Below are 57671 nucleotides of genomic sequence, written 5' to 3'. Positions count from 1 at the left end.
AGCGGGCCTTGCGGTCCTGGAGGTCGAGCGCGGCGGAGGCGACGAACCCCTCGGCCGCCTGCGTCCACGCCCCGCGCCGGAACCAGCGGCGGCGCAGCCGGAGCAGCGAGAGGTTGTTGTGGGCCTCGCTGCTCTGCGGGTTGAGGCGCAGCGCCGTCTCGTAGGCCCGCTGCGCGGTGGCGTGGTCGCCCCGGCGCTGGGCGGTGAGGCCGACCAGGAAGTGGGCCGCGTCCTCCTCGGGCGCGAGGTTGACGGCGGTCCGGGCGGCCTCGTACGCCTCGACGGCACGCGCGTGCGTGAAGAAGCGCTCGCCGTGCTCGCCGAGCTCGGCGAGGGCGGTGCCGAGCGCGTAGTGGGTGCCCCAGTAGTGCGGGGCGAGCGCGACGGAGTGCCGGGCACTGGCCTCGGCCTCCTGGTAGCGCTTCCGGGAGAGGAGGATCTGGACGCGCATCAGCCAGGCGCCGAGCAGTTCGGGCTCGGCCCGCAGCGCCTGGTCCGCGGCGGCCAGGGCGGCGTGGTGGTCGCCGCCCCGGTGGTGGCAGCGGGCGAGCAGGACGAGCGCCTCGGCGTCCTCCGGGTCGGTCGCCAGGTGCTGGGCGGCGAGCGCCCCGGCCCGCTCGTACCGCCCGGCCTCGTAGAGCGCCTCGGCGCGCCGCAGCGCGGTGCCGGGGGCGCCCTGCGCGCCCGGGGCGTCGGCCGCGGTCACAGCTTGCGCTTCCGCTTGAGGTGGGCGAGCAGGTCGTCGTAGAGGCCGCCCTCGTTGGCGAACATGGCGACGTTCCGGGCGGCGGCGAACCACGGCTCCGTGGACGGCTTGATCTGCTTGGCCGCGCCGAGCAGGTCCTTGGTGGTGATCAGGCGTACGGAGCCGCTGCGGGCGGAGTCGAGGAGCGCGGCCTCGGCGGCCGTCTCGCAGACGTGCGCGAGGTCGGCGCCGGAGAAGTCCTCGGTGGCCTTGACGAGCTTGCCGAGGTCGACGGCCTCGATGGGGCGCTCGCGCAGGTGGTAGCGGAGGATCGCCTCGCGGGCGGAGGCGTCGGGCGGCAGCACGAGAAGGGTGCGGTCGAGGCGGCCGGGGCGGCGCAGCGCGATGTCCACGTCCCAGGGGACGTTGGTGGCGGCGAGCACGAAGACGCCCTCGTTCCCGGCGCCGCTCGCGATGCCGTCGAGCTCGGTGAGGAGCTGGTTGACGACGTTGCGCAGGCCGCTGTGGTGGGTGCGGGAGCGCTTGGCACCGAGGGCGTCCAGCTCGTCGAGGAAGACGACGCAGGGGGCCTGGCGGCGGGCGGTCTCGAAGATGTCGTGGATGTTCTTCTCGGAGGCGCCGATCCACATGTCGAGGACGTCGGAGAGCGAGACGGTGAGGAAGCTCGCGCCGAGTTCGCCCGCGACGGCCCGGGCGATGAAGGTCTTGCCGCAGCCGGGCGGGCCGTAGAGCAGCAGGCCGCCGCGCAGCGACTTGCCGTACAGCCTGCGCAGTTCGGGGTTGCGCATGGGGGCGAGGAAGGCGGCCTCCAGGCGGTCCTTGACCTCCTCCATGCCGCCGACGTCGGCGAGGCGGACGGAGCCGGGGGCGTCGACGTCCCAGGCGGCCGCGTCCCCGGCGGTCCCGTCGCCGTCGGCGGCCTGCGGGTCCTCCAGGAAGCGGGGCCCGACGAGGTCCTGCACCTGCTGCTCGGCGGCGTCCCAGTCGAAGGAGGGGGAGGGGGTGGGGGTGGGGGTGGAAGCGGCCTGTGCGGGCTCGTCCGGGGCCGGGGTCTCCGCGACGGTCGGCGCCGGGTCCTCCGCGACGGTCGGCTTCGGGCTCTCCGCGGCGGGCAGTCCCATCGCGCGGACCATCAGGGCGCGGGCGCCCGTGTCCCCGGGTGCGTGCTGGAGGGCGACGGCCGCCTCCGCGACGGCCTCGTCGTTGCGCCCCTCCGCGAGGAGGAGTTCGGCGAAGTGGAGACGCAGGGGCACGTCGCCGGGGGCGGCGGCCACGGCGGCGCGGAGACTGCGGATCAGGGGGGACTCGTCGGCCATGCGGCCACCCTAAGGAGCCACCGGGGGCCGTCGTCCACCGGGTGCGCACATCCCCCGTCCGTACACTGCGCCGCATGAGACGGGACGGGGCCCTGCGCAGGCTGACGGTGGACGACGGGACGGTCTGGCTCTGGAACGTCCGGCACCGGCACCCCGACTGCCGGACCGTGCTCGCCCTGCGCCGCGCCGAACGCCCGCACGCCCTGCTCCGGCTGGTCTTCCGGGAGGCGCCGGGCCGCGCGGTGGCCGGGTTCACGATGGGCAGGCACGAGGTGCTCGCCGGGGGCGGCTGGCTCAACCTCGACGAGCCCGGGGTCGTGCGCCGGTTCCTCGACGCGGCGGTCGCCCGGGATCTCGTCCCGACCGCGAACGGGGCGCGGGAGGAGGACGGCTGGCCGCTCTTCGACGAGCTGACGGCGGACGCGCCTCGGTCTTCGGGGTCCTAGGGGGTGTCTCGCCGATCGGGCCGGATCGGGGAGCGGCGTCCGGTGCATGGGGTCTCCCCAGGCCCGCAAGGGCCCGGGGGAAGCATCGCAAGGCGCCGGAGCGCCTTCATAGCTCCGCTATGAGGGTGTTTCGGCAACGCGGCGAGGTGCGGTGCCGGACGCCGCGAGCCCGGCCTGATCGGCGAGACACCCCCTAGCTCCAGCGGCCCGTGCGCCCCAGGACCAGGGCCGTCGCCGCCGTGCCCGCCGTGGAGGTGCGCAGCACGCTGCGGCCCAGCCGGTACGGCTTCGCCCCGGCCGCCTCGAAGGCGGTCAGCTCCTCCGGGGAGACCCCGCCCTCGGGCCCGACGACCAGGACGACCGAGCCCTTCGCGGGAAGGTCGGCGGTGGCGAGCGCGCCGCTGGGGTGGTCGCGGTCCTCGTGCAGGACGGCCGCGAAGTCGGCGCCGGCGAGGAGGGCGGCGACCTGCTTGGTCGTCATGGGGTCGGCGACCTCGGGGAAGCGGGTGCGGCGCGACTGCTTGCCGGCCTCGCGCGCGGTGGACCGCCACTTGGCGAGCGCCTTGAGGCCCCGGTCGCCCTTCCACTGGGTGATGCAGCGGGAGGCGGCCCACGGCACGATCGCGTCCACGCCGGTCTCCGTCATGGTCTCGACGGCCAGCTCGCCCCGGTCGCCCTTGGGCAGCGCCTGGACGACGGTGATCCGGGGCTCCTCCTCGGGGTCCTCGTGGACCTCGGCGACCCGCACGGTGAGCTGGTCCCTGCCCTCGGCGGCGAGCACCTCGCAGGCGGCCCAGCGGCCCCGGCCGTCGACGAGGACGAGCTCCTCGCCCTCCCGCAGCCGCTTCACGGAGACGGCGTGCCGCCCCTCGGGGCCGTCCAGGAGGAAGCTCCCGGCGCCGGGGACGGCGTCGACGACGAAGACGGGTGCGGTCACGAAGTGCTCCTGGGGTCCTGTTCCGAGAGGGCGGTGTCGAGTTCGGCGGCGAGGACCCCGACCAGCTGCCCGGCGGGAAGTTCGCGGGCGAGGCGGTGGCCCTGGCCGGCCCAGAGGGCCATGCCCTGGGCGTCGCCGGCGGTGGCGGCGGCCTTGCGCAGCGGGGCGGTGAGGTGGTGGACCTCGGGGTAGGCGGCGGGGGCGTACGGGCCGTGCTCGCGCATGAAGCGGTTGACGAGGCCGCGCGCCGGGCGCCCGGAGAAGGCCCGGGTGAGGGCGGTCCGGGTGAACAGCGGGTCGGTCAGGGCCCGCTTGTGCAGCGGGTGCGCGCCCGACTCGGGGCAGCCGAGGAAGGCGGTGCCGAGCTGGGCGGCGCCGGCCCCGGCGGCGAGGACGGCGGCGATCTGGGCGCCGCGCATGATCCCGCCGGCGGCGACGAGCGGGAGGCCGGTGCTCTCGCGGACCTGGGTGACGAGGGTGAGGAGGCCGGTGCCGGGCGTGCCGTCCTCGTCCGGGTCGTCGCGGTGCGTCCCCTGGTGCCCGCCCGCCTCCACGCCCTGGACGCAGACGGCGTCGGCCCCGGCGCGCTCGGCGGCGAGGGCCTCCTCGGCGGAGGTGACGGTGACGATCGTGTACGTGCGGACGCGGGCGAAGGAGGCGAGGACGTCGGGCGCGGGACAGCCGAAGGTGAAGGAGACGACGGGGACCGGGTCCTCCAGGAGGATGGCCAGCTTGGCGTCGTAGGCGTCGTCGCGGGAGTCGTCGGCCTCGCCGAGCGGGGTCCGGTACCAGTCGGCCTCTCCGGCGAGCTGGTGGCGGTAGACCTCGACGGCGGCGGGGTCGGCGGGCCGTCCGGTCTGCGGCATGAAGAGGTTGACGCCGAAGGGGCGCCCGGTGAGCCCGCGTACCTGCTTGATCTCCTGGTAGAGGCCGCCGGCCGTCTTGTAGCCGCCGGCCAGGAAGCCGAGCGCGCCGGCCTCGCAGACGGCTCCGACGAGTTCGGGGCAGGAGGCGCCACCCGCCATGGGGGCCTGCACGATCGGGAACCGAGAGAGATCGTTCAGTGCGGTGGTGGACATATGGGCATCGTGTCATGCCGCGGGGAGCGACATGGAAAGGGGCGGTATCCATAGATGGACACCGCCCCTCCCCATGTTCAGGGCTGTATGTGGCAGGCCGGGCCTACCGCCCGTTGAACGCGTCCTTCAGCCGCGAGAACAGCCCCTGCTGACCGGGCTGACTGTGCTGCCCCGGGGGGGGCGACCCCCGGACCCCCGGCAGAGCGCCTACCGCCCGTTGAACGCGTCCTTCAAGCGCGAGAACAGCCCCTGCTGACCGGGCTGGAACTGGCCGGTCGGCCGTTCCTCGCCGCGCAGCTTGGCGAGCTCGCGCAGGAGGCGCTCCTGCTCGGCGTCGAGCTTGCCCGGGGTCTGGACCTCGACGTGCACGATCAGGTCGCCCCGGCCGTTGCCGCGCAGGTGGGTGACGCCACGGCCGTGCAGCGGGATCGACTGGCCGGACTGGGTGCCCGGGCGGACGTCGATCTCCTCGATGCCGTCGAGGGTCTGCAACTGCACCTTGGTGCCGAGCGCGGCCGCCGTCATCGGGAGGGTGACCGTGCAGTGCAGGTCGTCGCCGCGCCGCTGGAACGTCTCGTGCGGGGTCTCGTGGATCTCGACGTACAGGTCGCCGGCGGGGCCGCCGCCGGGGCCGACCTCGCCCTCGCCCGCGAGCTGGATGCGGGTGCCGTTGTCGACGCCGGCCGGGATCTTGACCGTGAGGGTGCGGCGGGAGCGGACCCGGCCGTCGCCCGCGCACTCGGGGCACGGGGTCGGGACGACGGTGCCGAAGCCCTGGCACTGCGGGCAGGGCCGGGAGGTCATGACCTGGCCCAGGAAGGACCGGGTGACCTGGGAGACCTCGCCCCGGCCACGGCACATGTCACAGGTCTGCGCGGAGGTGCCGGGCGCGGCGCCCTCGCCGGAGCAGGTCGTGCAGACGACCGCCGTGTCGACCTGGATGTCCTTGGTGGTGCCGAAGGCCGCCTCGTTGAGGTCGATCTCCAGGCGGATCATGGCGTCCTGGCCCCGGCGGGTGCGCGAGCGCGGGCCGCGCTGCGAGGCCGTGCCGAAGAAGGCGTCCATGATGTCGGAGAAGTTGCCGAAGCCGCCCGCGCCGAAGCCGCCCGCGCCGCCTCCGCCGGAGGCCGAGAGCGGGTCGCCGCCGAGGTCGTATACCTGCTTCTTCTGCGGGTCCGAGAGGACCTCGTAGGCGGCGTTGATCTCCTTGAAGCGTTCCTGCGTCTTCGGATCGGGATTGACGTCCGGGTGCAGCTCGCGCGCGAGCCTCCGGAACGCCTTCTTGATCTCGTCCTGGGAAGCGTCGCGGCGCACGCCGAGTACGGCGTAGTAGTCCGTGGCCACTTACGACTCCGCCAGGATCTGTCCGACGTAACGTGCCACTGCGCGTACCGCTCCCATCGTTCCGGGGTAGTCCATGCGGGTCGGTCCGACCACGCCGAGTTTGGCGACTGCCTCGCCGCCCGAACCGTAGCCGACCGAGACGACGGACGTGGAGCTCAGCCCCTCGTGGGCGTTCTCGTGCCCGATCCGTACGGTCATGCCCGATTCCTTGGCCTCGCCGAGCAGCTTGAGGAGGACGACCTGCTCCTCCAGAGCCTCCAGGACGGGCCTGATCATCAGGGGGAAGTCGTGTCCGAAGCGGGTGAGGTTGGCGGTGCCGCCGATCATCAGCCGCTCCTCGTGCTCCTCCACGAGGGTTTCGAGGAGGGTCGCGAGCACGGTCGAGACCGTGGCGCGGTCCTCGGCCTCCTCGAAGGACTCGGGGAGGTCCTGCACCAGCTGCGGCACGTCGGCGAACCGGCGGCCGACGACCCGGCTGTTGAGCCGGGCCCGCAGGTCGGCGAGGGAGGTCTCGCCGAAGGGCGCGGGGCAGTCCACGACCCGCTGCTCGACCCGGCCGGTGTCCGTGATGAGGACGAGCATCAGGCGGGCCGGGGCCAGCGAGAGCAGTTCCACGTGCCGGACGGTCGAACGGGTCAGCGAGGGGTACTGGACGACGGCGACCTGCCGGGTGAGCTGCGCGAGCAGCCGGACTGTGCGGCCGACGACGTCGTCCAGGTCGACCGCGCCGTCGAGGAAGTTGTGGATGGCCCGCCGCTCGGGCGTCGACAGCGGCTTGACCCCCGCGAGCCGGTCGACGAACAGGCGGTAGCCCTTGTCCGTCGGAATGCGGCCGGCGCTGGTGTGCGGCTGGGCGATGTAGCCCTCGTCCTCGAGCACGGCCATGTCGTTGCGCACGGTGGCGGGCGACACGCCGAGCTTGTGGCGCTCCGTGAGCGCCTTGGAGCCGACGGGCTCCTCCGTCCCGACATAGTCCTGGACGATGGCGCGCAGCACTTCGAGTCTGCGTTCGCTGAGCATCGTGCGCACCTCCAGCTGTCGTCGGTCGATCCGGTTGCTCCGCTTTTGGCACTCGCCCTGTCCGAGTGCCAACGATCCCGGGCCAGTGTACGGCGGCACACATCGCTCCTGGCAAGGAGGCGACGCCCCACCGGTTAGCGTCGGTGCATGGACGTCGACTGGGAAGCACGGGGATGGGAACGGCTCGCGGACGGGGTGGGCCGGCGCCGGCTGCCCGTCTGGGACGCCACGGTGGGGCTCGTCGTGGGCGAACGGGCGGTGCTGCTGTACGACACGGGGTCGTCCCTCGCGGAGGGCGCGGAGCTGCGGGCGGAGGTGGCGGAACTCACGGGCGGCCGGAGGGTGACGCACATCGCACTGAGCCATCCGCACTTCGACCACGTGTTCGGCACGGCGGCCTTCGCGGGCGCGGAGGTCTTCGGCGCGGTCGGCACGGAGGAGCTGCTCGCCCGGGAGCGGGACCGGGAGGAGCTGCGCACGGACGGGGTGAAGCACGGTCTCGACCCGGCGGCGGCCGCGGAGGCGGCGGACGTCCTCGTGGCCCCGCGGCACGTGGTCTCCGGCGAGTGGACGCTCGACCTGGGCGGCCGGCAGGTGCTCCTGGCGAACGTCGGCCCCGGGCACACGGGCCACGACCTGGCGCTCCTGGTGCCCGGTCCGCCGGAGGTGGTCTTCTGCGGGGACCTGGTGGAGGAGTCGGGCGAGCCGCAGGCGGGCCCGGACGCGATCCCGTCCCGCTGGCCGGACGCCCTGGACCGGCTCCTGTCGCTCGGCGGCGGGGACGCGGTGTACGTGCCGGGGCACGGGGCGGTGGTGGACGCCGCGTTCGTACGACGCCAGCGCGAGGAACTGGCGACGCGCTTCTCCGTCGCATAACGTCGCCCGAATGCGCGGCTACGACCCGGACTTGACGCCCCCCTGGCCGCATCTCCCGGGGGACGACCCCCGGACCCCGGCAGTGTCCCGACGCCACGCCCCGGACAGGATTGAGCCCATGCGCAGCTACAACCCGGATCTGACACCCCCCTGGAAGAAGTCGGCGCCCGTTCCTGAGGTCCCGGCCGACCGCGATCTCGTCGTGGAGGAGGTGGCGACGGGCTTCTGCGGGGCGGTGATCCGCTGCGAGGCGGGCACGGTGACCCTGGAGGACCGCTTCGGGAAGCACCGGGTCTTCCCGCTGGAACCGCGCGGCTTCCTCCTGGAGGGGAAGGCCGTGACCCTGGTCCGCCCCTCCCCCGCCGCCCCGGTGCGCCCGACTCGTACGGCCTCCGGCTCGGTCGCGGTGCCGGGCGCACGCGCGCGCGTGGCGCGGGCGGGCCGGATCTACGTCGAGGGCCGCCATGACGCGGAGCTGGTCGAGCGGGTCTGGGGCGACGACCTGCGGATCGAGGGCGTGGTCGTGGAGTACCTGGAGGGCGTCGACGACCTGCCGGCGATCGTCGCGGAGTTCGGCCCGGCGCCCGACGCGCGCCTCGGCGTCCTGGTGGACCACCTGGTCCCGGGCTCGAAGGAGTCCCGGATCGCGGCCCAGGTGACCTCCCCGGACGTCCTGGTCGTCGGCCACCCGTACATCGACGTCTGGGAGGCGGTGAAGCCGTCCTCGCTCGGCATCCCGGCCTGGCCGACGGTCCCGCGCGGCCAGGACTGGAAGACGGGCGTCTGCCGCGCCCTGGGCTGGCCGGACAACACGGGCGCGGCCTGGCAGCACATCCTGTCGAGGGTGACGTCGTACAAGGACCTGGAGCCGGCGCTCCTGGGCCGGGTCGAGGAGCTGATCGACTTCGTGACGGCGCCGTAGCCCCCGGGGGCCTCCCTAGTCCACCAGGTCCCGCACCACCGCGTCCGCGAGCAGCCGTCCCCGCAGGGTCAGGACCGCCCGCCCCGCCCCGTACGGGCCGGGGTCCAGGAGGCCGTCCTCCAGGGCCTTGCGGGAGGCGGCCAGGCCCGCGGGCTTGAGCAGGGCCAGCTCGACCCCCTCCCGGAGCCGCAGCTCCAGCAGGATCCGCTCCACCCGCCGGTCCTCCTCGGAGAGGAGCTCGCGGCCCGCGCCCGGCGTCCTCCCGGCCGCGAGGGCCGCCGCGTACGTGCCCGGGTGCTTCACGTTCCACCAGCGGACCCCGCCCACGTGGCTGTGCGCGCCCGGTCCGGCGCCCCACCAGTCGGCGCCGCGCCAGTACAGCTCGTTGTGGAGGCAGCGCCCGGCCTCCGAGGTGGCCCAGTTGGACACCTCGTACCACTCGAAGCCGGCCCCGGACAGCACCTCCTCGGTGATCAGGTACCGGTCGGCGTGCACGTCGTCGTCGGTCATCGGCACCTCGCCGCGCCGGATGCGGCGGGCCAGCTGGGTGCCCTCCTCGACGATCAGGGCGTAGGCGCTGACGTGGTCGGGCCCGGCGCCGATCGCCGCGTCGAGCGAGGCCCGCCAGTCGTCGTCGGACTCGCCGGGCGTGCCGTAGATCAGGTCGAGGTTGACGTGGTCGAACCCGGCGGCCCGCGCCTCGGCGACGCACGCCTCGGGGCGCCCGGGCGTGTGGGTGCGGTCGAGGACCTTCAGGACGTGCTGCCGGGCGCTCTGCATGCCGAAGGAGATCCGGTTGAAGCCGCCCTCGCGCAGCTCCGCCAGGTACGCCGGGTCCACCGACTCCGGGTTCGCCTCGGTCGTGACCTCGGCGTCGTCCGCGAGCCCGAACTCGTCGCGGATCGCCCCCAGCATCCGCACGAGGTCTCCGGCGGCGAGCAGCGTGGGCGTGCCGCCGCCGACGAAGACGGTCCGGACCGGCCGGGGGTCGTCGCCGAGGACCTTGCGGGCGAGCCGGACCTCCTCGACGACCTGCTCGGCGTAGTTGTCCCGGGAGGCGAGCACGCCCCCCGTGCCGCGCAGCTCGCTCGCCGTGTAGGTGTTGAAGTCGCAGTACCCGCAGCGCGTCGCGCAGTAGGGCACGTGCAGGTAGAACCCGAGCGGGCGCTCCCCGGCCCCTTCCAGCGCGTGCGGGGGCAGTGCCCCGTCCTCGGGAACGGTCTCACCATCGGGCAGTACGGAAGGCATGAGCCCATTGTCCCGTACTGCCCGGGGTGGGCCGACTGCCTGTGGACAACCGGCTCCCGTGCTGGTCGCCCCCGGTGCGGGGGCGCCGGTCAGGACTCGCGCGAGCCCGCGTACATCTCCTCGATGAGGTGCTTGTACTCGCGCTCCACGACCGGGCGCTTGAGCTTCAGGGACGGGGTCAGCTCGCCGTGCTCGATGTCGAGGTCGCGCGGCAGCAGGCGGAACTTCTTGATCGTCTGCCAGCGCTGGAGGCCCTCGTTGAGGCGGTCCACGTAGCCCTGGACCAGCTTCTCGGTCTGCGGGGCGGCGACGACCTCGGCGTACGACTTGCCCGCGAGGCCGTGCTCGGCGGCCCAGCCGAGGAGGGAGGGCTCGTCGAGGGCGATCAGGGCGGTGCAGAAGTTCCGGTCGGCGCCGTGGACCAGGATGTTCGAGACGAACGGGCAGACGGCCTTGAACTGGCCCTCGACCTCGGCCGGCGCGATGTACTTGCCGCCGGACGTCTTGATCAGGTCCTTCTTGCGGTCGGTGATCCGCAGGTAGCCGTCGGCGGACAGCTCGCCGATGTCGCCGGTGTGGAACCAGCCGTCGGACTCCAGGACCTCGGCCGTCTTCTCCGGCAGGCCGTGGTAGCCCTCCATGATGCCGGGGCCGCGCAGCAGGATCTCGCCGTCGTCGGCGATGCGGACCTCGGTGCCGGGGAGCGGCTTGCCGACGGTGCCGGTGCGGTAGGCCTCGCCCGGGTTGACGAAGGAGGCGGCGGAGGACTCGGTGAGGCCGTACCCCTCCAGGACGTGGATGCCCGCGCCGGCGAAGAAGTAGCCGATCTCGGGGGCGAGGGCGGCGGAGCCGGAGACGCACGCGCGCAGGTTGCCGCCGAAGGCCTCGCGGATCTTGCCGTAGACGAGGGCGTCGGCGACCTTGTGCTTGACGCCCAGGCCGAAGGGCGCGGAGGCAGTGCCGGTGCGGCGGAAGTTGTCCTGGGTGGTCTTCGCGTAGTCGCGGGCGACCTCGGCGGCCCACTGGAAGATCTTGTACTTGGCGCCGCCGGCGGCGCGGGCCTTGGCGGCGACCCCGTTGTAGACCTTCTCGAAGATGCGGGGCACGGCCGCCATGTAGGTCGGCTGGACCACCGGCAGGTTCTCGATGATCTTGTCGACGCGGCCGTCGACGGCGGTGACGTGCCCGACCTCGATCTGGCCGGAGGTGAGGACCTTGCCGAAGACGTGGGCGAGCGGCAGCCACAGGTACTGCACGTCCTCCTGGGTGACGAGGCCGGTCGCGGCGATGGCCTTGGCCATGTACGACCAGTTGTCGTGCGGGAGGCGGACGCCCTTGGGGCGGCCGGTGGTGCCCGAGGTGTAGATGAGGGTGGCGAGCTGCGTGGGGGTGATCGCGGAGACCCGCTCCTTGACCGCCTCGGGGTGCGTCTCCAGGTACGTCCTGCCGCGCTCCTCGAGCTCCGCGAGGGTGAGGACCCAGTCGCCGTCGCTCTCGACGCCGGCGGCGTCGACGACGACCACGTGGCGGAGGTTCGGCAGCTCGGCGCGGCGCTCGACGGCCTTGGCGAGCTGGGCCGCGTCCTCCGCGATGAGGACCCTGGACTCGGAGTCCGAAAGGATGAAGGCCGACTCCTCGGCGTTGGTCTGCGGGTAGACCGTGGTGGTCGCGGCGCCCGCGCACATCACGCCGAGGTCCGCGAGGATCCACTCGACCCGGGTGGAGGAGGCGAGGGCGACCCGCTCCTCGGACTGCACGCCGAGGTCGACGAGGCCGGCGGCGATCGCGTAGACCCGATCGGCGGCCTGACCCCAGCTGAGCGACTTCCAGTCGTCCGGGCCGGTGCCGGACGCGGCGGGGACCGGGTAGCGGTAGGCCTCCGCGTCGGGAGTCCGCTCGACGCGCTCAAGGAAGAGGGTCGCCACGGAGGGCGGCCGGTTCTCGATCTGGGTCTGTGTGTCGCTCACGACGTCCTCCGGGCGGCGGCGGTGCCTTCTGGTGGTTCGTAACTAACTGGCGAGTAACCTTCGAGCCGGGATCAGACTAAAGGCCCGAGGTCCGGCGCGTAAGGCCTTGCAGTGCGTCGCTTCATAACGAACGGGTCCACGCGCACCGTGCGCGTGGACCCGTTCGTGTACCGCGTGGGACGGGCGGCGGGCCTCGCGGACCCGCCTCCCGTCACGCCCTCCGACCGTCTCCCGACGGCCCGAGGTTGGCTACTTCTTGCCCTTGCCGGAGGACTCGTCGCTCGACAGGACGGCGATGAAGGCCTCCTGCGGCACCTCCACCGAGCCGACCATCTTCATGCGCTTCTTGCCTTCCTTCTGCTTCTCGAGGAGCTTCCGCTTCCGGGAGATGTCACCGCCGTAGCACTTGGCGAGGACGTCCTTGCGGATGGCGCGGATGGTCTCGCGGGCGATGACCCGGGAGCCGATAGCGGCCTGGATCGGCACCTCGAAGGCCTGCCGGGGGATGAGCTCGCGCAGCTTGGCGACGAGCCGCACGCCGTAGGCGTACGCGGCGTCCTTGTGGGTGACGGCGGAGAAGGCGTCGACCTTGTCGCCGTGCAGCAGGATGTCGACCTTGACCAGGCTGGAGGCCTGCTCGCCCGTGGGCTCGTAGTCGAGGGAGGCGTACCCGCGCGTCTTGGACTTCAGCTGGTCGAAGAAGTCGAAGACGATCTCGGCGAGGGGCAGGGTGTAGCGGATCTCGACCCGGTCCTCGGAGAGGTAGTCCATGCCGATCAGGGTGCCGCGCCGGTTCTGGCAGAGCTCCATGATCGCGCCGATGAACTCGCTGGGCGCGAGGATCGTGGCCCGGACGACGGGCTCGTACACCTCGTCGATCTTGCCCTCGGGGAACTCGCTCGGGTTCGTGACCGTGTGCTCGCTGCCGTCCTCCATGACCACGCGGTAGACCACGTTGGGGGCGGTGGCGATCAGGTCGAGGCCGAACTCGCGCTCCAGGCGCTCGCGGATCACGTCCAGGTGGAGCAGGCCGAGGAAGCCGACGCGGAAGCCGAAGCCGAGCGCGGCGGAGGTCTCCGGCTCGTAGACCAGCGCGGCGTCGTTGAGCTGGAGCTTGTCGAGGGCCTCGCGGAGGTCGGGGTACTCCGAGCCGTCCAGCGGGTAGAGGCCCGAGAAGACCATCGGCTTCGGGTCCTTGTAGCCGCCGAGCGCCTCGGTGGCGCCCTTGGCCTGCGAGGTGATCGTGTCGCCGACCTTGGACTGGCGGACGTCCTTCACGCCGGTGATGAGGTAGCCCACCTCGCCGACGCCGAGGCCGTCGGACGGCGTCATCTCCGGGGAGGAGACGCCGATCTCCAGGAGCTCGTGGGTGGCGCCGGTCGACATCATCCTGATGCGCTCGCGCTTGTTGAGCTGCCCGTCGATGACACGCACGTACGTCACGACGCCCCGGTACGAGTCGTACACCGAGTCGAAGATCATCGCGCGGGCGGGGGCGTCGGCAACGCCGACCGGGGCCGGGACGTCCCGGACGACGCGGTCGAGCAGCGCCTCGACGCCCAGGCCGGTCTTCGCGGAGACCTTGAGCACGTCCTCCGGCTGGCAGCCGATGAGGTTGGCCAGCTCCTCGGCGAACTTCTCCGGCTGCGCGGCCGGCAGGTCGATCTTGTTGAGGACCGGGACGATGGTGAGGTCGTTCTCCATCGCCAGGTAGAGGTTGGCGAGGGTCTGCGCCTCGATGCCCTGCGCCGCGTCCACCAGGAGGATCGTGCCCTCGCAGGCCGCGAGGGACCGCGAGACCTCGTAGGTGAAGTCGACGTGCCCGGGGGTGTCGATCATGTTCAGGATGTGCGTGCGCCCCTGCTCCGGCCCCTCGGTGGGAGCCCACGGCAGACGGACGGCCTGGGACTTGATCGTGATGCCGCGCTCACGCTCGATGTCCATCCGGTCGAGGTACTGGGCGCGCATCTGCCGCTGGTCGACCACACCGGTGAGCTGGAGCATCCGGTCGGCGAGCGTGGACTTGCCGTGGTCGATGTGCGCGATGATGCAGAAGTTGCGGATCAGAGCCGGGGCGGTACGGCTCGGCTCGGGCACGTTGGTAGGAGTCGCGGGCACGCAGGCTTCTCGTCTCGGGCGATGTTCTGAACGGATACGTAGGCTCCATGGTCCCATGCCCGGCGGTCGACGCCCGGTTTGGGCGGGCGCGGGAGCGACTGATACCGTGGACAGCTGTGTCTCGTCTGCCCTCTCAGCTCGCGAGGCACTTCCAGAAGGAACACCGAACCTGTAAAGGCTCTTTTCGTGGCGAACATCAAGTCCCAGATCAAGCGGAACAAGACGAACGAGAAGGCGCGCCTGCGCAACAAGGCCGTCAAGTCGTCGCTCAAGACCGCGATCCGCAAGGCCCGTGAGGCTGTCGCCGCCGGCGACTTCGAGAAGGCCACCGTCGCCACTCGCGCCGCCTCGCGTCAGCTCGACAAGGCTGTCTCGAAGGGTGTCATCCACAAGAACGCCGCCGCCAACAAGAAGTCGGCGCTGGCCACCAAGGTTGCCTCCCTCCAGGGCTGAGCTCTGATGTGACCGGCCGCACGGGACCCAGCGGGCCCTCTCTCCCGCTCCCGCCCGGCCACCCCGGACTCGCGCGCGGACGCGTTCGCCACGCGGGTGCGAGCCCACTTGCTTGAACGTCGAAGGCCCCGTCGCCTCCTTCCCCAGGAGGCGACGGGGCCTTCGTGGTGCGGGGGGCTTGTGCGGTACGGGGCGGGGCGGGCTGCTGCGGGACGGAGCAGGGGCAGGCTTTTACGGTACGAGACGGGGCCGGGGCACTGCGGTCGAGGCGGGCCCGGCCCCTGCGGTACAGGGCGAGCACCCAACAGAGCGCCCCTCCCGGGCCCGGTCAGGCGTCCCGGCGCATCCTCGCCGCCCGGGCCACCGCGACGACCGCCTTCTCCAGGGCGTACTCGGGGTCGTCGCCCCCGCCCTTCACGCCTGCGTCCGCCTCGGCGACCGCGCGCAGGGCCAGCGAGACCCCGTCGGGGGTCCAGCCGCGCATCTGCTGACGCACCCGGTCGATCTTCCAGGGCGGCATGCCCAACTCCCGGGCGAGGTCGGCGGGGCGGCCGCCCCGGGCCGAGGAGAGCTTGCCGATGGCCCGTACGCCCTGGGCGAGCGCGCTGGTGATGAGCACGGGCGCGACCCCGGTCGAGAGCGACCAGCGCAGGGCCTCCAGGGCCTCGGCCGCCCGCCCCTCGACGGCGCGGTCGGCGACGTTGAAGGAGGAGGCCTCGGCGCGGCCCGTGTAGTACCGCCCGACGACGGCCTCGTCGATCGTCCCGTCCACGTCGGAGGTCAGCTGCGCGACGGCGGACGCGAGCTCGCGCAGGTCGCTGCCGATCGAGTCGACCAGGGCCTGGCAGGCCTCAGGGGTGGCCGAGCGCCCGAGCGCCCGGAACTCCTGCCGCACGAACGTCAGCCGCTCCGCCGGCTTGGTCGTCTTCGGGCAGGCCACCTCCCGCGCCCCCGCCTTGCGCGCGGCGTCGAGCAGGCCCTTGCCCTTGGCCCCGCCCGCGTGGAGCAGGACGAGGGAGATGTCCTCGATCGGGTCGCCGAGGTAGGCCTTGACGTCCTTGACCGCGTCGGCGGAGAGGTCCTGGGCGTTCCGCACGACCAGGACCTTGCGCTCGGCGAAGAGCGAGGGGCTGGTGAGCTCCACGAGCGCCCCGGGCTGGAGCTGGTCGGGGGTGAGGTCGCGCACGTCCGTGTCGGCGTCGGCGGCGCGGGCGGCCGCCACCACCTCCTGGACGGCGCGGTCGAGGAGCAGGTCCTCCTGTCCCACGGCGAGCGTCACGGGACCGAGGAGGTCGTCGGGAGAAGTCTTCCTGGTGGCCATCGCGGTCCAGCATCCCACGGGCCACTGACAGCCGTGCCCACCGACGGTCGCGGCCGGCGACGACCGCCCTCACCGGCGGCCTTACCCATCGGCAGCCGCGCTCACCGGCCGTCGTGTCCATGCCCGAGAATGGCGGGGTGAGTGAACGACACGTACTGGTGCTCCCCGACCGCGACGCCGCCGAGGAGGTCGCCGGGGAGCTTCCCGACCGCTTCGGCGTCGCCGAGGAACCGCAGCTCGTGCGGGACGCCCTGGCCGGGGAGGACGACGCCGAGGACGCGCAGTGGCTGGTGGTCGTCGAGGACCCGGACGGCCGGCTCGACCCGGCGGCCCTCGACGGCCTGGCCGCCGAGTACGAGGGCTGGCTGGAAGCCCCCTGATCCCTCCCGGCCCCTTCAGCTCCCTCCGGCCCCCTTCAGCTCCCCGGCTTCTTGGGCACGATCTGGACGTCGAGGTCGATGCCGATGCTGGACCCGACGGCCGTGATGCCGCGCGCGAGCAGCGTCTGCCAGGTGAGGGTGAAGTCCTCGCGGTGGAGTTCGGTGGTGGCGCGGCAGGCGCACCGGGTCTCGCCCTCCAGGCCGCTTCCGAGGCCCAGGTACCGGGTGTCGAGGGTCACCGTGCGGCTCACGCCGTGGAGGGTGAGCGCCCCGGTGACGGCCCAGCGGCTGCCGCCCCGGTGGGTGAAGCGCTCGCTGTGGAACTCCAGCGTCGGGTACGTACCGACGTCGAGGAAGTCTCCCGAGCGCAGGTGGTCGTCGCGCATCCGCACCCCGGTGTCGACGGAGGCCGCGTCGATGACGACGTGCATCGTGGAGCGCTCCACGCGGTCGGCGATCCGGACCGCGCCCGCGAAGCCGTTGAACCGGCCGTGGATCCGGGCCAGTCCGATGTGGCGCGCCGTGAACCCGATCCGCGAGTGCGCCGGGTCGATCTCCCAGTCGCCCGGCTCCGGGAGCGGGGGCTGCGGGGCGACCTGGAGCCGGACGTCGCCGAGGCCGGTGTGGACGCCCTCGGTGACGACGGCGGTGTCGTGGTGCGGCGTGTACCCCTCGGCGGTGACCGCGAGCCGGTACTCGCCGGCCGGCACGGTCGCGAGCGCGGTGCCGTACGGGTCGGTCTCCCCTGCCAGCACCTTGCGCCCCGCCGCGTCGCTGACGACGAACCCGGCCTGCCGGACGGGCTCGTGCACGGGATCGAGCACCCGGCAGCTCAGCACTCCCGCCGAGGAAGGGACGGTGAGACCGGCGAGCGGTCCGCCCCGCGCGGCGTTCCCTCCGCGCTTCCCGAAGAGACGATCGAACATTCTTCACGCACCCCCGTGCGACTCGTTCATTATGCAACGAAGTCGCATTCGATCACCGCTGGGGCGTTCGAGGCAAACCGGCGCAAGTGTCGGCAAGTGTTACCGGGAGTCCGAATTGACGTTCTCCTCCCGCGCGAAGGGCGGCGATACGACGGGCAGCGCGTCGAGCTCGATGCCGAACAGCTCCCGGTACGCCTCCCGCACCTCGTCGTCCCCGTCGAGGACCCGCTCGTCGCGCTCTTCACGGGCCCTGGTGATCAACTTCGTGCCACTGAGGGTGATCCGGCCCTCCTCGGTGAGCCGGGAGCAGACGAGGGAGCGCGTGAAGTGCGAGTCGGGCGAGGTCCGGTGGTACCAGGACCCGACCGTGAAGTCGGCGAGCTCACGCGGCCGGACCTCCACCCGGTACTGCGGTTCCCCGTCCCGCAGCACCTCCAGGTCTCCACCGGCGGTCTCCGCGATCCGGAAGACGCCTCCCGGGTCCTCCTGGTCGTCGCGCGCGTCGAGGACCAGCGGAAAGTGGCTGTGGTCGCCGAACCCGACGTCGGCCAGCCACCGCTCCCCCTCCACCGTCTCCACCCGCAACGCCATGTGGTCGTACGGGATCCCCAGCCTTCCGCCCTCCCCGACGACCCGCGCCTGAAGCAGCTCGACCCCGTACCCGAGTCCCCTCAGCAGGACGGCGAACGCGGCGTTGACCTCGTAGCAGAAGCCGCCCCTGCGCGCGTCGACCACCTTGCCGAGGAGCGCCTTCTCGTCCAGGACGACGGGTTCGCCGAGGTGGATCGAGAGGTTCTCGAAGGGCACGGTCCGCAGGTGGAGCAGGTGCAGCTCGCGCAGCGTGGCGGCGTCCGCGCGCACCGGCCGCTCCGCCCCGATGCGCCGCAGATAGGCCTCGACCTCGGCCTCGGACGGAGCGGACACGAAGGGCGCGGACGGGGCGGGAGGGCCCTGCGGCGCCGGGGACTCGGGCTGGACGGCGGGCGTCGGCTGTGTGGTCATACGCCCAGTCTGCCGGGCCGGAACCCGGCTCCCTCCTCGACGAGCGCCACCTCCCTTCCCCTGCCGGGCGGTTCACCCGCCTCGCGGGACGGCCACGAGTCCCCTTCCCGCCCCCACCACCGCGATCGCCCCGTCCCGATCGGTCCGCAGCACCCGCGCCCCACCGCCCCGCAACGCCTCCAGCGTCCGGGGCGAAGGGTGGCCGTACGGGTTGTCCCGGCCCGCCGAGACCAGCGCGAGCCTCGGCCGCACGGTCCGTATCAGCGCCGGGTCCTGGTGCGCGGACCCGTGGTGCGCGACCTTGAGGACGTCCACCGGCGCCAGACCCGGATGGACCCGCAACAGCGCCCGCTGCGCCGGTGGCTCCAAGTCCCCGAGGAGCAGCAGACCCAGCCCTCCGGCGGCACGGACCAGCAAGGTGACACTGGCGTCGTTGGGCCCCTCGAACGGCTCGCTTCTCCCTGCGGTCCGCCCGCTCCTCGGCCACGGCCAGAGCACCCGCCACTCCAGGGGCCCGATCCTCCGCAGCTCCCCCGGTTCGGCCCGGACCACCGGCACCCCGGCCTCGGCCGCCGTCCGGCGCACGAACGCGGCCTGGGCGGGCGGCTCTTCGAGCCCGGTCGTCTGGATCGCCCCCACCGACCGCCCCCGCAGCACTCCCGGGAGCCCGGCCACGTGGTCCGCGTGGAAGTGGGTGAGCACCAGCAACGGCACCCGTCTCACTCCGAGTTCGCGCAGACAGCGGTCCACCGGTGCGGGGTCGGGACCCGCGTCCACCACGACGGCGGAGTCCCCGCCCGCCGCGAGCACGGTCGCATCCCCCTGACCCACCTGGCACATCGCGAACACCCAGTCCGGTGGCGGCCATCCGGTGGCCCACCGGGACAGAGGCGCCGGCCGCACCACGGCGAGCAGGAGCAGGGCGGCGGCGAGCACGCCGACCGCGCCCCGGTACGGCAGCCTGCGCGCCCCGAGGACCACGGTCGCGGTGAGCAGCGCGAGGGCCAGTCCGCCCCACCACCCGCCGGGCCAGGCCAGCTCGGCCCCCGGCAGCGCGCCGCCGGTGCGGGCCACCCACGCGATCCACCCGACCGGCCACCCCGCCACCCACGCCAGACCCTCCGCCGCCGGCATCCAGAGCGCCGCCAGGGCCAGTGCGGCGAACCCGCACACCGTCGCGGGCGCCACGGCGAGTTCGGCGAAGAGGTTCGCCGGGATCGCGACCAGGCTCACCCGGGCCGCGAAGATCGTCACGACCGGAGCGCACACCGCCTGCGCCGCCAGGGCCGCGGCCAGCGCCTCCGCCAACCGGCCGGGCACTCCGCGCCGGCGCAGCGCGTCGCTCCACCGGGGAGCGATCGTCAGCAGCGCCCCCGTCGCCAGGACCGAGAGCAGGAACCCGTAGCTCCGCGCGAGCCAGGGGTCGTAGAGCACCAGGACGAGGACGGCGGCGGCCAGCGCGGGGATCAGCGACCTCCTGCGCCCCGTACCGATCGCGAGCAGCGCGACGAATCCGCAGGCGGCGGCCCGCAGCACGCTCGGGTCGGGCCGGCAGACGACCACGAAGGCGAGCGTCAGACCTCCCCCGGCCAGCGCGGTGACCCGCAGCGACAGCCCGATCCGGGGCGCGAGCCCACCCCGCTCAGCCCGGTGCGCCTGCCCGGGACGCCCGATCAGCAGGAGCAGCACGATCGTGAGGTTGCTGCCCGACACGGCCAGCAGATCCGTGAGATCGGTGGCTTCGAAGGCGTCCTTCAGCTCGGGGCCGATCCTGGAGGTGTCCCCGACGACCAGGCCGGGCAGCAGGGCCCGCGCGTCGGGGTCGAGCCCCTCGGTCGCCCTCCGCAGCCCCGCACGCAGCTCCCCCGCCGTCCGCTGGAGCGCGTTCGGCCGGCCCATGATCCGGGGCGGGCCCCCTCCGTCGACCTTGAGGACCGCGGCGAACGGTTCCCCCGGATGCGACGGCGGTGCGAGCCGGCCATCGACCCGCAGCCCGGTCGAGGGCAGGAGCCGCAGCCACTCCTCGCGCCCCTCCCCCGGCGGCACGATCAGCAGGACCGGCGCCCGGGTCCGGTGGACCGCACCGTCCGACCGCTCGACCCGGGTCACCTCGCCGTCCAGGACGACCGAGACCGGGGCCATGGCGTTGCCCCGCACCTTGGGCCGGGTGAGCCGCGGATCGGAGGTCACCGCCACCTCGAAACGTGCCCGCGCGTACTCCTCGGCCAGCACCGGCACGGGCCCGCGCCGCAGATCCGCCGCGTGCAGCCCCGCCGAGGCGGCCCCGGCCGCGGCACACAGCAGGACCCCGGCCCACGCGGTGGCCCGCAACCGGCGCCCGGCGGTGCCTCCCGGCGGGACCGTGCCACGATCCCCTCGCCGGACCGCCCCACGGCCTCCCTCGGGGCCTCCGCGCCGCCGGATCACACCCCGCACCAGCAGGGCCGCCGCCCCCGTCAGACAGGCCGTGACACCGGTGACCGCCCACCACCCGGTGACACCCACGGCCCAGGCCGCCGCCGCCCAGGCCGCTGCCGCGAGGGGAACAAGCCGCAGGTCGGCCGGCCCTTCCCGCCGGCCCGACTCCCACGTCTCCGCCCTTGCCTCCGTTTCCGTCCCTGCCTCCGTTTCCGCCCCTGCCTTCCTTTCTTCCCCCGCCTCCGTTTCCGCCCCCGCCCCCGTCTCCTCGGTCGCTCCCCGGGCCCGCTTCACGGCCGGACCAACGGTTCGAGGTCGGCGAACCGTCGCTCGCCGATGCCGCTGACCTCCCGCAACTCGCTCACCGACCGGAAGCCGCCGTGTTCCGTACGGTGGTCGATGATGTGCTGGGCGAGGACCGGTCCGACGCCCGGGAGGGTGTCGAGCTGTTCCACCGTGGCCGTGTTGAGGCTCACCGGCGTTCCCGGCGCCCCTCCCCCTCCTGCTCCTCCCGCGCCGCCTCCGCCTGCGGGACCGGGCCCGCCGACCTGCGCCCCCGGCACGTCGACCAGGACCTGTTCGCCGTCGGACAGGACACGCGCCCGGTTGATTCCGGTGAGATCCGCGCCGGACCTCACCCCGCCCGCCGCCCGCAGGGCGTCCGCCACCCGCGCACCTACGGGCAGGGTCAGCACGCCCGGCCTGAGCACCTTCCCGCCGACGTCGACGACGACCTTCGCGCCGGAAGAGGCGGGCGGTGCGGACGGTGCGGGCGCTGCGTCGTGCGCCGCGGCGGGAAGCGGTCCGGCCTCTTCCCGGACCTCCGGCCCGGCCCGCCCTGCGGGCGCGACAGGCGCAGGGGCGGCGCGAACCAGCTCGGGGGCGTGCACCGGCTCCGGGCGGCCCATCCAGAAGTAACCGCCCGCGAGCCCCGCCGCCACGAGCAGGACCACCGTCAGCGCGGCCAGCGTCCTCGGCTCCAGCCCGCACCGCGTCTGCACCCACAGCGGTGTCCGGTCCCGGATCCCCGCCACCAGCCGCTCCCGCGCCCGGGGCGGAGAGACCGGCGGAGCCGCCCGCCCCGGTGCCTCGGGAACCTCCTCCGCTTCGGACGCCTCAGGCCCGGCGTACGACTCCGCCTCCGACGGAGGAGCCGTCGGGAACAGCGCGTCCCCCCGTCGCCGTACACCCCCTCCGGGCACTTCCACGGGCCGCCGCCCGATCCGGGTGCGCCGCCCCCGCCCAGGAGGCGAACCACGCCCTCCAGGACGACTGCGCCCGTCCGAACCGGCCGCCCGCCCCGGCCCGCTCGTCGGGCCGTGGGCCGTCCTCGTGGCTCCGGGAACACCGGGAACAGCCGTGTCTGCGGCGCCGACAACGGCAGAGGTCGATGCGGCGCCAGAGGCCGATGCGATGTCAGCGGTCGATGCGATGTCAGCGGTCGATGCAATGCGTGTACGAAGCGTCATGCCCGTGACGGTAGGGATCACGGATGCCCCGTGCCGGACTCACCTGCGGTCCGTGGACGAGGACCCCGCTGTGGAAAACTCCGTCACCCTCACGAGTGGCCGCACCCCCAGGTGACCGACCCGCGGCCGGTGGTCTCAGCGCGGCGAGACGACGACCGCGAGGAGCCCGGGCCCCGTGTGGGCGCCGATGACCGCGCCCACCTCGCTGACGTGGAACTCCCCGATCGACGGGACGCGTTCCCTGAGCCGGTCCGCGAGCGTGGCGGCACGTTCCGGCGCGGACAGGTGGTGCACGGCGATGTCGACCGGCCCGGAGCCGGCCCGCTCCACCGCGATCTCCTCCAGGCGTGCGATGGCCTTCGAGGCCGTCCGCACCTTCTCCCTCAGCTCGATCCGCCCGCCGTCGAGTTCGAGGAGGGGTTTCACCGCGAACGCGGAGCCCAGCAGCGCCTGCGCGGTGCCGATGCGCCCGCCCCGGCGCAGATAGTCCAGGGTGTCGACGTAGAAGAAGGCGGAGATGCCGGCGGCGCGCTTCTCGGCCGCCGCGACGGCCTCGTCGAGCGAGCCTCCGGCCTCCACGGTCTGCGCCGCCGCCAGGGCGCAGAAGCCCAGCGCCATTCCCATCATGCGGGTGTCCACCACGCGCACGGGCACGGGGGCGGCCTTCGCGGCCAGCACGGCCGCGTCGTAGGTCCCGGAGACCTCGGCGGACAGGTGGAGCGAGACGACGCCCCGCGCACCGGCCTCGGCGGCCTCGCGGTAGGTCTCGGCGAAGACCTCGGGGCTGGGGCGGGAGGTGGTGACGGAACGCCGCTTCTGGAGGGCCTGAGCGAGGGCTTCGGCCGAGATCTCCGTGCCCTCCTCCAGGGCGCGGTCGCCGATGACGACGGTCAGCGGGACCGTGGTGATGGCGTGCCGCTCCCTCGTCTGGCGTGGCAGGTAGGCCGTTGAATCGGTGACGATCGCGACATGCCGGGACATGAGCGGGAGGTTACCCGCCGGGACCGCCGCACGGCAGCCCGGCCCCCCGCCGTATCCCAGGACGTCGACGGGCACCCCGCCCCGCGGCCGCCCTTCCGGCCACCCTTCCGACCGGCCCCCTGATCTGCTTCCCGGCCGACTCCGAACGGACTTCCGGTCGGCCGTACCGTCAGGTGGTGGTCTCCGGGCGGGCCGACTTCTCCCAGGGGTACGCGGTCAGCCGGGGGTCGGGCCCCGTGATCGCGGACGGCTCGCTCCGAGGTCCGGGCCCGGCATCCGCCGCCCGGCCGGTGGCCCCGGCGGGACGTCCCCGCTCCTCCGCGCCCGCGGTGGTGGCGCCCGGCGCGGGCTCAGGGTCGGCCCAGTGGCGCAGGGCTCCGGCCTCTACGTCGATCTGGGCGCTGAGCGTCGACAGGTCGTCCTCGGCGAACCGCACGGCCCGGTCCCGGGCGGCGCGGCGCAGCGCGTCGGCCGAGCTCGTGATCCGCTCGGTCCGCGCGGTGAGTTCGGGGAGCTGGCCGGCCACCCACGCCCGGTCGGGCTCCCGCTCCAGGCGCTTGAGGTCGGCGTCGAGTTCGAGACCGTGTCCGCTGAGCCGGTTGAACAGGTCGAGCGACTCCTTCAGCGAGGCGTCCTGGCCGACGCCCGCCTGCAGCGCCTCCTGCGTGGCGCGCATCGAGGTGCGCAGCGAGAGCCGCAGCCGGGCCAGCTCGCCCGCCGCGCCGGCCTGGCCGAAGCTCTTGGCCCGCAGCGTGGTGTCCTCGACCGTGCGCCGGGCCTGGTCCAGGGTGCGGTCGACGCCGCGCTTGGCGGCCTTCGTGACCTTCACCGCCGCGTACACCCCGAGCGCCACGAAGGCGAAGAAGAGCAGCGCCAGGATCGTGAGAATCGTGGCTTCCATGGGCGCCCCTCCGGCATCGGTCGACTCACCACACGGTTGTGGTTCCTCCACGGTAAACGGAACGGGCAGGCCGAGGGTTCCATCGGAACCCCCAACCTGCCCGTAGGGGAAACCCCTATGCCCGGCCGCTCGGCGACCGCGCATCACCGACCCGCCGGCCAACCGACCAGCCGACTTGCCGACCGGCCGACTAGCCCGCGACGATGTTGACCAGCTTCGGCGCGCGCACGATCACCTTGCGGATCTCGGCACCGCCCAGCGCCGTGACCACGTGCGGGTCGGCCAGGGCCAGCGCCTCCAGGTCCGCGTCCGTGATCGACGGGGAGACCTCCAGGCGGGCCTTGACCTTGCCCTTGATCTGCACGACGCAGGTCACGGTCTCGTCGACGACGTACGCCGGGTCGGCGACCGGGAAGTCCCGGTGGACGACCGACCCGCTGTGGCCCAGCCTGCGCCACAGCTCCTCGGCGATGTGCGGCGCCAGCGGGGCGACCAGCAGCACCAGCTGCTCGGCGACCGGGCGGGAGACAGCGCCGCCGGTCTTGGTCAGGTGGTTGTTCAGCTCGGTGATCTTGGCGATGGCGGTGTTGAAGCGCATCGCGGCCATGTCCTGCGCGACGCCGTCGATCGCCTTGTGCAGGGCGCGCAGCGTTTCCTCGTCGGGCGCGGCGTCGACGACGGTGACCTCGCCGGTCGACTCGTCGACGATGTTGCGCCACAGCCGCTGCAGCAGCCGGTACTGGCCGACCACCGCGCGCGTGTCCCAGGGGCGCGACACGTCCAGCGGGCCCATCGCCATCTCGTACAGGCGCAGGGTGTCGGCGCCGTACTCGGCGCAGATCTCGTCCGGCGTCACGGCGTTCTTCAGGGACTTGCCCATCTTGCCCAGGACGCGGGAGACCTTCTCGCCCTGGTACCAGAAGCCGCCGTCGCGCTCCTCGACCTCGGCCGCCGGCACGGCGATCCCGCGCGCGTCCCGGTAGACGAAGGCCTGGATCATGCCCTGGTTGTACAGCTTGTGGAAGGGCTCGGCCGAGGAGACGTGGCCCAGGTCGAACAGGACCTTGGACCAGAAGCGCGCGTACAGCAGGTGCAGCACGGCGTGCTCGGCGCCGCCGACGTACAGGTCGACGCCACCGGTCGGCATGCCCTCGCGGGGACCCATCCAGTACTGCTCGACGGCCGGGTCGACCAGCTTCTCGGAGTTGTGCGGGTCCAGGTAGCGCAGCTCGTACCAGCAGGAACCGGCCCAGTTGGGCATGGTGTTGGTCTCGCGGCGGTACTTCTTGGGGCCGTCGCCCAGGTCCAGGGTGACGTTCACCCAGTCCTCGTTGCGGGACAGCGGGGTCTCCGGGCGGGTGTCCGCGTCGTCCGGGTCGAAGGTGCGCGGCGAGTAGTCCTCGACCTCGGGCAGCTCCAGCGGCAGCATCGACTCGGGCAGCGCGTGGGCGACGCCGTCCTCGTCGTAGACGATCGGGAAGGGCTCGCCCCAGTACCGCTGGCGGCTGAACAGCCAGTCGCGCAGCCGGAAGTTGACGGTGCCCTCGCCGATGCTGCGGTCGGCCAGCCAGGCGGTGATCCGGGCCTTGGCGTCGACGACGCCCAGGCCGTCCAGGGAGATCTCGTCGTTGGCGGAGTTGACCAGCTTCGCCTCGTAGGAGGCGAAGGCGTCGTCCCAGGTGGAGGGATCGGTGCCGCGGTCGTCGCTCGGCTCGACGACGCAGCGCATCGGCAGCTCGAAGGCGCGCGCGAAGGCGAAGTCGCGGCTGTCGTGCGCGGGGACGGCCATGATGGCGCCGGTGCCGTAGCCCATCAGGACGTAGTCGGCGATGAAGACCGGGACCCGCTCGCCGCTGACCGGGTTGGCCGCGTACGCGCCGGTGAAGACGCCGGTCTTGTCCTTGGCCTCGGCCTGGCGCTCCACGTCGGACTTGGAGGCGGCCTGCTTGCGGTAGGCGTCGACGGCCTCGGCGGGGGTGGCGTGGCCGCCGGTCCACACCTCGTGGGTGCCCTCGGGCCAGGCGGCCGGGACGATCTTCTCGACCAGGTCGTGCTCGGGGGCCAGGACCATGTAGGTGGCGCCGAACAGGGTGTCCTGGCGGGTGGTGAAGACGGTGATGGCACCGGCGTCGCCGACCTGGAAGTCGACGCGGGCGCCCTCGGAGCGGCCGATCCAGTTCCGCTGCTGCAGCTTGATGGCCTCGGGCCAGTCCAGCGCGTCCAGGTCGTCCAGCAGGCGGTCCGCGTAGGCGGTGATCCGCATGTTCCACTGGCGCAGCTTGGACTTGAAGACGGGGAAGTTGCCGCGCTCGGAGCGTCCGTCGGCGGTGACCTCCTCGTTGGCCAGGACGGTGCCCAGGCCGGGGCACCAGTTGACGGGCGCGTCGGAGGCGTACGCCAGGCGGTACTCGCCCAGGACGTCGGCGCGCTCGGTGGCGCTCAGCTCGCTCCACGCGCGCGTGGTGCCGGGGATCTCACGCGTGCCGTTCTCGAACCGCTCGACCAGCTCGGCGATCGGACGGGCCCTTCCGGCCTCGTCGTCGTACCAGGAGTCGAAGATCTGCAGGAAGATCCACTGGGTCCACTTGTAGTATTCCGGGTCGATCGTGGCGAACGACCGGCGCTTGTCGTGGCCCAGGCCCAGCCGGCGCAGCTGGACCTTCATGTTCTCCATGTTGGCCTCGGTGGACACGCGCGGGTGCGTGCCCGTCTGCACGGCGTACTGCTCGGCCGGCAGGCCGAAGGCGTCGAAGCCCAGGGTGTGCAGCACGTTGTGGCCGGTCATGCGCGCGTGGCGGGCGAAGACGTCCGTCGCGATGTAGCCCAGGGGGTGGCCGACGTGCAGTCCCGCGCCCGAGGGGTACGGGAACATGTCCATGATGAACTTCTTGGGCCGTGCGGCGACCGCGGGATCCCCCGCCAGGTCACCTGTGGGGTTCGGGGCCTCGTACGTGCCCTCGGCGTCCCAGAAGTCCTGCCAGCGTGCCTCGATGTCGGCGGCCATGGCCGCCGTGTAGCGATGCGGGGCCGCCGTCTCGGCGGCCGTATTGATCTCGGTCATGGTCCTTGAAGCTCCATCGATCGTCTCTGCCCACGGCCACTGACTGCCCGAAATGAAAAATCCCCTCGCACAGGAGGGGATGCCGCGCCGACTCCGACGGAATGTCTGTCGTCCGTCGGGACTGGTCAGCGCGGCTCGGTAAGCAGGAGGCGTACGGCACGCATGGCGCCAGGGTACCGCAGCGGCCGCACGGGCCGCACCGGCGTTCCGTGGGGCGGGACACGAGAGAGCGGGCCACCCGATCCGGGTGACCCGCTCTCCGTTCCACGGTCTTCCGTGGATTTTCTGTGGAGCTAAGGAGAATTGAACTCCTGACCTCCTGCATGCCATGCAGGCGCTCTACCAACTGAGCTATAGCCCCTTGCTTTCCGTCTCCGTTCCGGTTTCCCTCGCGGCGACAGACAGAACATTAACCGGCTTCCCGGCAGATCTCCAAATCGATTCCCGGAGGCCTCCGGGACCGCCGGGTAGGGTCGCCGACTGTGTCCGTCTCCGTGCTCTCGAAAACCCGTGCCCGGCCGTGGCCCCTGGTCACCGCCGCGGCGGTCTGTCTGCTCTCGTTCGCGGCCTTCTGGGTGGCGCAACGCCTCGCCCACGTGAACATGCTCGACGTGATGGTCTACCGGGCCGAGGGGGAGACGGTCCGGGCCGGCGGCGACCTGTACGCGATGCGCGCCACCTCGGCGAACCTCGGCATGACGTACCCGCCCTTCGCGGCCCTGCTGTTCGTCCCGCTGACCCTGGTGGGCGTCCCGCTGATGCGGACCCTCACCACCGGGGGGAACCTGCTCCTGGTGGTCGCCCTGGTCCAGCTCTCGGTCCGGTTGGTGCGCCCGTCGCTGTCCCGCGCGGACCTGTGGCGCGCGACGTTCTGGATCGCCGCGGTCGTGGTCTGGTGCGAGCCGGTGTGGACGACCCTGCGGTACGGCCAGATCAACCTGCTCATAGCCGTGGCGGTGCTCTGGGACCTCACGCGCCGCGCGGGCAGCCGCTGGGCCGGCCTCGGCATCGGTCTGGCGACCGCGGTGAAACTCACACCGGGGCTCTTCGTGGTCCTGCTGCTCGTCGCGGGTCTGCTGCTGTGGCGCCGGGACCGGTCCTGGAACCAGTGGCTGCGCACGGCGGCGACGGCGACGGGGGTCTTCCTCGGGACGACGCTGGCCGTGGTGGTCGCGCTGCCCGCGGACTCGAAGAAGTTCTGGACCGAGACCCTGTTCGAGACGGGCCGGGTCGGTTTCGCCGAGGAGACCGCCAACCAGTCCATCCGCGGCGTCCTGGCCCGGCTGATGCACACCGACGACCCGGGCATGTGGTGGGCGGTGACGGCGGCCCTCATGGGCGGCGTCGCGATGGTGGTGGCGGTACGGGCCGCGCTGCGCGGCGACAAGGCCGTGGCGGTGGTCGTCTGCGCGTTCACGGCGCTGATGATCAGCCCGATCTCGTGGTCCCACCACTGGGTCTGGTGCGTGCCGCTGCTGATCCTGCTCGCGGACCGCGCCACGCGCGCGTGGCGGGTGACGGGACCGGTGGCCCTGGTGTTCGCGTCGTTCGCGCTGTGGTGGGTCCCGCACGACCCGGGCCGCCCCGAACTGGACCAGAACGCGGGCCAGATGCTGCTCTCCGCCGTCTATCCGCTGACGACGACGGCGCTGCTCGCGGGGTACGTGCTGACGCGGCGGAGGCTGCGCGGGACGGGCGCCGGCCACGGGACGGACACCGGCCGCGCGGAAGGGACCGGCGCGACGACGGCGGAACCGCTCCTGGAGGCCGTACCGGAGCAGGAGCGTCCGGCGGTGGCGGAGCAGGGGCGTCCGGCGGCGCGGGAGCCTCAGGCCGTGGCGAAGGAGTAGAACCGCTTGAGGGTGCAGTGCTCGTCGAGGAGCCGGCCGTAGATCGGCTCCCCCTCCAGCTCGCGGTAGGTCTCGATCGGGTCGCCTTTTATGATCAGCGCCCGCGCGCACTCCTCGCACCAGTACTGGAACTCGGCGTTGACGGGGTCCATGTCGCGCACGATGGGCGTGCCGCTGCCGCACCAGTCGCACTTCCGCCTGTGTGCACCCATCAGTCAGCTCCAGCTGTGGCCGCGGGTCGCGGGCCCCGTCGTGCACCTGGTCGTGCGCCGACAGGACACCCTGCCGTTGTCGCCGAGCACGTGGGCCACCCTCCCGTCCGGATCCTGTCCCCCTCCGGCCGTCCGATTCTGCCATGGCCCCGCAAGGGGGCCGGCGTACTCGGCACAACGTGGTGAAACGACGAATCCCGCCCCCTGGTGGGGACGGGATTCGGTGACTGTGGAGCTAAGGAGAATTGAACTCCTGACCTCCTGCATGCCATGCAGGCGCTCTACCAACTGAGCTATAGCCCCTCGTGTTCTTCGCGCTCCGCGCTGCGAACAAGAAGAACTCTAGCCTGTGACCTGCCGGAAAGTGAAATCCGGGTCCGGCAGGCCCGTCGCGGGCTCCGCGGGGCTCAGTCGTCGTCGCCGAGGACCGGCTCGGGCAGGGTGCCGGCGTTGTGCTCCATCAGGCGCCAGCCGCGCGCGCCCTCGCCGAGGACGGACCAGCAGCAGTTCGAGAGCCCGCCCAGGCTCTCCCAGTGCCGGGACTCCAGGCCCAGGAGCCGGCCGATGGTGGTGCGGATGGTGCCGCCGTGGCTGACCACGACGAGCGTGCCGTTCTCGGGGACCTTGTCGGCGTGCTCCAGGACCACGGGGGCGGCCCGGTCGGCCACCTCGGTCTCCAGCTCGCCGCCGCCCCGGCGCACGGGCTCGCCGCGCTTCCAGGCGGCGTACTGCTCGCCGTACCGCGCCACGATCTCGTCGTGGGTCAGCCCCTGCCACTCCCCCGCGTACGTCTCGCGCAGCGCGGCGTCGTGGGCGACGTCGTGGCCGGTGAGCGCGGCGAGTTCGGCGGCGGTGGCCGCCGCCCGCTTCAGGTCGGAGGCCACGATGGCGTCCGGCTGGAGCGCGGCGAGCAGCCGTGCGGCCCGGCGCGCCTGGGCGACGCCGGTCTCCGTCAGCTCGATGTCGGTCGAGCCCTGGAAGCGGCGCTCCAGGTTCCAGGAGGTCTGGCCGTGGCGCCAGAGGACGATGCGGCGGCCGGTGCCGCCCCTGGTGGCGCTCAGCTCAGCTCACCGTCCGGTCCGTCGGGGAGGCCGGAGGCGTGACCGGCGGTGTCGACGCCGGTCAGGGCGGCGTGCTCGGCCCCCTTGCCGCGGGTCTTCGCGGCGTCCTCGGGCAGCTCCAGCTCGGGGCAGTCCTTCCACAGCCGCTCCAGGGCGTAGAAGACCCGCTCCTCGCTGTGCTGGACGTGGACGACGATGTCGACGTAGTCCAGCAGGATCCAGCGCGCGTCGCGGTCGCCCTCGCGGCGGACCGGCTTGGCGCCGAGCTCCTTGAGCAGCCGCTCCTCGATCTCGTCGACGATCGACTTGACCTGGCGGTCGTTGGGCGCGGAGGCGAGCAGGAAGGCGTCGGTGATCGACAGCACGTCGCTGACGTCGTACGCGATGATGTCGTGCGCGAGCCGGTCGGCGGCCGCCTGAGCGGCGGTCTTGACGAGCTCGATGGAACGGTCCGTGGCGGTCACAAGCAGGCTTTCGTCGGCGGTCCAGTACCCCTCCAGGGTCTCACGGACCGCCGACGCCGCCGTCTGCCTTTTCCGGAGCGCCGCTAGCGGGCCTCCGGGAGCTTGTAGTCCCGGCCCAGGACGACGGTGACGGCGGCCGATCCCGTGGTCTCGCCCTTGCCTACCGAGCCGGCCGGGAGGCCGAGCGTCTTGGCCACCTCGGCGGCCGCCGCCTTCTGGGCGTCGTCGCGGTAGAGGACCTCGGACTTCTCCTGGACCGGCGCCCCGGTGCCGCCCACGAAGGCGTAGCCGCCGTTGGCCAGCACGATCCGGGCGGCCTCGGTCGCGTTCTTCCCGGAGCCGTCCCGCAGGGAGACCCGGGTGACCCCGTCCGTCTCGGGGGCGGTGACCTTGCCGCCGAGGATGTCCTTCACGACGCTGTCGCTCGCGCCGTCGGTCAGCGCGCCGTCCTCCTCCACCGGGAGCAGAGCCGTCTTGTAGGAGCCGACCTTGGCGTGCTCGGCGAGCTTGGCCAGGGAGGCGCCGAGGTCCTTCTCCGGGAGCGAGGGGTCGAGGATCTGCTGGAGGGTCTCGATGGTGATCGTGGCGGCCGCGGGGTCGTCGGAGATCTTCCGCAGCACTCCGTACAGGACCTGGCCGAAGCGCTGGAGCTGCTTGGCGTCGGCCTCGCCGGGGGCCCGGTAGGTGGCGTAGGCGACGGCCGCGCGGCCGTTCAGCGTCTGCTTCTCGCCCTTCCTGACGAGCGGCTCGGCGCCGTTCTTGGGGGCGGGCACGTCGGTGTCGGTGTCGGTCTCGATGCCGCTGACGACCTCGACGAGGTTCTCCAGGTACGGGGTGTCCAGGCGCCAGGTGCCGGTGATCTTCGTTCCGAGGAGGTTGCCGATCGACTCCCGGGTGCCGCTGGAGCCGTCGTCCTCGACCGACTTGCCGAGGGTGGTCGCGGCGCCCTCGGAGTCGGCGACGACGACGGAGCCGGGGAGCAGGACGGTGGTGCCCTGGCGGGTGGTCGCGTTCTCCACGAGCAGGGCGGTGGACGTTCCGCCGTTCGTGGTGTCGTGGAGGTGGACCACGATGGTGTCGCGCTTCTGGGGGCCGGTCGCGGTGGCCCCCTTCTGCTCGGGGGCGGAGGTGCCGGGGAGCAGGCCCGCGGACCACAGGTAGCCGACGCCGCCGACGACGGCGAGCACGAGGACGACGACGAGCGCGACGATCCGGTTGCGGCCCCGCCGCCTGGCCTCCTCGCGCCGCTCCGAGCGGCTCTCGGTGAACTTGAGCCAGTCGATGACGTCCTCGGAGTCCTCGTCGGGCTCCTCGATGAACGAGAACTGCTCGGTGCGGTACTCGCGGTCGTCGTCGTCCGTGCGGGACGGGGCGGGGCGCCCGGGGGCGGCCCGGCCCGGGGCGGGCCGCTCGGAGGCGGGGCGCTGGCCGGGGACGCCGGGCGGGGCGGCGACGGGCGCGGCCGGGGCCTCGGGGGCCGGGCGGGCGGGCTGGGTCCGGGACTGCGGCTGCGGCTGGTGCTGGGGTTGGGCCTGGGGCTGCGGCTGGGCCTGGGGCTGCTGGGGCTGAGCGGCCCACTGCTGCCCGGTCTCGGTCCCGGCCCCGGTGTCGTACGAGGGGTAGGCGTAGCCCTGCTGCCCGTACGGGTCGTACGAGGACTGCGACGGCGGCTGCTGCGCCTGTGGCTGCTGCTGGGCGTAGGGGTCGTAGCCGTACGCCTGCTGCGGCTGCGCCGGCTGCTGCTGACCGCCGTACGGGTCGTAGTGCTGCGCGGACTGCTGCTGCGCCTGCGGCTGCTGGTACACCGGCTGCCCGTACTCGTCGTAGCCGATGATCTGCGGCTGCGGATAGTACGGGTCGTACGGATGCTGCTGGTCGTTCACCGGTGCCCCTCCCCGAAGCTCACTGGCCGCGGTACAACTGGCGCTTGTCGATGTAGCGCACCACGCCGTCCGGCACCAGATACCAGACGGGATCGCCCTGCGCGACCCTCGCCCGGCAGTCGGTGGAGGAGATGGCGAGCGCGGGGATCTCGACGAGCGAGACCCCGCCCTTGGGCAGGCCGTCGTCGGTGAGGTCATGGCCCGGGCGGGTGACGCCGATGAAGTGGGCGAGCGCGAAGAGCTCCTCCGCGTCGCGCCAGGTGAGGATCTGCGACAGCGCGTCGGCCCCGGTGATGAAGAAGAGGTCCGAGTCGGCGTTGAGGGAGGCCAGGTCCCGCAGGGTGTCGATGGTGTAGGTCGCGCCGCCGCGGTCGATGTCGATCCGGCTGACCGAGAACTGCGGGTTGGACGCGGTCGCGATGACCGTCATCAGATAACGGTCCTCGGGCGCGGACACGGCCTTGTGGCCCTTCTGCCACGGCTGCCCGGTCGGCACGAACACCACCTCGTCGAGGTGGAACAGGGCGGCGACCTCGCTGGCCGCCACCAGGTGTCCGTGGTGGATCGGGTCGAAGGTTCCGCCCATCACGCCGAGTCGGCGCTTGCCGCGCCCGCCAGTAGGCACTTCCTGCTCTCCCATGCGTGCAGAGCCTACTGGCACGGCAGCGTCCGCCGGATCAGCGGTGTCGGCTCAGCGGTCGCGGTTGAAGCGGGTGGTGATCCACAGCAGGAGCATCAGGGCGCCGAAGGCGCCGATACCGGTGAGGTAGGGGCTGAGGCTTTCGTGGTTGCCGCCGTGCTCGGCGCCCTCGGCGAGAGTGACCAGGTTGGCAGCGGTGCTGTGGAGGCTCATCTTCGGCAGACCTATCGATCGGGGATGGGAGCGGAGACTTCGCGCACATCGTATGCGGGCCGTCCGGACGCGCTCACGCCGACTCAGGCGTTCGCGTCGCGCTCCGTGTTGCCGCCCGGCCCGGCGGTGGCGTCCGTACCGGCAGTGGTGCCCGTAGCGGCGGTGGCGTCCCCCCTGCCCACACCGTCGGTGCCGCCCGTCCCGGCGGCGGCGTCCCTGCCGCCCGTGTCGTCCGTGCCGTCGGTGCGGTAACCGCGCAGCAGGAACCAGGCGAGCAGGACCCCGCCCACGATCGAGACGAGCAGCACGATCCGGAGCGTGTCGCCCGGGCCCTGGTCCGCGGCGGCGAGCAGGGCGGCAGCGGCGTCGGCGGTGGCGGCTGTGTCCGGCATGTCGGTCGTGCCCTTCGGTCGTCCTCGGTGCCCGAGTTATCCACAGGCCCCGCCACACCGTAGCGCCACCGCCTAGTCTGGGGGCAGTCAGGGGGACGAGCACCGACTCGTACGAACAGGGGGCATCCATGACCGAGAACGACCACGGGAGCGCGCCGAGCAGGCAGCGGAAGCGGTTCCCCGGCATCTCCTCGCGGGCCTACGAGCACCCGGCCGACCGCTCGGCGCTGGTGGCGCTGCGCAAGCTCAGCGGCTTCGACACGGCCTTCAAGGCGCTCAGCGGACTGCTGCCGGAGCGCAGTCTGCGGCTCCTCTACCTCTCGGACTCCGTCCGGGTGAGCGACGCGCAGTTCAGCCACCTCAACGACATGCTGCGGGACGCCTGTTACATCCTGGACCTGGAGAAGGTCCCGCCGATGTACGTGACGCAGGACCCGAAGCCCAACGCGATGTGCATCGGCCTGGACGAGCCGATCATCGTGCTCACCACCGGCCTCGTGGAGCTCCTCGACGAGGAGGAGATGCGGGCGGTCGTCGGCCACGAGGTCGGGCACGCGCTCTCCGGGCACTCCGTGTACCGGACGGTCCTGCTGTTCCTCACCAACCTGGCGCTCAAGATCGCCTGGATCCCGCTGGGGACGGTCGCGATCACCGCCATCGTGACGGCGCTGCGCGAGTGGTTCCGCAAGTCGGAGCTCTCCGCCGACCGGGCCGGGCTGCTCGTCGGGCAGGACGTGCGGGCCTCGATGCGCGGCCTGATGAAGATCGCCGGCGGCAACCACCTGCACGAGATGAACGTGGACGCGTTCCTCGCCCAGGCCGACGAGTACGAGAAGGCCGGAGACCTGCGGGACTCGGTCCTGAAGATCCTCAACGTGCTGCCGCGCTCGCACCCCTTCACCGCCGTCCGCGCGGCGGAGCTGAAGAAGTGGTCGGAGAGCCGCGACTTCCAGCGGATCATGGACGGGCACTACCCGAAGCGCTCGGAGGACAAGGACACCTCGGTCTCGGACTCCTTCCGCGAGTCGGCGGGTCACTACGCCGAGACCGTGCGGACCAGCAAGGACCCGCTGTTCAAGCTGGTCGGGGACATAGCCGGCGGCGCCGGTGACCTGGCGGGCGACCTGGGCGGACGGCTGCGCAACCGGTTCGGCGGCCAGGGCTCCGCGAAGGCGGACGGCGGCGCGGCCGAGGGCGGGGCCCCGGCCGGTGACGACGCCGGGAAGGGCCCCGGAAAGGACGCCGGAAAGGACGCCGGGGACGGTCAGAACGAGGGCTGAGCCCCCGGGGCCAGCACTCCGCACAGCGAGGGGGCGGCGGGCCGGTCCGTGGCGTACGGGTCGGTGACCGCCGGGCCGCCGCCCGCCTCGGAGGCCCGCGCCCCCGCCAGGAGCGGCTTCAGGGAGCCCGTGGTGTCCGCGTCGCAGGCCTGCGGCCCGGCCTCCGAGGTGCTGCTCAGCAGTTCGGCGCGGTGCGCCCGCAGGTCCTCGCGGTCGAAGCGGAAGTGCACGACGCGGTGGACGGTGAAGAGGGACGCCGCGGCGACCGGCCCCGTGCCGCGGGTGACCGGGCGGAGTGCGTAGGTGTACGTGTGGTCCGCCGTGACGTCGAGGGTGTCGGGCCCGGTCTCCTCGAAGCGGAGGGTGCCCCGGACGCGGACGCCGGGATCGGCGAGGGCGGCCTCGCGGGGGTCGAAGCGGACGAGCCAGGCGGCGGGGGCGTGCCGACCGTCGTCGGCGGGCGACTCGACGCTCCGGTCGAACTGCGCCAGTTGGTCGGGGTCGAGCAGGAGGCGCGGGGGACGCGCGGTGGCCCCGCTCAGGACTTCGGGATCCAGTGAGGAGGCGACGAGGTAGTCCCTGGCGATGTCGAGGGCGGCGAGGACCTGGCTCTCGGCGAAGTGCATGGTGCGTCCGGCGACCGGCAGGGCGATGCCGGCGGCCCCGACGCGGTACTCGGCGGCCGGGCTGCGGGCGAAGAGCCGCGCGGGCTCGCCGCCGGGGACGGGATCACGGGGCGCGAGCCGGACGACGGTGGTCCGCAGGGGCTCGGCACGCTGGTCGACGGGGGGCTGGTACGGGTTGCGGACGCCCAGGTAGACGGCGGTGCCGAAGGCGAGGAGGACGAGGAGGACGAGGAGGACCGCCTGGCGGGAGCCGCTCCGGGGGGACCCGGTGGGGAGGCTGCGGACGGCCTGGGCGTGCTCGCCCATCCGCTCGCGGGCGGAGAACTCCTGGAGGCGGGCAGCGCGGACGAACGCCTCGTCGAAGACGACGGATCGGTACTCGTCCTCACCACCGCCGGGGAACCCCTCGGGTGTCCCCTCAGGCGGGTCGCCACGCCCTGCCATACCTTCAGGGTAGGTCTGCGGGGGCTTCGGTAAACGCCCAGGTACACGACAAGTTCCGAAGAATTCCGCCATCGGGGCGGCCGGGGCCCGGCGGGGAAACGGCACGGGACCGGCACGGGACGGGCCGGAGTCCGGGTTCGGGACCGTTCGCGGGCCCGATCCAGGTCCGGTCCGGGGCCGATCCGGGTTCGGGAGGCTCCCGGGGGCTATCCGGGGGACGCGGAGCCCACGGCGGGGGCGCGGGCCGCGGGCGGGGCCGGGTTGGGGGTCGGCGCGTCGACGCCGGTGGTGGCCGGCGGCGGGACCTGGTCCTGGCGGTTGGCGGCGGCGCCCCGGTAGACGGCGCTGAAGGCGAGGGCGACCATGCCGACGCCCATGACGAGGGCGAGGACCCAGGCGACGGGCCGGTGCCAGCGGGCGCTGCCCCGGTAGGGGCGCAGGGCGCCGCCGTGGGGGCCGTAGGGGCTGTCGTCGTCGCCGATGTCGTCGGGCTCGTAGGTGAGGCCCAGCGGATCGTGGCCGTCCCCGTAGGGGTCGTCGTCGACCGGTCCGCCGCCCGCGCGGGCGCGGGCCGACTCGGCCTCGGCACGGGCCTGGGCGGCGGCGAGGAGCCGCTCGACCGCGGTCGGCTCGTGGACGGTCGCGGCCCTCACGAACTCCTCGTCGAAGACCACGGCGGCGTGGACCTCGTCAGCGCCTCCGCGGTCGACAGAGTCCTCGGGGTCTCCGCCGTTCTGGAACGGCCTGCCCCCCACGTCGTCCGGCACGGATTCAGAGTAGACCCGGAAGGGGGTTTTGGGCAGGGAGAGTGCGAAGCCTCCCCGCCCGTACCGAAAGCCCGTACGGACCGGAAGGAGGTGTTACCGCACGTGACCGTCGCCGGTGACGATGTACTTGGTCGAGGTCAGCTCGGGAAGGCCCATGGGACCCCTGGCGTGCAGCTTCTGGGTGGAGATGCCGATCTCGGCGCCGAAGCCGAACTGGCCGCCGTCCGTGAACCGGGTGGAGGCGTTCACGGCGACCGTGGTGGAGTCGACCAGCTGGGTGAAGCGGCGGGCCGCGGCCTGCGAGGTGGTGACGATCGCCTCGGTGTGGCCGGAGGACCACGTCCGGATGTGCTCCACGGCCTTGTCGAGGGAGTCGACGACGGCGGCGGCGATGTCGTACGACAGGTACTCGGTCTCCCAGTCCTCCGTGGTGGCCGGGACGACGGTGGCCTTGGAGCCCTCGGCGAGGGCGAGGGTCCGCTCGTCGGCGTGGACGGTGACGCCGGCCTCGGCGAGGGCGTCGAGGGCCCGGGGCAGGAAGGCCTCGGCGACGTCCTGGTGGACGAGGAGGGTCTCGGCGGCGTTGCAGACGCTGACCCGGTGGGCCTTGGAGTTGATCAGGACGTCCACGGCCATGTCGAGGTCGGTGTCGGCGTCGACGTAGACGTGGCAGTTGCCGGTGCCGGTCTCGATGACCGGGACGGTGGACTCCTCGACGACGGTCCTGATCAGGGAGGCGCCGCCGCGCGGGATGAGGACGTCGACGAGGCCGCGGGCCCGCATCAGCTCGCGGACGGACTCGCGGGACTCGCCGGGGACGAGCTGGACCGCGTCGGCGGGCAGCCCGGCGCCCCCGACGGCATCGCGCACCACGTTCACCAGGGCGTTGTTGGAGGCGTACGCGGAGGAGGAGCCGCGGAGGAGGACGGCGTTGCCGGACTTGAGGCAGAGGGCGGCGGCGTCGACGGTGACGTTCGGGCGGGCCTCGTAGATGATGCCGACGACGCCGAGGGGGACGCGGACCTGGCGCAGGTCGATGCCGTTGGGGAGGGTCGAGCCGCGGACGACCTCGCCGACGGGGTCGGGCAGCGCGGCCACGTCGCGGACGTCGGCGGCGATGGCCCGGACGCGCTCGGGGGTGAGGGTGAGCCGGTCGACGACGGCCTCGCTGGTGCCGGCCTCGCGGGCCTTGGCGACGTCCACGGCGTTGGCCTCGACGATCTCGGCGGTGCGCGCTTCGAGGGCGTCCGCGACGGCGAGGAGGGCCTCGTCCTTGGCCGCGCGCGGGAGTGGCGCGATTTCGGCGGCGGCGGCGCGAGCCCGGTGGGCGGCCCGGGTGACCGGGGAGAGGCTGTCGAGGGGCGTGAGCGAGGTCATGTCCGCAGGGTACTGGCAGCCCCGCGGACATCCCTCACGTATCCCGCACTGCGAGACGTGCCCCTGGACGCCTCCCGGAGCGCACCCCGAGACGTGCCCCCGGACACCTTCCGGAGCGCACCCCGAGGCACGTCCCCGGACACCTTCCGGAGCACACCCCGAGGCACGTCCCCGGACACCTTCCGGAGCACACCCCGAGGCACGTCCCCGGACACCTTCCGAAGCGCACCCCGAGGCGCGTCCCGGACGGGTCCCGGGGCGTGTCCCGGTCGTCCTCCGCCGGAGGTCCCGTCCCTCAGTAGGGGTGGACTCCGACCGGGGCGGCGGGCGGCGGGCCGTAGCCCTCCGCGATCCGCTGGTGGTAGGTCTCGCGGTCGATGACCTCCAGGCCCACGATCTCCCAGGGCGGCAGCTTGGCGGTCTGCCGGTGCTCGCCCCACAGGCGCAGGGCGACGGCCGCCGCGTCGTGCAGGTCGCGGGCCTCCTCCCAGTACCGGATCTCGGCGTGATCGTTGGCGTAGCGGCTGGTCAGCAGGAAGGGATGGTCGTGGGCCAGCTGTTCGAGCCCCCGTCGCACCTCCTTCAGCGGCGACTCCACGCCCGACACGCTGAGGGTGATGTGCCAGAGCTTGGACACGGGCCGTTCCTCGGCGCGTGCCTCACGTGTCTCGCGTGCCTCACCCGTGTCGGTGGTGGTCTCGGTCTTCCTGTCCGTGGACCTGTCCCGTGCCTCGTCGAAGTCGGCTCCGGCCTCGACACTGGTCAGGGCGCGTTCGGCAGTCCCACGGGGCGGCGCCCCTGGGCGCGCTCGTCTCACCGGCGGCCTCCTGTGTGATGCGTGTGGTGCTGTACCCCGCCTTGCTCTTAACCCCCGAGACAAAGTTGACCAGTCCGAGGCGGCACTTGGGGCGGTTTTGGTGAACGTCCCTTCCGGATGGCCGCAGTTTCAGCCGTTTCGGCGGGTGGTGTCCGACGGATGGCGTACGGTGCGCGGCGTGCGGCCCGGCGGACCGTCCGGCCGTGTGCGGCCCGCGGCGCCTTCAGCCGATGACGACGAGGTCGTCGCGGTGGACGATCTCGCGCTCGTACTCCGGGCCCAGTTCCTTGGCGAGCTCGTGGGTGGAGCGGCCGAGCATCCGGGGGATCTCCTTGGCGTCGAAGTTGACGAGGCCGCGGGCGACGGCCCGGCCGGCGGCGTCGCGCAGCTCGACCGGGTCGCCGGCCACGAAATCGCCCTCGACGCCCGCCAGACCGGCCGCGAGCAGGGACTTCTTGCCCTCGACGACGGCACGGACGGCCCCGTCGTCGAGGGTGAGGGAGCCCTGCGGGGTGGAGGCGTGGGCGAGCCAGAGGAGCCGGTCGGCGGAGCGGCGGCCGGTGCGGTGGAAGTACGTGCCGGTGTCCCGTCCCGTGAGCGCGTCGGCGGCCCGGCTCGCGGAGGTGAGGACGACGGGGATGCCGGCGGCGGCGGCGATCCGGGCGGCCTCGACCTTGGTGACCATGCCGCCGGTGCCGACGCCCGCCTTGCCGGCCGAGCCGATCTCGACGTGGGCGATGTCCTCGGGGCCCGCGACCTCGGCGATCCGCGACGTGCCGGGCTTGGACGGGTCGCCGTCGTAGAGCCCGTCGACGTCGGAGAGCAGCACGAGCAGGTCGGCGCGGACGAGGTGGGCGACGAGGGCGGCGAGCCGGTCGTTGTCGCCGAAGCGGATCTCGTCCGTGGCGACGGTGTCGTTCTCGTTGACGACGGGCAGCGCGCCCATGGTGAGGAGCTGGTCGAGGGTCCGGTACGCGTTGCGGTAGTGGGCGCGCCGGCTGGTGTCGTCGGTGGTGAGGAGGACCTGGCCGACGCGGACGCCGTAGCGGGCGAAGGAGGCGGTGTAGCGGGCCACGAGCAGGCCCTGGCCGACGCTGGCGGCGGCCTGCTGGCGGGCGAGGTCCTTGGGGCGGCGGGTGAGGCCGAGCGGGGCGAGGCCCGCGGCGATGGCGCCGGAGGAGACCAGGACGATCTCCTTCTCGCCGCCGCTGCGGACCTTGGCGAGCACGTCGACGAGGGCGTCCACCCGGTCGGCGTCGAGGCCTCCGGAGGCGGTGGTGAGGGAGGAGGAGCCGACCTTGACGACGATCCTGCGGGCCTCCGTCACGTACTGCCTCGCGCTGTCCGTCTGACCCGTCACCTGCGTCGTCACCTGCGTCGTCCTCACTCGGCCGTCCCGTGGCACCGGGCGCTCCGCGCCCGGCTGCCAGGGCAATCTACGCGAGCCGGGAGGGCTGCCGCTCGTCCGTTTCGCTCCCCGGACCGGACGGGCCGGACGCGGCGGGCGCCGCGCCGGTGCCGCGGGGCACCAGGATCCGCTGGGAGATCAGATAGGTGAAGGGGATCGCGACGACGGCCGCCACGAGTGGCGCGATCCTGTCGTCCATTCCGGCCCAGGTGACGAGCGCGTACAGGCCGACGCTCTGCACCAGGTAGTTGGTGACGTTGGTGAGGGGGAAGAGGGCGAACTTCTTCCAGGTGGGGCGGGTGCGGTAGGTGAAGTAGGTGTTGAGGAAGAAGGAGCCGATCATGCTGAGCAGGAAGGCGAGGGAGTACGCGGCGAAGTACGGCATCCACGGGTGGAGGAGCAGGTAGCACCCGAAGAACGTGCCGGTGTTGACCCCGCCCACCAGGCCGAAGCGGAAGATCTCGGCGAGCCGCGCCCGCCGCGGGGAGGCCTGCCCGGCGGGGCCGGCGCCCGCCGCGGGGCCGGCCTCCCCGACCGGGCCGGGACCGCCGGCGTCCCCTGAGGGGCCGGGGCGTCCGTCCCGGCCCGCGCCCATCAGCGCTCCCGCTCGGTGGTCGCGACGCGCAGGTGCTCGGCGGCGCTGTCGGCGATGGTGCGGCCGACGGAGCGGTGGGTCTCCTTGACGAGGAAGTGCGGCCGGCGCTTGGTCTCGTAGTAGATGCGGCCGATGTACTCGCCGATCAGCCCCAGCATCATCATCTGCACGCCGCCGAGGCCCACGATGATCGCGACCAGGGTGACGTAACCGGGCGCGTCGACGCCCTGGGTGATGGCGTTGACGGCGATCCAGACCGCGTACACGGCGGCGAGGCCGGTCAGCATCATGCCGAGCCAGAGGGCCATGCGCAGCGGACGGTTGTTGAAGGAGATCAGCCCGTCCATGCCGTAGTTGACCAGGGAGCTGAACTTCCACTTCGTCTCGCCGCCCTCGCGCGCGGCGTTCTGGTAGTCGAAGGTGACGGTGTCGAAGCCGATCCAGGAGAAGAGGCCCTTGGAGAAGCGGTTGTACTCCGGGAGCGAGAGCAGCGCGTCGACGGCGGGGCGGGAGAGCAGGCGGAAGTCCCCGACGCCGTCGGTGAGCTCCACGTCCACCCAGCGGTTCACGGCCCGGTAGTAGGTGCGGCTGAGGGCGCTGCGGATCTTCTTGTCGCCCTCGCGGGTGCGGCGCGCTATCACCTGGTCGTGGCCCTGGTGGTAGAGCTCCAGCATGCGCCCGATCAGCTCCGGCGGGTGCTGGAGGTCGGCGTCCATGATCACCACGGCGTCGCCGACGGCCTTGGTCAGGCCCGCGAGCATGCCGGCCTCCTTGCCGAAGTTGCGGCTGAAGGAGGCGTACTGGGTGCGGTTCGGGTGCAGCGAGGCGATCTCGCGCAGCTTGCCCAGCGTCCCGTCGGAGCTGCCGTCGTCCACGTAGCAGATCTCGTAGTCGACCGCGAGGGTGTCGAGCACCTGGCGCATCCGCGCGTCGAAGAGCTCGACGACGTCTTCCTCGTTGAAGCAGGGAACGACGACGGAGAGTTTGGTCATGGAACGGTCACTCCAGAAGTGATGGACGAGAGAACGCTCTGAGGGGCCACCACCGGGCTCTTCTTCAAGCGGCACCGAGCGGTACGAGGTGGTGATGACCGTCCGGCGTGCCCTGCGCGGCCGTCCCGGTCGGCATGTCGTCCACACAATAAAGCATGAGGGAAAGACCTCGAAAATACGTGGTATTCACCTCGCTTGTCACATCGGGACGGACCTCCGGTAAGGCGTGGATTATCACAGGCGGCAAGGGTGCCATTTCGCGACGTGACGAGGTGAGGGAAGCGGAGGAAGTGCCTCCGATACGCCGTGACGGCCGTGTCACCGTCGTTCCGCCCACGGCGGCGCGGGGGTCCCGGGGTGTGTTTCCCGTCACCCCGATCCGCCGGGTGCGAGGGCGTTCGCGGTACCTTTCCCCTCGCGCGGACCGACGCGGACGACACCCGCGAGGAAACGCCCGTACGGGCGACTTCCGACACGCGGGAACGGTTGCCCCGCGAGTCCGTTTCTTCCGTCACGATCGGAACGCGGCGGCCCCGCGCCGCCGAGAGGCACGAAGAGCCGGACGGGGAACACCAGGTAGCTTGGGTGTGTCTGGAGGAAAGACAAATGGATCGAGGTGCAAGTGCCTGACGTCTCCGTGGTCGTCATCGCATACAACGACGCAGAGCGTCTCCCGACGGCCGTTCGATCGGTTCTGGATCAGACCCTGCACGGCGTCGAAGTGGTGATCGTCGACGACTGCAGCAAGGACAGCACCTTCGAGGTCGCCCAGGCGCTCGCCGCCGCGCACCCGGACCGGGTCAGAGCCTTCCAGCTCCCGCGGAACAGCGGCGGCTGCGGCGCTCCGCGCAACTACGGCATCCAGCAGTGCGCCGGCAAGTACGTCATGTTCCTCGACAGCGACGACGTCCTCGAACGCAACGCCTGCCGCAACATGCTCGACGCCGCCGAGAGCACCGGCTCCGACATCGTCTCCGGCCTCTGCGTCCGCGTGCACCTGGACAGCCGCCACAAGAAGACCACCGCCTGGTACCCCTGGATCTACTCCGAGACCCGGACGGTCGACTCGATCACCGAGCTGCCGGACCTGCTGACCTTCGACACCCTGTCGACGAACAAGTGCTACCGCCGCGAGTTCCTCCTGGAGTCCGGCCTGGAGTTCCCGGTCGGCATCCACTACGAGGACCTGCTCTTCTCGGCCCAGGCCTACGTCGCCGCGAGCCGGATCACGCTCATCCCGAACACGGTCTACTACTGGAACGTGCAGGAGAGCGCCGCCGCCAAGTCGATCAGCAACCGGCGCCACGAGATCGCCAACTTCGTGCACCGCATGGAGATACACCGCCGGGTGGACGCCCTGCTGGAGAGCAAGGGCTACGACGAGCTCAAGTACCGCAAGGACATCAAGTTCCTCAAGCACGACCTGGTCCTCCACTTCCGCGACCTGTCGCTGCTCGACGAGGACTACCGGCGCGAGTTCGCCGAGCTGGCCAACGGCTACCTCGCCGAGATAGACCCGAGGGCGTACGAGGAGGTGCAGCCGCTGCACGCCATCTGCGCCTACCTGCTGAGCAAGGAGGACTGGGACAACCTGCTCCCGGCCACCGAGGCGCTCACCAACGCGGGCCGCCTCACCTCCCCGCTCGCCGAGGTCGACGGGCAGGTCTACTGGTGCGACCGGCACCTGGACACCGAGCAGGGCCGCCAGGTCCTCGACGTCACCGCGCGCGGCTTCCACACCCGCCCGCTCACGTCGCTCGCCCTCGGCAACCGGCTGACCTCGTACGAGAGCACCGACGGCGTCGTCAGGCTGGCCGGCCGGGTGGTCAACCCGCTGGGGCGGATCGCCCCGGACGCGAAGCTCGGCGCGGTCCTCGAGTTCTCGGCCCGCCGCAGCGTCGGCGGCAAGACCGCCCGCATCCCGGTGACGTCGGTCCGGCACGCCGGCGAGTGGATCGAGTGGGAGGGCACGGCGGACGTCGCCCGCACCGTGCGCCCGCTCGGCGTCATCGACGCGGTCTGGGACCTCCGGCTGATCCTCACGGTCGACGGCCGGGAGCTGCGCACCCGGGTCTCCGTCGGCGGCACCTCCCTCGACAACGCGCGTTCCCTGAAGGTCCGTCCGCGGCTGACGACGCTGGTCTCCGACCGCCTCGTCCCCGAGATCACGAAGAAGGGCAACCTCTCCTACGTGCTCTCCGCCGAAGGCAGGGCGGCCGTGCGCACCTCCTCGATGATCGAGGGCGCCATGCACGGGCGCACCGCCCGGCTGGCGAAGACGAGCCTGCGCCGCCTGCTGAAGGCCCGGAGGGACCTGAACTCGGGCGAGACCAAGCTGCGCGTCTACCACGAGTTCTACAGCAAGCTGCCGATCCGCAAGGGCCTCGTGGTCTTCGAGAGCCACCTCGGCAAGCAGTACAGCGACAGCCCCAAGGCGATCTACGAGGAGATGCGCCGCCAGGGCGTCCCCTTCGAGGCCGTGTGGTCCTACGAGGGCGCGAGGCCGACCGGCTTCCCGCAGGACGCCACCCTCGTGAAGCGCTGGAGCTGGCAGTACCTGCGGGCGCTCGCCCAGGCCGAGTTCTGGATCGACAACCAGGGCTTCCCGCTGCGCCTCGCCAAGCGCCCGGGGACCACGTACATCCAGACCTGGCACGGCACCGCCCTGAAGCGGATGGGCTTCGACGAGCCCGGCACCAAGGCGCGCGGGCTCGCCGCCCAGGCCTCCTTCCAGGAGTCCCTGGACCGCTTCGACCACTTCCTGATCCGCGGCGAGCATGACCGGCGGACCCTCGCGAAGGGCTTCCGGCTCCGCGACGAGGTGCTGCTGCCCGTCGGCTACCCGCGCAACGACGAGCTGGCCGAGACCCGTCGCAAGGAGGCCGAGAGCGGCGTCCGGGAGCGCGGCGAGCTCGCCGCGAAGCTGGGCATCGCCCCGGAGAAGAAGGTGCTCCTGTACGCGCCGACCTTCCGGGCCGCCCCGGGCGGCAAGGTCCGCGCGTTCAAGGCCCCGTTCGACGTCGAGGAGTTCGCCGAGCGCTTCGGCGAGACCCACACGCTGCTGATCAGGACGCACTACCTGAACAGCGTGACGCTGCCGCCGTCGGTGCGGGGACGGGTGATCGACGTCTCCTCCCACCACGACATCACCCCGCTCCTCGCCCTCGCGGACGGGCTGATCACCGACTACTCGTCCGTGATGTTCGACTACGGGCTGCTCGACCGCCCGATGGTCTTCTTCACCTACGACTACGACGAGTACGCCAAGGAGAACCGGGGCACCTACTTCGACCTGAAGGAGCGCGCGCCGGGGCCGGTCGTGGCCACGGAGGAGGAACTCTTCGGAGTGGTCGCCAACTTCAAGGACGAGGCCGACACCAAGTACGCGGCGGCCCGCCAGCGGTTCAACGCAGAGTTCAGCGAGTACGACCGGGGCGACGCGGCCCGCCGGATCGTCGCCAAGTTCTTCACCGGGAGCGGGAAGTGACCAACCAGACCGCCGTGTCCGGCGGCCGCGACGTCTTCATCGTCTCCAACAGCGTGGACGAGATGGGCGGTGTGACCACCTGGACGCACCAGATGGCCCGTGAGTTCGCCGCCCGCGGCCACCGGCTCCACGTCATCGGGATCACCCCCGCCCCGGCCGGACGGCAGCACGAGTTCCCGGACCCGCTGCCGTACGACACCACCACGCTGTACGACGCGCACCCGCCGCAGGTGAAGCCGCTGCGCGGCCTCAAGGGCAAGCTCAACGCGGCGGAGCGGCGGCGCCACGCCGCCCGGGCCGCCGGGATGCGGGAGCGCGCGGACCGGATGACGGCGCTCTTCGCCGCCGCCCGGCCCGGCGCGGTCGTGATCGTGACCCAGGTGTGGGCGATGGAGTGGGTGGCGCTCGCCGACACCAAGGGCCTCCTGGTGATCGGCATGAGCCACGAGTCGTACGAGGCCAGCGCCGCGTCCTCCCGGCTCGCCCGGGTGAAGCGCCACTACCGGGACGTCGACCGGCTCCTCGCCCTCACCCCGGGCGACGCGGACCAGTTGATCCGCGCCGGCATGGACAACGTCGGCCACATGCCGAACGCCCTGCCGTTCATGCCGTCGGCCCCGGTGCCGCGCGAGGAGAAGGTCGTGGTCTCCGTCGGCCGCCTCTCGCACGAGAAGGGCGTCGACATGCTGCTCGACGCCTGGGCCGAGATCGCCTCCCGCCACCCGGACTGGAAGCTGCGGATCTACGGCACCGGCGACGAGGAGCAGTCCCTGCGTCGGCAGACCACCGAGCTGGGCCTCGACGGGTCCGTGGAGTGGATGGGCCGCACCAACGACGTGCTCGGGGCGCTCGCCGGGGCCTCGGTGTTCGCGCAGGCGTCCCGCGCCGAGGGCTTCCCGATCACCCTCCTGGAGGCGATGGCGGCGGGCGTGCCCTGTGCCGCGTTCGACTGCGCGCCGGGCGTCCGGGAGATCATCCGGGACGGCGAGGACGGGCTGCTCGCGCGGCTCGGCAACGCGGCGGAGCTCGGCGGGCACATCAGCACTCTGATCTCCGACAAGGAGCTGCGCGACCGGATGGGCGACGCGGCCTTCGAGAACGTGAAGCGGTACTCGTCCGACGAGATCACCGACCGCTGGGAGGCGCTGTTCGCCTTCCTGGAGCGCTGACGGACCGCGACGCGGGCCCCTCGCCTCATAGGTAGGGCCGTTCGTACGGGAAAGGGCCGGGGAGTCGCCTCCCCGGCCCTTTCGCGTGCGTTCCGTACGGCGTCAGACGGCGGCGGCGCGGCGGGCGACCCAGCCGGTCCAGGCCGACTCGATCATGTCGCGCACGTCGTGGCGGGCCTTCCAGCCCAGCTCGGCGGCGATGCGGTCGGCGGAGGCCACGACCCGGGCCGGGTCGCCGGGGCGGCGCGGGGTGACGAGGGGCTCGGTCGTGTGACCGGTGATCTCGTTGATCAGCGCCACCATCTCGGTGACGGAGACGCCCTCGCCGCGGCCGATGTTGACGGTCAGGTCGCGCGGCGCGCCCGCGTCGGCCCACTCCGCGAGCTTGCGCGCGGCGACGAGGTGCGCGTCGGCCAGGTCCTCGACGTGGATGTAGTCGCGGACGCAGGTGCCGTCGGGGGTGTCGTAGTCGTCGCCGAAGATCCGCGGGGCCTCCCCCGCGTCCAGGCGCTCGAAGACCATCGGGACCAGGTTGAAGACCCCGGTGTCCGCCAGCTCGGGGGTCGCCGCGCCGGCCACGTTGAAGTAGCGCAGGCAGGCCGTGGAGATGCCGTGGGCGGCGCCCGCCGCGCGGACCAGCCACTCGCCCGCCAGCTTCGTCTCGCCGTACGGGCTCAGCGGCAGGCAGGGGGTCTCCTCGGTGACGAGGTCGACGTCCGGCATGCCGTAGACGGAGGCGGAGGAGGAGAAGAGGAAGTTGCGCACGCCGGCGGCGGCGACGGCCTCCAGGAGGACCGTGAGGCCGATGACGTTCTCGCGGTAGTAGTGCAGCGGCAGTTCGACGGACTCGCCGACCTGCTTCTTGGCGGCGAGGTGGACGACGCCGGTCACGCCGTGCTCGGCGATCGTGCGGTCCAGGACCTCGCGGTCGAGCGTCGATCCGACCACCAGCGGCACGCCCTCCGGCACCCGCGCCTCGTAGCCCGTGGAGAGGTCGTCGAGGACGACGACCCGCTCGCCCGCCTGCGTCATGGCGCGGACCACGTGCGAGCCGATGTATCCGGCACCACCGGTGATCAGATAAGTCATAACGCCCAAAACCTTTCACTGAGAACTGCGGACGAACCGGCGGAACCGGGCCCTGACCACCCGGAAACCGTCCCGGGCACCGGACACCATCCGTACCGCCAGCGAACCGTTCGCCGTGGTGTACTGCTGCACCAGGAGTACACCGTACCGGCTGCTCGGAAGCACCGATCGCCGCTGGGTTCCGGCCACCGGCCGGAGCGCCGTGGTGTACGACTCGCCGTTCGCGCAGGTCACCGTGGTGGTGAAGTCCCACAGCTGGACGCCCCGGCGGCCGAGCCGCCGTCCGGCGCCGACCAGCCGGTTGAGCCGGACCGGCGCCCGGCCCGTCCAGTGGGCCTCCGCCCCGTCCTCGCCGGTCACGGCCCGCAGGTCGACCCGTTCCGTGTGGACGGGACCGGCCCCGCCGCGCGGCAGGAACGCGATCTCGGCGGTGCGGGGGACCGCCTCCGCGAGCCGTCCGTACAGGTCCCGTGCCGTGAGGGTCAGGTCGCCGGGGCGCAGGACGGCGTCGACGACGAGCGGCAGTTCGCCGAGCGGCAGCCGGTCCATGCCGTCGAGGCGGACCTCCGGCAGCTCCTCGGACCAGACGGCGTCGGCGCGGGTGCCGGCGTACGGCGCGAGCAGCCGGGGCGGTCGGGCGCACAGCCGGGACAGCCGGAGCAGGTCGCACGGCTCCTTCGCGGCCAGCAGGAAGCGCGCGGCCCAGCGGGCGGGAGCGACGGCGGCGGCGATCTCCGGTTCCCGGAAGCCGGCCAGGTGCTCGCGGGTGACCTCCCACCACTCGGCGCGGTGGTCGGCGTCGTACCGCCGCAGGTCCCTGGCGTACATCCGCAGGTCGTGTTCGAGGAACTTGGTGCGGCAGGCGGCGGCGAGGTCCGTCCGTCCCGCCTCGGCGAAGGTCTCGACGGCCGCGCGGTGGGCGGCGACCCGGGACCGCCAGTTGGAGACGTCCTTCCGGTCGAGGGAGATCGACAGCCGGGCGGCGGTCCGGCGGACGTGCCAGACGTAGACGGTGTCGGGGACCACGGCGACGCGGGGGGCGGCCGCGTACACGCGGGCGGTGAAGAGGAAGTCCTCGTAGACGAACCGGCCGTCGGGGAAGCGGATGTCGTGCGCGTCGAGGAAGGCCCGGTCGTAGACCTTGTTGACGCAGAGGGTGTCGTGGACGAGGGGGCGCAGCTCCTCGGGCGTCTCCAGGACGGCCGGCTCCCGGTAGAGGCCGGGCTGCCAGCGCACGTCCCTGCCCTCGGGGAGCTCGCGGCGCACACAGACGCCGACGGCGACGGGGGCCCGGTGCCGTTCTGCGGCGGCTACCAGGGCCTCGGCGGCGCCGGGCGGCAGGACGTCGTCGCTGTCGAGGAACATGACGTACGGGGCGGTGGCGGCCGCGATGCCGTCGTTGCGCGGGGTGCCGCAGCCGCCGCTGTTCTCCGTGCGGCGCACCACCCGCAGCCGGGGGTGCCGGGCCGCCAGCTCGTCGAGCACCCGCGCCGTGCCGTCGTCGGAGCGGTCGTCGACCGCCACGACCTCGGCCACCACGGGCCCCTGTGCGAGCGCGGACCTGACGGCCTCGCCGACCAGCTCCTCGTCGTTGTAGGCGATGACGACGACGCTGAGCCTGCCTGCGGTCTCTGGCGGGGGAACAGTACTCACGGTCAGGATCCTACGGGAGCCCCGCGGCCCGCCCACCGGGCGGCCGAGGGGCTCCGGACTCCGCCGGACCGTGTCCGGAAACGCTCCGTCCGACGCGCGGACGACGCTGCTTTCCGGACACGTTCCGTCCGGACACGCCCTAGAACGGGTTGAACTCGTCGAACTCGCGCTGCGGGTCGGCGCGCTCGGCGTCCCGGTCCCGGCGGCGCTGGGCCGCCGGACGCGGGGCCTCCAGGCGGTGGTCCTCGCCCCGGCGGCCGAGCATCTCGGCACCGGCCGTCATGCTGGGCTCCCAGTCGAAGACGACCGCGTTCTCCTCGGGGCCGATCGCGACGCCGTCGCCCGAGCGGGCGCCCGCCTTCATCAGCTCGTCCTCGACGCCGAGGCGGTTGAGGCGGTCGGCCAGGTAGCCCACGGCCTCGTCGTTGTTGAAGTCGGTCTGGCGGACCCAGCGCTCCGGCTTCTCGCCGCGCACCCGGTACACCTCCTCGGCCTCGTCGTACGTGACCGTGAAGCCGGTCTCGTCCACGGCCTTCGGGCGGATGACGATCCGGGTCGCCTCCTCCTTCGGCTTGGCCGCGCGCGCCTCGGCCACGATGCCGGCGAGGGCGAAGGAGAGCTCCTTCAGACCGGTGCGGGCCACGGCGGAGGCCTCGAACACCTGGTAGCCGCGCTCCTCCAGGTCCGGGCGGATCATGTCCGCGAGGTCCTGGCCGTCCGGGATGTCGATCTTGTTGAGGACGACGATCCGGGGCCGGTCCTCCAGGCCGCCGTACTGCCGCAGCTCCTCCTCGATGATGTCGAGGTCGGAGACCGGGTCGCGGTCGGATTCGAGCGTGGCCGTGTCCAGGACGTGGACGAGGACCGAGCAGCGCTCCACGTGGCGGAGGAACTCCAGGCCCAGGCCGCGGCCCTGGCTCGCGCCCGGGATCAGGCCGGGGACGTCGGCGATGGTGTAGACGGTCGAACCGGCCGTGACGACGCCCAGGTTCGGGACGAGCGTGGTGAACGGGTAGTCCGCGATCTTCGGCTTGGCGGCCGACAGGACCGAGATCAGCGAGGACTTGCCGGCGCTCGGGTAGCCGACGAGGGCCACGTCGGCGACGGTCTTGAGCTCCAGGACGACGTCCCGGGCCTCGCCGGGCTCGCCGAGGAGCGCGAAGCCGGGGGCCTTGCGGCGCGCGGAGGACAGCGCCGCGTTGCCGAGGCCGCCGCGGCCGCCCTGGCCCGCGACGAAGGTGGTGCCCTGGCCGACCAGGTCCGCGAGGACGTTGCCCTGCTTGTCGAGGACGACGGTGCCGTCGGGCACGGTCAGGACCAGGTCCTGGCCGTCCTTGCCGGAGCGGTTGTCGCCGGCGCCGGGCTGGCCGTTGGTGGCCTTGCGGTGCGGGGAGTGGTGGTAGTCGAGGAGGGTGGTGACCGCCTGGTCGACGACCAGGATCACGTCGCCGCCGCGGCCGCCGTTGCCCCCGTCGGGCCCGCCGAGCGGCTTGAACTTCTCGCGATGGACGGAGGCGCAGCCGTGGCCTCCGTTACCCGCGGCGACGTGCAGCTCGACGCGGTCCACGAAGGTGGTCATGGTGGTGCCTCCATTTATTACGTACGGAATGTCTATCTAGTAACACGCGAAAGGCGGACCCGCTTCCCCTGTCGGGAAGTGAGGTCCGCCTCCGCGAAAGATCCGATCAGGCGACCGGAACGATGTTCACGACCTTGCGGCCACGGTGGGTGCCGAACTGCACCGAACCGGCCTGCAGGGCGAACAGCGTGTCGTCGCCGCCACGGCCGACGCCCGCGCCGGGGTGGAAGTGGGTGCCACGCTGGCGGACCAGGATCTCACCCGCGTTGACGACCTGACCGCCGAAGCGCTTCACGCCGAGCCGCTGGGCATTGGAGTCGCGCCCGTTCCGGGTGGACGATGCGCCCTTCTTGTGTGCCATGTCTCAGTCCCTCTTACTTCGCAGCCGCGGGGATACCGGTGACCTTGATCGCCGTGTACTGCTGACGGTGACCCTGGCGACGGCGGTAGCCGGTCTTGTTCTTGTAGCGCAGGATGTCGATCTTGGCGCCCTTGTGGTGGTCCACGACCTCGGCCGTGACCTTGATGCCGGCCAGGACCCACGGGTCGCTGGTCACGGCGTCGCCGTCGACAACGAGCAGGGTCGAGAGCTCGACCGTGTCGCCAACCTTGGCAGTGGAAATCTTGTCAACCTCAACGATGTCGCCGACAGCAACCTTGTGCTGGCGACCACCGCTGCGCACGATGGCGTACACGCGGATCTCTCTCTCACTCGGGATCGAAACCTCTGAAGCCAGCCGCTCACACGGGCCCGGGGGCCCGTGGCGTTCCGGAATCGGACGAGCGGCCTCTCCCGGCGAGCGGGAGGGAGGTGCTCAGAGGCGCGGCGTCTCGACAGACACGCCGACGGTCTAGGTTACGGGCGGCCGACGCGGGGGGTCAAATTCGCCCGAGCGGTACGGGCCGCCCCCTCCGCTCGGGAGGGGGCGGCCCGTACCCGCCGGTCAGTCCTGGGCCGGGGCGGAGGTCTTCTCCGCCGCCTTCTTGGCCGGGGCCTTCTTGGCGGTCGTCTTCTTCGCCGCGGTCTTCTTGGTCGCCGCCGTCTTCTTGGTGGCGGCCTTCTTGGCCGTGGCCTTCTTCGCCGCGGTCTTGCGCGCCGCCGTCTTCTTGGCGGGGGCGGGCTCGGTCTCCGCGGCCTCGGTGACCTCGGGCTCCTCGTCGGCCGGGGCCGCGGCGACCACCACGACGGCGGCCTCCTCGGCGCCCGCGGGCGAACCGGCGGGGGCGGTGGCCTTGCGGACCACCCGGCGGCGGGCGCGCGGCGGGGCGGCCGCGGGGGCCTCCTCGACGACGGCCTCGGCGGCGGGCTCCTCGGCCACGACGGGCTCCGGCGCCGGCTCCGGCTCCACGACGGCCTCGGTCGCGGTCTCCACGACCGTGACCGGCTCGGCCGGCTCCGTGGTCGAGACGACCGGGGAGGTCGCCCGGCGGGTGGCACGGCGACGGCCGCGCGGGGCCGGGGCGGCGGGCTCCTCGACCACGGCCTCGGTCACGACCTCGGCCTCGGGAGCGGTCTCCGCCACGGGAGCGGGCTCGACGGCCTCGGGACCGGCGGCCGGCTCGGCGACGGGCTCGGCCACGACGGCCTCGGTCACGGTCTCGACGACCGGGGCCGGGGCGACCGGCGTCGGGGCGACGGGCGTCGAGGCGACCGGGGCGGTCACCCGCCGGGTCGCGCGACGGCGGCCACGGCCGCGCGTGGCGGCCGCCTCCGCCTCGGCGACGGAGCCGTACAGCTCCTCGTCCGGGGCGATCGGCACCGGCACGGCCACCGGGGCGGCCAGCTCCGCCGCGACCTCGGCCTCGGTCTCGGCCTCCTGCGCCTCGGCGCCGGTCTCCACCGCCTCGGCGTGCTCGTGCTCGTGCTCGTGGGCGTGTCCGTCCCCGCCGCGGCCGCGCTTCTTCGCGCGCTTGCCGCCGCCACCGCCGCCGGAGGTGGTCGGCTGCTCCATGTGGACGATGACGCCGCGCCCGTTGCAGTGGACGCAGGTCTCGGAGAAGGACTCCAGGAGGCCCTGGCCGACCCGCTTGCGGGTCATCTGGACCAGGCCGAGCGAGGTGACCTCGGCCACCTGGTGCTTGGTCCGGTCCCGGCCCAGGCACTCCAGGAGGCGGCGCAGCACCAGGTCGCGGTTGGACTCCAGGACCATGTCGATGAAGTCGATGACGACGATGCCGCCGAGGTCGCGCAGCCGCAGCTGGCGCACGATCTCCTCGGCCGCCTCCAGGTTGTTCCTGGTGACGGTCTCCTCCAGGTTGCCGCCCTGGCCGGTGAACTTGCCGGTGTTGACGTCGACGACGATCATCGCCTCGGTCTTGTCGATCACCAGCGAGCCGCCGGACGGCAGCCAGACCTTGCGGTCGAGCGCCTTCATCAGCTGCTCGTCGATCCGGTACGTCGCGAAGACGTCGACCTCGCTCGTCCACTTGGACAGGCGGTCGGTCAGGTCCGGGGCGACGTGGCCGACGTACCCGTGGATGGTCTCCCACGCGTCGTCGCCGCTGACGATGACCTTGGAGAAGTCCTCGTTGAAGATGTCGCGGACGACCCGGACGGTCATGTCCGGCTCGCCGTAGAGCAGCGTCGGGGCGTTGCCGCTCTTCGCCTTCTTCTGGATGTCCTCCCACTGCGCCTGGAGGCGCTCGACGTCGCGGCGCAGCTCGTCCTCGCTCGCGCCCTCGGCGGCGGTGCGCACGATGACGCCCGCGTCCTCGGGGACGATCTTCTTGAGGATGGTCTTCAGGCGCGCGCGCTCGGTGTCGGGCAGCTTGCGGCTGATGCCGGTCATCGAGCCCTCGGGCACGTACACGAGGTAGCGGCCGGGCAGGGAGACCTGGCTGGTCAGACGGGCGCCCTTGTGGCCGATCGGGTCCTTCGTGACCTGGACGAGGACCGACTGGCCGGACTTGAGGGCGGTCTCGATGCGGCGCGGGCCGTGGCCCATGCCGAGCGCCTCGAAGTTGACCTCGCCGGCGTACAGGACGGCGTTGCGGCCCTTGCCGATGTCGACGAAGGCGGCCTCCATGGACGGCAGGACGTTCTGGACCTTGCCCAGGTAGACGTTGCCGACGTACGAGGTGGCCTGCTCCTTGTTGACGTAGTGCTCGACGAGCACGTTGTCTTCCAGGACGCCGATCTGGGTGCGCTCGCCGTTCTGGCGGACGACCATGACGCGCTCGACGGCCTCGCGGCGGGCGAGGAACTCGGCCTCGGTGATGATCGGGACGCGGCGGCGGCCCTGCTCGCGGCCTTCGCGGCGGCGCTGCTTCTTGGCCTCCAGACGGGTCGAGCCCTTGATGGACTGGACCTCGTCGGCGCCGGTGCCGGGCTCGGCCTTCTCGCGGGCCGGGCGGGGCTCGCGGACCTTGACGACCGTGCGGACGCCGTCCTCGTCGCCCGTCTCGGCGTCGGCGGAGGCGTCCCCGCTGCGACGGCGGCGGCGACGGCGACGGCGGGAGCTGCTGGAGCCGCCGGCGAGGCCCTCGGAGTCCTCGGACTCCTCCTCGCCGTCCTCGGAGTCCTCGGACTCGTCCTCGGCGTGCGGCTCCTCGTCCTCCTCGGTCTCCTCGACCTCGGCGAGCTCACCGCGACGGCGGCGACGGCCGCCGCGGCGACGGCGGCGGGAGGGACGGTCCTCGTACTCGTCCGTCTCCTCGGCCTCCTCCGCCTCCTCGGCCTCGTCGGCGGCCTCGACCTCGGGCTCGTCGGCGACGGTGGCCGGGACGGGCTCGACGGCGACGGGCTCGCCACGACGGCGGCGACGGCGGCGGGAGCCGGACTCGGCCCGCTCGACGGTCTCCTCGGGCGCGGCGGCCTCGACCGTCTCGGTGATCTCGACGGTCTCGTCGACCTCGTCGGTCTCCTCGGCCTCCGGCTCCGCGGGCGTGACGGCGGCGGCAGCGGCGGCCGTCTCCGGGGTCTGGAACATCGGCTCGGCGAACACCGGGGCCTGGAAGACGGCGACGGCCGGGCGCGCGGCGCGGCGCGGCTCGCGGGCCGGGGCGGGCTCGGAGGTGAACTGCGGCGAGGTGACGCGGCGGCGGCCACGGCCGCGCGTGGCGGCGGTCTCGGCGGCGGCGACCTCGGCCTCGTCGGCGGCGATCTGCGCGACGGCGGCCTCGGGCAGCGACTCGCCGGCGGCGGGCGCCTCGGGGGCCGGCGTCCCGGCGGCCTGCTCGGACGCGGGCGCGGCCTCGGGGGAGGCGGTCTTGCGGGTGGCCCGGCGGCGGGTGCGCGGCGCGGGGGCGGCCTCGGTCTCGGCCGGGGCGGGGGCCGCGGCGGGCTCCGGCGTGTCGGCGGCCGGGGCCTCGGTGGTGCCGGTGATCTCGGCGGCCTCGCCCGTCACCGGCGGGCCGGCGGGGCGGGAGGCGGCGCGGCGCCTGCGGCGCGGCGGCAGCTTGTCACCGGGGGCGTTGGTGTCTTCGTTGGACTCGGGCATGCGGGGTTCTCCCGTCACGCTCCCGGGCGCCGCGCCTGGTTCCGGTCCGGCGGCACGGTCACGCCTGTGGCGCGGTGCCGCCGTCCGGGGCGCGGGCGCCGCACGGGAGCTGTATGTCTGGCTCGCCGGTTCCGTACGCCCTGTGCGGACGGCCTGGCGAAAGTCTCCTGGTCAGTGCGCGGCCCGACCCAGGTGGCTCCCGAGTACCAGGGCTGCGCTGCGACGCCGCTCCCTACGCGGTGTCCGTACCCGGCGCCGTCGCCGGGGCGGTCGCGGCGGCCGTGGGTGAAGCGGCCGTGACTGCCTCGCGGTCGGGCGCGAGCGGGTCGGTCACCGTGCCGGACTCCTCGTCGAAGAGCCCCTGCGCCAGCCTGGTCACCGCGGCGGGGACCGGCGGCGCCAGGTCGGCCACAGCTCGGAGACCGGACAGGACGTCGTCGGGTCGTACGGCAGGTGTCACGTGCCGAACAACCAGCCGCAGTATCGCACAGGCGCTGTCCAGCGGCCCATCTTCCCGGGGGTCGCCCTGGGGACGGACGGGCGTCAGTTCGGTGACCGCGGAACGGGTGTCGAAGGTGCGGACGCCGTTCTTGGTCTTGCGCTGTACTTCCACGGTCTCGGCCGCGAGAAACGCCTCGACGGCCTTCTCCGCCGCCTCGGGGGCGACGCCGTCGAGGCGCAGCTCCCAGACGGAGGCGGTGAGCCGGTCGGCGAGGCCCGAGGTCCGGGCCTCGACCGCGTCGGTGATGTCGAGGCCGGCCGGGAGGGACTCGTCGAGCAGGGCCCGCAGGGTCTCCGGGTCGCGCGCCTCGGTGAGGGCGATCTCCAGGTACTCGGCCTCGGAGCCGGTACCGGTCGGGGCGGCGTTGGCGTACGACACCTTGGGGTGGGGGGTGAAGCCGGCCGAGTACGCCATGGGCACCTCGGCGCGGCGCAGGGCGCGCTCGAAGGCGCGCTGGAAGTCGCGGTGGCTGGTGAACCGGAGGCGGCCGCGCTTGGTGTAGCGCAGTCGGATGCGCTGCACCGCCGGTGCGGGCGGCGGGCCTTCGGGCTGTCGCTTGCCCAGTGGTTCTTCTCCTCGTTGCGGGGCGGCGCGGGTACGCGCCGTCCACGAGCTGTACGGGCCGTCTCGGGGGGTCCGCCCGGTTCACCCCCGCTTCCGCAGGGAGATCTCGGGGGCGGGCACCGCGCCGGAGACGTTCGTTGTACTACCCAGAGTACGCGCACGGGCGGCCTGGGGTTCCCGGGGCTCGACCGGCCGGGCCGCGCCGACGAGGGCGCGCCAGGCGTCCCGGCGGGCCTCCCGGACGGTGGCGCGGGCGGAGGCGAGCGCGTCCTTCGCGGCGCGTCCCGCCTCGACGGCGGTCCTGCGGGCCGGGGCCCAGACGCCGTCGCGGACCCACTGCCCGACGGGCCGCGCGACGGACGCCCAGACCCGGGCGGCGGGCCGCGCGACGAGGTTCCGGCCGCACCACTTGAGCCCCTGCCGAGCCAGGGCCGAGGGCCGTACGACCAGATTCCGACCGCACCACCGGAGCCCCCACCAGATCCGGACCAGGGGCCGTCCGATCAGGTTCCACGCGAGCCGCTTCAGCCCCCGGCCGACGGCCCGCGACACGAACCCGGCGGCCCGCCAGCACAGGGCGAGCGCGTCCCGCGCCTCCCGGGCGACGGGCACGAGGACCCGGCTCCAGAGCCAGACGGCGGGGACGGCGACGCCGTACAGGAGCAGCGGGACCAGGACGTACCGGAAGAGCGCGGCGAGGGGGACGAACAGGAGCTTCTCCAGGAGGAGGAAGCAGCCGCTGCCGAGCGGGGAGAGGCCCCGGCGGTAGAGCCACGCGGCGGGGACGGCGATCCCGTACCGGACGACGGGCACGAGCACGTACCGCCACAGCCACACGGCGGGGACGGCGATCCCGTACCGCGCGACCGGCATGACCACGTACCGCCACAGCCACACGGCCGGAACGGCGATCCCGTACCGGACGACCGGCACCACCACGTACCGCCACAGCCACACCCACGGCCACACGAACACCGCCCCGAGCAGCCACACCAGGCCCCGGCCGGTCGGTCGCAGGACCGACCGGTACAGCCGTCGCGCCGGGAGGGCCACCGCGTGCTCGAAGAGCCAGGCCAGGCCTCGGCCCGCCGGGCGGAGCAGGGCGCGGTCGAGGAGGCGGCCCGCGGCGGTGAGGGCGTCCCAGGCCATGCGGACCGGCAGGACGGCCACGAGCACGACGATCCGGATCGGGACGCGGATCAGCGCAGGTGACGTCGGGTGTTCCATGCTCATGCCGAACATGACGCGACGGCCCGGCGGAGGGTTCACCCCTCCGC

General features: G+C 72.9%; 47 protein-coding genes, 2 tRNA genes and 1 pseudogene (1 of these 50 running past the window's edge). 9 read left to right on the top strand and 41 right to left on the bottom strand.

Going from position 1 to position 57671, the window contains the following annotated elements:
* Positions 1-706, bottom strand: the 5' portion of a protein-coding gene (locus tag ACWGSR_RS12360; protein WP_376238601.1) for a tetratricopeptide repeat protein. The gene continues 428 nt to the left of window position 1, outside the view; the window shows 706 of its 1134 coding nt (coding positions 1-706); the start codon lies at positions 704-706; its stop codon lies beyond the left edge, outside the window.
* A complete protein-coding gene (locus ACWGSR_RS12355; RefSeq protein ID WP_453565867.1) occupies positions 703-2022 on the bottom strand; it encodes an ATP-binding protein in 1320 nt (439 codons plus the stop codon). The genes ACWGSR_RS12360 and ACWGSR_RS12355 overlap by 4 nt, the downstream gene beginning before the upstream one ends.
* 74 nt (positions 2023-2096) lie before the next feature.
* On the opposite strand from ACWGSR_RS12355, the gene ACWGSR_RS12350 reads away from it, so the two are divergent.
* Positions 2097-2468, top strand: a complete 372-nt coding sequence (locus ACWGSR_RS12350; RefSeq protein WP_453565865.1) for a hypothetical protein — start codon at positions 2097-2099, stop codon at positions 2466-2468.
* 193 nt (positions 2469-2661) lie between these two features.
* Here ACWGSR_RS12350 and ACWGSR_RS12345 read toward each other — a convergent pair whose 3' ends face one another.
* From ACWGSR_RS12345 to hrcA, 4 genes are all read right to left on the bottom strand, one after another.
* Positions 2662-3405, bottom strand: coding sequence for a 16S rRNA (uracil(1498)-N(3))-methyltransferase (locus ACWGSR_RS12345; RefSeq protein ID WP_453565862.1), 744 nt, complete (start codon positions 3403-3405; stop codon positions 2662-2664).
* Positions 3402-4484, bottom strand: a complete 1083-nt coding sequence (locus tag ACWGSR_RS12340; RefSeq protein WP_376238589.1) for a nitronate monooxygenase — start codon at positions 4482-4484, stop codon at positions 3402-3404. Before ACWGSR_RS12340 ends, ACWGSR_RS12345 begins: the two co-directional genes overlap by 4 nt.
* A 207-nt stretch (positions 4485-4691) precedes the next feature.
* Positions 4692-5828, bottom strand: a complete 1137-nt coding sequence (gene dnaJ, locus ACWGSR_RS12335; RefSeq protein ID WP_376238587.1) for a molecular chaperone DnaJ — start codon at positions 5826-5828, stop codon at positions 4692-4694.
* On the bottom strand, positions 5829-6848 hold the full coding sequence (gene hrcA / locus ACWGSR_RS12330) for a heat-inducible transcriptional repressor HrcA (RefSeq protein WP_366374602.1): 1020 nt from the start codon (positions 6846-6848) through the stop codon (positions 5829-5831). It abuts the gene before it with no gap.
* 147 nt (positions 6849-6995) lie between these two features.
* Between hrcA and ACWGSR_RS12325 the strand changes: the two genes are divergently transcribed.
* Positions 6996-7724, top strand: coding sequence for an MBL fold metallo-hydrolase (locus ACWGSR_RS12325; protein WP_453565857.1), 729 nt, complete (start codon positions 6996-6998; stop codon positions 7722-7724).
* A gap of 118 nt (positions 7725-7842) precedes the next feature.
* Positions 7843-8646, top strand: coding sequence for a DUF3097 domain-containing protein (locus ACWGSR_RS12320; RefSeq protein WP_453565854.1), 804 nt, complete (start codon positions 7843-7845; stop codon positions 8644-8646).
* Between the two features lie 15 nt (positions 8647-8661).
* Here the strand turns inward: ACWGSR_RS12320 and hemW are convergent, their stop codons facing one another.
* From hemW to lepA, 3 genes are all read right to left on the bottom strand, one after another.
* On the bottom strand, positions 8662-9894 hold the full coding sequence (gene hemW, locus ACWGSR_RS12315; RefSeq protein WP_376238579.1) for a radical SAM family heme chaperone HemW: 1233 nt from the start codon (positions 9892-9894) through the stop codon (positions 8662-8664).
* A gap of 89 nt (positions 9895-9983) precedes the next feature.
* The gene (locus ACWGSR_RS12310; RefSeq protein WP_376238576.1) at positions 9984-11861 is read right to left on the bottom strand and encodes an AMP-dependent synthetase/ligase; all 1878 of its coding nucleotides are present in this window, start codon (positions 11859-11861) and stop codon (positions 9984-9986) included.
* A 249-nt stretch (positions 11862-12110) separates the two neighbouring features.
* Positions 12111-13979, bottom strand: coding sequence for a translation elongation factor 4 (lepA, locus tag ACWGSR_RS12305; protein ID WP_366374611.1), 1869 nt, complete (start codon positions 13977-13979; stop codon positions 12111-12113).
* A 186-nt stretch (positions 13980-14165) separates the two neighbouring features.
* Here lepA and rpsT point away from each other — a divergent pair, with 186 nt between their 5' ends.
* A complete protein-coding gene (gene rpsT, locus ACWGSR_RS12300; RefSeq protein WP_150270330.1) occupies positions 14166-14432 on the top strand; it encodes a 30S ribosomal protein S20 in 267 nt (88 codons plus the stop codon).
* 328 nt (positions 14433-14760) lie between these two features.
* Here rpsT and holA read toward each other — a convergent pair whose 3' ends face one another.
* Positions 14761-15753 carry a DNA polymerase III subunit delta gene (holA, locus tag ACWGSR_RS12295; protein ID WP_376238571.1) on the bottom strand — a complete coding sequence of 331 codons (993 nt, stop codon included), beginning with the start codon at positions 15751-15753 and terminating at the stop codon, positions 14761-14763.
* Between the two features lie 119 nt (positions 15754-15872).
* On the opposite strand from holA, the gene ACWGSR_RS12290 reads away from it, so the two are divergent.
* On the top strand, positions 15873-16133 hold the full coding sequence (locus tag ACWGSR_RS12290) for a hypothetical protein (protein ID WP_376238569.1): 261 nt from the start codon (positions 15873-15875) through the stop codon (positions 16131-16133).
* 35 nt (positions 16134-16168) lie between these two features.
* Here ACWGSR_RS12290 and ACWGSR_RS12285 read toward each other — a convergent pair whose 3' ends face one another.
* The 8 genes from ACWGSR_RS12285 to ACWGSR_RS12250 all read right to left on the bottom strand — a co-directional run bounded on the left by ACWGSR_RS12285 (position 16169) and on the right by ACWGSR_RS12250 (position 27252).
* A complete protein-coding gene (locus tag ACWGSR_RS12285) occupies positions 16169-17059 on the bottom strand; it encodes a YceI family protein (protein WP_453565849.1) in 891 nt (296 codons plus the stop codon).
* 99 nt (positions 17060-17158) lie between these two features.
* Positions 17159-18061, bottom strand: a complete 903-nt coding sequence (locus tag ACWGSR_RS12280; RefSeq protein WP_453565846.1) for an arylamine N-acetyltransferase family protein — start codon at positions 18059-18061, stop codon at positions 17159-17161.
* A gap of 72 nt (positions 18062-18133) precedes the next feature.
* A complete protein-coding gene (locus ACWGSR_RS12275; protein WP_453565843.1) occupies positions 18134-20392 on the bottom strand; it encodes a ComEC/Rec2 family competence protein in 2259 nt (752 codons plus the stop codon).
* 377 nt (positions 20393-20769) lie between these two features.
* Positions 20770-21513 carry a helix-hairpin-helix domain-containing protein gene (locus ACWGSR_RS12270; RefSeq protein WP_453565840.1) on the bottom strand — a complete coding sequence of 248 codons (744 nt, stop codon included), beginning with the start codon at positions 21511-21513 and terminating at the stop codon, positions 20770-20772.
* A 570-nt stretch (positions 21514-22083) separates the two neighbouring features.
* Entirely contained in the window at positions 22084-22929 is an 846-nt protein-coding gene (locus ACWGSR_RS12265; protein ID WP_453565837.1) for a DegV family protein, read from the bottom strand.
* A gap of 169 nt (positions 22930-23098) precedes the next feature.
* The gene (locus ACWGSR_RS12260; protein ID WP_376238557.1) at positions 23099-23830 is read right to left on the bottom strand and encodes a hypothetical protein; all 732 of its coding nucleotides are present in this window, start codon (positions 23828-23830) and stop codon (positions 23099-23101) included.
* 190 nt (positions 23831-24020) lie between these two features.
* Positions 24021-26891 (bottom strand): leucine--tRNA ligase, encoded by a 2871-nt coding sequence (gene leuS / locus ACWGSR_RS12255; protein WP_453565834.1) that lies wholly within the window; start codon positions 26889-26891, stop codon positions 24021-24023.
* 288 nt (positions 26892-27179) lie between these two features.
* A tRNA-Ala gene (locus ACWGSR_RS12250) sits at positions 27180-27252 on the bottom strand.
* A gap of 121 nt (positions 27253-27373) precedes the next feature.
* On the opposite strand from ACWGSR_RS12250, the gene ACWGSR_RS12245 reads away from it, so the two are divergent.
* Positions 27374-28741, top strand: coding sequence for a glycosyltransferase 87 family protein (locus ACWGSR_RS12245; RefSeq protein ID WP_453565831.1), 1368 nt, complete (start codon positions 27374-27376; stop codon positions 28739-28741).
* Here the strand turns inward: ACWGSR_RS12245 and ACWGSR_RS12240 are convergent.
* The 8 genes from ACWGSR_RS12240 to ACWGSR_RS12205 all read right to left on the bottom strand — a co-directional run bounded on the left by ACWGSR_RS12240 (position 28720) and on the right by ACWGSR_RS12205 (position 33606).
* On the bottom strand, positions 28720-28953 hold the full coding sequence (locus ACWGSR_RS12240; protein ID WP_355115859.1) for a hypothetical protein: 234 nt from the start codon (positions 28951-28953) through the stop codon (positions 28720-28722). The two genes, ACWGSR_RS12245 and ACWGSR_RS12240, sit on opposite strands and share 22 nt — an antisense overlap.
* 230 nt (positions 28954-29183) lie before the next feature.
* Positions 29184-29256: transfer RNA gene (locus tag ACWGSR_RS12235), tRNA-Ala, on the bottom strand.
* Between the two features lie 104 nt (positions 29257-29360).
* Positions 29361-30014: a histidine phosphatase family protein gene (locus ACWGSR_RS12230; protein WP_376238619.1), complete on the bottom strand. Its 654-nt coding sequence runs from the start codon at positions 30012-30014 to the stop codon at positions 29361-29363.
* Positions 30011-30478, bottom strand: coding sequence for a ribosome silencing factor (rsfS, locus tag ACWGSR_RS12225; RefSeq protein ID WP_366375210.1), 468 nt, complete (start codon positions 30476-30478; stop codon positions 30011-30013). The genes ACWGSR_RS12230 and rsfS overlap by 4 nt, the downstream gene beginning before the upstream one ends.
* 83 nt (positions 30479-30561) lie before the next feature.
* The gene (locus ACWGSR_RS12220) at positions 30562-32361 is read right to left on the bottom strand and encodes an LCP family protein (RefSeq protein ID WP_453565826.1); all 1800 of its coding nucleotides are present in this window, start codon (positions 32359-32361) and stop codon (positions 30562-30564) included.
* A 19-nt stretch (positions 32362-32380) separates the two neighbouring features.
* Positions 32381-33001: a nicotinate-nucleotide adenylyltransferase gene (nadD, locus tag ACWGSR_RS12215; RefSeq protein ID WP_376238546.1), complete on the bottom strand. Its 621-nt coding sequence runs from the start codon at positions 32999-33001 to the stop codon at positions 32381-32383.
* A gap of 51 nt (positions 33002-33052) precedes the next feature.
* Positions 33053-33214, bottom strand: coding sequence for a hypothetical protein (locus tag ACWGSR_RS12210; RefSeq protein ID WP_366374631.1), 162 nt, complete (start codon positions 33212-33214; stop codon positions 33053-33055).
* Positions 33215-33297: 83 nt separating this feature from the next.
* Positions 33298-33606, bottom strand: coding sequence for a hypothetical protein (locus ACWGSR_RS12205; protein ID WP_453566201.1), 309 nt, complete (start codon positions 33604-33606; stop codon positions 33298-33300).
* A 128-nt stretch (positions 33607-33734) separates the two neighbouring features.
* Between ACWGSR_RS12205 and ACWGSR_RS12200 the strand changes: the two genes are divergently transcribed.
* Complete coding sequence (locus tag ACWGSR_RS12200; RefSeq protein ID WP_453565823.1) at positions 33735-34886, top strand: M48 family metallopeptidase; 1152 nt, start codon at positions 33735-33737, stop codon at positions 34884-34886.
* Here the strand turns inward: ACWGSR_RS12200 and ACWGSR_RS12195 are convergent.
* The 7 genes from ACWGSR_RS12195 to ACWGSR_RS12165 form a co-directional block, all read right to left on the bottom strand.
* Positions 34871-35956, bottom strand: coding sequence for an SCO2583 family membrane protein (locus ACWGSR_RS12195; RefSeq protein ID WP_453565820.1), 1086 nt, complete (start codon positions 35954-35956; stop codon positions 34871-34873). The genes ACWGSR_RS12200 and ACWGSR_RS12195 overlap by 16 nt on opposite strands.
* Positions 35957-36162: 206 nt before the next feature.
* A complete protein-coding gene (locus tag ACWGSR_RS12190) occupies positions 36163-36723 on the bottom strand; it encodes an SCO2584 family spore wall biosynthesis protein (protein ID WP_432086976.1) in 561 nt (186 codons plus the stop codon).
* Between the two features lie 93 nt (positions 36724-36816).
* On the bottom strand, positions 36817-38100 hold the full coding sequence (locus tag ACWGSR_RS12185; RefSeq protein WP_453565817.1) for a glutamate-5-semialdehyde dehydrogenase: 1284 nt from the start codon (positions 38098-38100) through the stop codon (positions 36817-36819).
* 295 nt (positions 38101-38395) lie between these two features.
* A complete protein-coding gene (locus ACWGSR_RS12180; RefSeq protein WP_376238531.1) occupies positions 38396-38917 on the bottom strand; it encodes a hypothetical protein in 522 nt (173 codons plus the stop codon).
* A 223-nt stretch (positions 38918-39140) separates the two neighbouring features.
* A complete protein-coding gene (gene proB, locus ACWGSR_RS12175; RefSeq protein WP_453566183.1) occupies positions 39141-40244 on the bottom strand; it encodes a glutamate 5-kinase in 1104 nt (367 codons plus the stop codon).
* A gap of 109 nt (positions 40245-40353) precedes the next feature.
* Positions 40354-40785 (bottom strand): GtrA family protein, encoded by a 432-nt coding sequence (locus ACWGSR_RS12170; protein ID WP_376238613.1) that lies wholly within the window; start codon positions 40783-40785, stop codon positions 40354-40356.
* A gap of 134 nt (positions 40786-40919) precedes the next feature.
* Entirely contained in the window at positions 40920-41912 is a 993-nt protein-coding gene (locus ACWGSR_RS12165; protein WP_376238528.1) for a glycosyltransferase family 2 protein, read from the bottom strand.
* Between the two features lie 616 nt (positions 41913-42528).
* Between ACWGSR_RS12165 and ACWGSR_RS12160 the strand changes: the two genes are divergently transcribed.
* Entirely contained in the window at positions 42529-45399 is a 2871-nt protein-coding gene (locus ACWGSR_RS12160; RefSeq protein WP_453565813.1) for a bifunctional glycosyltransferase/CDP-glycerol:glycerophosphate glycerophosphotransferase, read from the top strand.
* Positions 45400-45461: 62 nt separating this feature from the next.
* Entirely contained in the window at positions 45462-46568 is a 1107-nt protein-coding gene (locus tag ACWGSR_RS12155; RefSeq protein WP_453566181.1) for a glycosyltransferase, read from the top strand.
* 102 nt (positions 46569-46670) lie between these two features.
* On the opposite strand, the gene galE is transcribed toward ACWGSR_RS12155, so the two are convergent.
* The 8 genes and pseudogenes from galE to ACWGSR_RS12115 form a co-directional block, all read right to left on the bottom strand.
* Positions 46671-47657, bottom strand: a complete 987-nt coding sequence (galE, locus tag ACWGSR_RS12150) for a UDP-glucose 4-epimerase GalE (protein ID WP_366374646.1) — start codon at positions 47655-47657, stop codon at positions 46671-46673.
* Positions 47658-47672: 15 nt separating this feature from the next.
* Positions 47673-49310 (bottom strand): glycosyltransferase family 2 protein, encoded by a 1638-nt coding sequence (locus ACWGSR_RS12145; protein ID WP_376238520.1) that lies wholly within the window; start codon positions 49308-49310, stop codon positions 47673-47675.
* A 139-nt stretch (positions 49311-49449) separates the two neighbouring features.
* Positions 49450-50889: a GTPase ObgE gene (obgE, locus tag ACWGSR_RS12140; RefSeq protein ID WP_376238518.1), complete on the bottom strand. Its 1440-nt coding sequence runs from the start codon at positions 50887-50889 to the stop codon at positions 49450-49452.
* 106 nt (positions 50890-50995) lie between these two features.
* Positions 50996-51250 (bottom strand): 50S ribosomal protein L27, encoded by a 255-nt coding sequence (gene rpmA, locus ACWGSR_RS12135; protein WP_010041940.1) that lies wholly within the window; start codon positions 51248-51250, stop codon positions 50996-50998.
* 13 nt (positions 51251-51263) lie between these two features.
* Positions 51264-51584, bottom strand: a complete 321-nt coding sequence (gene rplU / locus ACWGSR_RS12130; protein ID WP_015033583.1) for a 50S ribosomal protein L21 — start codon at positions 51582-51584, stop codon at positions 51264-51266.
* Positions 51585-51833: 249 nt separating this feature from the next.
* A pseudogene (locus tag ACWGSR_RS12125) lies at positions 51834-55460 on the bottom strand (Rne/Rng family ribonuclease); the annotation flags it as partial.
* A 100-nt stretch (positions 55461-55560) separates the two neighbouring features.
* Entirely contained in the window at positions 55561-56352 is a 792-nt protein-coding gene (locus ACWGSR_RS12120) for a TIGR03936 family radical SAM-associated protein (RefSeq protein ID WP_376247390.1), read from the bottom strand.
* A gap of 123 nt (positions 56353-56475) precedes the next feature.
* Positions 56476-57671, bottom strand: a 1196-nt coding sequence (locus ACWGSR_RS12115; RefSeq protein ID WP_453565807.1) for a hypothetical protein, incomplete at its 5' end; no start/stop codon positions are given.

This window comes from Streptomyces sp. NPDC055632 (assembly GCF_053618675.1).
This window is presented reverse-complemented; position numbering and strand designations above follow the sequence as displayed.

Coding starts and splice junctions, on each gene's coding strand:
- holA (WP_376238571.1), bottom strand. CDS start 15,753: ATGGCCACCAGGAAGACTTCTCCCGACGACCTCCTCGGTCCCGTGACG.
- ACWGSR_RS12165 (WP_376238528.1), bottom strand. CDS start 41,912: ATGACCAAACTCTCCGTCGTCGTTCCCTGCTTCAACGAGGAAGACGTC.
- ACWGSR_RS12350 (WP_453565865.1), top strand. CDS start 2,097: ATGAGACGGGACGGGGCCCTGCGCAGGCTGACGGTGGACGACGGGACG.
- ACWGSR_RS12240 (WP_355115859.1), bottom strand. CDS start 28,953: ATGGGTGCACACAGGCGGAAGTGCGACTGGTGCGGCAGCGGCACGCCC.
- galE (WP_366374646.1), bottom strand. CDS start 47,657: ATGACTTATCTGATCACCGGTGGTGCCGGATACATCGGCTCGCACGTG.
- ACWGSR_RS12195 (WP_453565820.1), bottom strand. CDS start 35,956: ATGGCAGGGCGTGGCGACCCGCCTGAGGGGACACCCGAGGGGTTCCCC.
- ACWGSR_RS12185 (WP_453565817.1), bottom strand. CDS start 38,100: ATGACCTCGCTCACGCCCCTCGACAGCCTCTCCCCGGTCACCCGGGCC.
- ACWGSR_RS12265 (WP_453565837.1), bottom strand. CDS start 22,929: ATGTCCCGGCATGTCGCGATCGTCACCGATTCAACGGCCTACCTGCCA.
- ACWGSR_RS12320 (WP_453565854.1), top strand. CDS start 7,843: ATGCGCAGCTACAACCCGGATCTGACACCCCCCTGGAAGAAGTCGGCG.
- rpmA (WP_010041940.1), bottom strand. CDS start 51,250: ATGGCACACAAGAAGGGCGCATCGTCCACCCGGAACGGGCGCGACTCC.
- ACWGSR_RS12200 (WP_453565823.1), top strand. CDS start 33,735: ATGACCGAGAACGACCACGGGAGCGCGCCGAGCAGGCAGCGGAAGCGG.
- ACWGSR_RS12325 (WP_453565857.1), top strand. CDS start 6,996: ATGGACGTCGACTGGGAAGCACGGGGATGGGAACGGCTCGCGGACGGG.
- ACWGSR_RS12340 (WP_376238589.1), bottom strand. CDS start 4,484: ATGTCCACCACCGCACTGAACGATCTCTCTCGGTTCCCGATCGTGCAG.
- ACWGSR_RS12290 (WP_376238569.1), top strand. CDS start 15,873: ATGCCCGAGAATGGCGGGGTGAGTGAACGACACGTACTGGTGCTCCCC.
- hemW (WP_376238579.1), bottom strand. CDS start 9,894: ATGCCTTCCGTACTGCCCGATGGTGAGACCGTTCCCGAGGACGGGGCA.
- leuS (WP_453565834.1), bottom strand. CDS start 26,891: ATGACCGAGATCAATACGGCCGCCGAGACGGCGGCCCCGCATCGCTAC.
- ACWGSR_RS12285 (WP_453565849.1), bottom strand. CDS start 17,059: ATGTTCGATCGTCTCTTCGGGAAGCGCGGAGGGAACGCCGCGCGGGGC.
- nadD (WP_376238546.1), bottom strand. CDS start 33,001: ATGGGAGAGCAGGAAGTGCCTACTGGCGGGCGCGGCAAGCGCCGACTC.
- ACWGSR_RS12155 (WP_453566181.1), top strand. CDS start 45,462: ATGGGCGGTGTGACCACCTGGACGCACCAGATGGCCCGTGAGTTCGCC.
- hrcA (WP_366374602.1), bottom strand. CDS start 6,848: ATGCTCAGCGAACGCAGACTCGAAGTGCTGCGCGCCATCGTCCAGGAC.
- ACWGSR_RS12280 (WP_453565846.1), bottom strand. CDS start 18,061: ATGACCACACAGCCGACGCCCGCCGTCCAGCCCGAGTCCCCGGCGCCG.
- obgE (WP_376238518.1), bottom strand. CDS start 50,889: ATGACCACCTTCGTGGACCGCGTCGAGCTGCACGTCGCCGCGGGTAAC.
- ACWGSR_RS12355 (WP_453565867.1), bottom strand. CDS start 2,022: ATGGCCGACGAGTCCCCCCTGATCCGCAGTCTCCGCGCCGCCGTGGCC.
- ACWGSR_RS12205 (WP_453566201.1), bottom strand. CDS start 33,606: ATGCCGGACACAGCCGCCACCGCCGACGCCGCTGCCGCCCTGCTCGCC.
- ACWGSR_RS12210 (WP_366374631.1), bottom strand. CDS start 33,214: ATGAGCCTCCACAGCACCGCTGCCAACCTGGTCACTCTCGCCGAGGGC.
- ACWGSR_RS12260 (WP_376238557.1), bottom strand. CDS start 23,830: ATGGAAGCCACGATTCTCACGATCCTGGCGCTGCTCTTCTTCGCCTTC.